Below are 57,671 nucleotides of genomic sequence, written 5' to 3' on the forward strand. Positions count from 1 at the left end.
AATTAATAATTAAGTGGGGTCGTAAAATCAAAAATAAGGGCAATGCTTGTATCACAGTTTAAATGTGCAACAGCTTATGAACAACGCATTGAAAAAGGACATTATCGCACAGAAATTCGTCAATTCTGGTCTGTTCCAGTTGCTGTCATTGGTGTTCTTTACCAGCCTCGACTATGGGCAGGACTTCAGAGTGTTGTTATGGTTGTCTGGGTGCGTCATCTTTGGAATCAAACCACCCGTGAAGTTCAGTTTTATCTGACTTGTTTACACAGTGATGCTCAACTTTTAGGTCGAGGTATCCGAAAACATTGGGCGATTGAAAACCAGGCTCACTGCACACGCTTATTATACTTTCGTAGAAGGTTCTTGTGGCATTCGCTCTTTCCACAGTCCTCATAATTTTTCTCTCCTCCGGCGCATTGCTCTCAATGCCTTCAATCGCGACTCGGCTTACAAACGTAGTCTCCGACCAACAATGAAGCGGACGGGTGTGGACAACAATTATATGATTCGAGTTTTCCGTTCTTGTTTCATTGACTCTACATTAGATTCCTCTGAGTCCTTATGTCAAGCCGGATTGAGATGCTTTTACCCTGGGTTATATACCCAGACCTGATGGTCAATTAATTGCTTTAATTGCTGCTACAAACTAACAGCAATCAATATTTCTTTACCATGATCGGGCCCTGGACTTCACAAAAAAGCGTCGAAAATTGACGCTTTTTTGAACCCTGAACGTACCTTTTTACGTAGATATACGTATACCGAGCAGAACATTAGCCTCTCCAGCTTCACAAAATCTTCATAATTATCCGTAAGAATACGGTAACTTTATAAAGATTAGGTAAAGATTGCCCTTAAAGGTAGCCAAAATCACGATTATGTAAGTTAAACTGGGAGCCAGCCAAAACCACACTTACGTAATCACCACAAAGTCCTGAAAAACGCAATTTTATATATCCTAAAGGCGTTGAAGGGATGTCGTAACTAAGAGGCGTTAGTCGGACATATCGACAAACAGTTTTTAAGCCAACTAAATTGCAACTAAACCAATAAAAATTGCTTATAACCGGGTTAGTTGTAATTAAAAAAAATTGAAACAATTTTTTTTACAGGGTAAGTTATGAAAAACCAATTAGGGGTTAAAAATCACATTTTTAAAACCCGAGAAGCCTTGGAAAATTTCCCGGCTATTCAGAAAATTTTCGAGGAAGTCGGTGCAGAACCGACAGTAGTGGCGAAATTAAATACAGCCTGTGAAATTTGCGAGTTTCAGCTCGGAGATGAAATCACTCACTATCAAACATCAGATAGCAACAATTTCGTTGAAAAAGAACAGAGCGATCGCAATTTTTATTTAGTTTGCGAGGGAAGAGTCAGACTGCTAGCGGTAGAAGCGTCTCAACAGCAGGAGATTTCGGCGGCGGTACTGGAAGTGGGAGCAATATTTGGGACAGATAACCGATTTATTGAAAGCGGACTGCCTTACAGAGCAATTGCGACTGGCCCTTGCCAAATCGGTCGAATTGCGGCCTCCACAATGCAGCTTATTTTAGAAGAATTGCCGCAACTGCAACAGCACTTGCAGCAAGAATTCCAAGAGCGACAGCGGTTAATATTTTTCAAGACACAAACAGATTTGCGATCGCTCCCTCCCCACCAACAACAGCTTCTGTGGCTGCACTTACTTCTTTACATAGAAGAAAGCCGAATTCCCGCAGGAGTTTCCCTCGCTGAGCATTGCCAAAACTCCAACAATCATTTTTGGCTCCGCAGCGGTCAAATTCAAGGTCAAGCACCGCCAATTATCGGCAGTAACTGGGAACATTCAGACGTAAAGAGCGACTGGATAGCGGTAACAGATCTGCTAATTTACCAGCTTAGCAGCGAACAGTGGGAAATCGCCCAAGCCACAATTAGTTCCGAAAGTAATTCCCGCCCTAAAATCATCCGCAAACCTCCACTTTTAAGCTTAGTAACGCTGCCAAAAGATGCCAGCTCAAACTCAAAAACCGATCTGTCAAAATTAACAGAAGTCGAGCAGCAAAAACCTGTAGGCGGAATTATAAAATTCCCCAAACCCAAGCAGCGCAAATGGTTAAGCAGCGGGTACCCATTCATTCAACAACAGAGCGCAGCAGATTGTGGAGCTACTTGCTTAGCGATGATTAGCGAATATTGGGGTAAAAAATTCAGCCTAAATTACTTGCGCGAATTGGCAGAAATCGGCCGCAGCGGCGCGTCGCTCAAGAGTCTGGCAAAAGCAGCGGAAAGGATGGGATTTCAAACCCGTCCCGTGCGAGCTTCTTTAACTCCGCTGCGAAATCAAAATCCCTGGATTGCTCACTGGCAAGGCAATCACTATGTGGCAGTTTACCGCTTTAAAAATCAACAGGTTTTAGTGGCCGATCCGGCTGCGGGCAAGCGGTGGATGAGCATTAAAAGTTTTACCGAAAATTGGACTGGGTACGCCCTAATTTTAGACCCGACAGCCGAACTATACCGCAATCACACTGCCGAACATCAAGGCATCAAACTTAAAAATTTTGTTGGCATAGTCTGGCCCTACCGCGCTGCGATCGCCCAAATTCTGTTCCTTTCCTTGTTGCTCCAAATATTTGGTCTCGTTACTCCCCTATTTACCCAAGTAATTCTCGACCAAGTGGTTGTCAGTAAAAGCATAGTAACTCTGCACATTTTTGCGATCGGACTGCTGCTGTTTAGTGTTTGGCGAACGCTGTTGGGTGCAACGAGACAGTATTTGCTGGATTATTTGTCGAACCGCATTGACCTGACTTTAATTAGCGGCTTTATCAGTCACACTCTCACTTTGCCGATTAAGTTTTTTGAATCTCGTCAGGTGGGCGATATCTTGACGCGGGTTCAGGAAAATCAAAAAATTCAGGCATTTTTGACTCGCCAAGCTATTACGGCTTGGTTGGATGCTTTGATGGCTGTAGTTTACATCGGACTGATGGTTTACTATAACTGGCGTCTGGCTTTGTTGGTGCTGGCGTTGATTCCGCCGATCGTGATTTTGACTTTAGTCGCAACTCCCTTTCTGCGAAAAGTGTCGCGGGAGGTTTTTACCGAAAGTGCCAAGCAAAATTCATCTTTGGTGGAAATGATTACTGGGGTGGCGACGGTTAAGGCAACTGCTGCTGAGCGAGAAATGCGCTGGCGCTGGGAAGACCAATTAACCTGCATGATTAATGCTAAATTTCGCGGGCAGAAGTTGGCTAATTCTTTGCAGGTGATCGGGGGTGGGATTAATACTTTGGGCAGCACGGCTTTGCTGTGGTACGGGGCAATGCTGGTGATTCAAGACGAGTTGACGATCGGTCAATTTGTTGCTTTTAATATGATGATTGGGAGCGTGATTTCTCCTGTGCTGTCAGTAGTGGGACTTTGGGATGAGTTTCAAGAAGTGCTCGTTTCGATCGAGCGTTTGGATGATGTATTCTCTGCCCAACCTGAAGAAAGCCCTTACAAGCCAATGCTGGTGCTGCCTCGCATTCAGGGAAACGTCAAGTTTGACAATGTTTCTTTCCGTTATTCTCAGGATGAGGAACGCAATACGCTGCAAAATCTTTCCTTTGAGGTGCAAGCTGGAGAAACTGTGGCAATTGTCGGCCGCAGCGGTTCCGGTAAGAGCACTTTGGTGAAGCTGCTGCAAGGTTTCTATTATCCCGAAAAGGGGCGGCTGACAATTGACGGCCACGATATTCGGCACATTTCTTTGCAGTCGCTGCGAGTTCAGTTGGGTGTTGTTCCTCAAGATTGTTTCTTGTTTTCGGGAACGATTTTGGAAAATATTACGCTGTATAAAAACGGAAACGATGCTGCTTGTGCAAGCTTGGAACAGGTGATAGAAGTGGCGAAGCTAGCAGAAGCTCATGCTTTTATTCAAGATATGCCGCTGGGTTATCAAACTCCTGTGGGGGAAAGGGGAACGAGTTTGTCTGGGGGCCAGCGGCAGCGAATTGCGATCGCCCGCGCTCTTTTGGGCGAGCCCCGGATTTTGGTTTTGGATGAAGCAACTTCTTCGCTGGATACCGAATCTGAGCGCAGGTTTCAGCAAAATCTCGCCCGCATTAGTCGCGATCGCACTGCGTTTATTATCGCTCATCGGTTGTCTACGGTGCGTAATGCCGATCGAATTTTGGTTCTAGAGAAAGGCCTTTTAGCCGAACAAGGCAACCACGACCAATTAATGGCCGAACGTGGACTTTACTATCACCTGGCTCAGCAACAACTGGATCTTTAAGAAACGCACGACACGCATACACGGATCAATCTTCAATTCTCAATTCCCAATTACCAATTCCCAATTACCCATTCCCAATTACCCATTTTTAATTACCAATTTGGAGTAAATATCATGGTTTCAGAAAATGGCAAAGAATTAGGCGCGGCTCCTGACGAGATAGGTGAAGTTTATGGGGGTGTAGCTTTAAAAGAAAACGAAACGAGAAAAAAAGACCGCTCTTTAGAAGTTGTCGAACCTCAAAAGCACTCTTTTCCAATCAATGAGTATATCAACACTGCAAAGTTACGGCAGCCTGATGCTGAGAATTGGTCTACTTCTTTGCACTCGGTACTCGACCAACCGCCAGTATCTTTTCCCCAGCGGTTGATATTAGGAGGACTGGTTTTTTCGGTAGCTTTTGGAGCGTGGGCAACTTTGGGAAAAATTGATCAAGTCGGTCACGCTCAGGGCAAATTAGTTCCCAAAGGCGCTGTTTACAAAATTCACCCGACGGACACGGGAAAAATTATTAACCTCGCTATCAAAGAAGGTCAAAAAATCAAAGCTGGACAATTATTGGCCGAATTAGACCCGTCGAATGCCCAGAGCGAGGTGGAGCGTCTTGAGAAAATTCTGGACGCTTATCGAATTCAATTGGTGCAAGAGATGAGTTCGATCGAGAGAACTAAACTGGAAGTTGAAGCGAGCCAAGCTATTGCTGCTGCTGACCAGCGGGGGGCTGAAGCTGCGATCGCCCGTGCTGGTGCTTCAGTGGCCACCACGCAGTCTCAAATCGAGCAATTGCACGCAGATGTAGTGTCTCAGCAAGCGCGCAAGCAACAGCTCAAACCTCTGGAAAAGCAGGCACAAACTCTGTTGTCGCAACTGCAAATTGATGTCACGTCTCAAGAGGCTAGGCGCGATCGCGTGAAACCGCTGCAAAATAAGAGTCAAGACTTGCTCACACAATTGCAAGCAAAAGTGGCGGCTCACAAAGAGCGGATAGCGCGGCTCAAACCTTTGGTAGATGAAGGAGCGCTGTCAAAAGACGTATTGTTTCAAGCTGAGGAAGCTCTGCGGGAAAGCGAAAATGCCGTGATTAGAAGCCAATTGGGGGAGACAACTCAGGCTGACGATCGCGCCTTTGAGGTTGAGCAAACCGTGCGCGACAGGCAAAGTGCTGCCATCAGGAGTCAACTTTCAGATACAACTCAGGTTAAGGAAAAGCTGTTTGAAGTCGAGCAAGGTGTGCGCGATCGCATTAGTTCGATCGGCAAAATGCAAGGCCAATTAACAGAACAATTCGCAGAAGTCGATCGGCTGCAAGCCGAAGCCGCCAGCAAACAAGCCGCAGCCCGCCAAACGCAGTTAGAAAAAGAGCAAAAAATTCAGCAGTTGGAAATGGAGTTAAATCAACTCAAATCCAAAATTGCCGAAACCCAAACCCTGCTCGATCAAGCAAAAAATAAGCTCAAACAAAGATTTCTCTACGCACCCGTCAGCGGAGTGATTTCCGCACTCAACATTCACAACAGTGGCGAAGTAGTTCAACCGGGTCAAACTATTGCAGAAATGACTCCGAATCACGCTCCTCTGGTGCTGGAAGTCAGTTTGCCGAACCGAGAAGCGGGATTTGTGAAAACCGGAATGCCGGTACAAGTCAAATTCGATGCTTTTCCTTATCAAAATTACGGCGTGATTCCGGGAAAAGTTTTATCTATTTCGCCCGATGCCAAAACTGACGAGCGATTGGGTGTTTTCTACCTGGTGGAAGTGAGTATCGATCGAGACTCAGTGAAAGCCCAAAATCAAACCTGGAAACTCAAAGCTGGCCAGACAGCTACTGCGGAAATTGTCATCCGCCAGCGCAGCATAGCCGACATTTTGCTTGACCCTCTCAAGCAACTACAAAAAGGCGGCATGAGTTTGTAGAACTTAGTTAAGTGGTTGTTGTCCTTTGTCACTCTCTATACACAAAACAGGATAAAATAATGAATTCCCAATTTCACCATTCTGCCAATCATTCCCAAGTTGGAATCAAACCAGAACAATTGGATGAGATAATTTCAGCCATCCTCGCAGGAAAGTATTCTTGGGCTTGTTTTTTACTTTTGCGGTGCACGGGTTACAACCCTCTCGACTATATCCCTTACCGTACTTCCAACCGCTTGCTTAAGGAAAACAGTCAAATCAGCAAGTCGAGTAAATCGGAAACTAAGTCTGCATTGGGCAAAATTGCCGATTTAGATCATCTGGAGGTGGTGAGGGAACAACGAGCCGGAGTTCGAGGGGGTTCTGTAACTCAGGCTTTTAGCGAGTTGTATCCAGATACTGTAGGTGTTGTACCTGAAGTCAATGCTGAAGGGCCAAATATCTTGGCACCGACGGTTGATGTTCACAATCAACGATTTTTGGCGGGATTTAAGACGCGCTGGTTTAATTGGGCGGGTAAGTAAATTAGTCGATTGACCGACAACCCGATTGCGGGCGTTGGGTGTACCTGTTTTTTGGTTGACTCACCGCGGGCGATCGGGTTTTTCAGTAGGCTAACAACATTTTTCGACCCCGAGCTTAACCAAAGCTCATCAAGTTATCGTTACATTCTGATTTCAGATAAATCTGCCAAAATGGCAACACGATGTGGCGATCGTAGTTGATAATTTGTTAAGTAGGTCAACCTAAAAAAACGGAATACCCAGATACCCGCCTTCTTTAAGAAGTCGGGTATCTAAGATAATAATCTTTTAGGTTGATTCAATCTAAAATCTAAAACTTGTACTGAGCGAAGCGTCGCCCTGAGCGTAGTCGAAGCGTCGAAGTATCTAAAATATAAAATGGGTTGACCTGTAATTTCTGCGGTTTTGCAGGGGGCGGTCTTTGTCTATACAATTTATCAATTGAGCTAAATACTACAATCTTCCAGTCTCGTTAATAAACTATAAAACGAGGCTGGTTTTTCTATGTCAAAACACCTGGATTTTTTGTAGCTTTTGAACAAAAAAATCACAAATATTCATGAAGTTAACTTTACATTTTAATTTCCACAAATCTGCCAAATTGGCAACACAGCTCTAATTAGTCCAGATATATTAGGTACATCGAAAGCAAACAAGATTGCTTCGATCAAGCAGTTAACAAACAAGGAAAAAAACCATGATTATCTCAGACCTGAACCATGTCGAAGTCGTTTCTGAAGAAACCAGCATTGTTGGCGGTTATACTCCAAGTGAGTCCTCGAGCGTGTATTTCAGCGAGTATTTCAACCTGAATAAATACATCAGCTCCGCTGCTTCTGTCTTTGGTCATACGGCCACTGTTGAATCTGACGCTAAGGCTTTCGGTAACGGCACTGTGACTCAAACATTCACCAAAACACTGACGACACCTTACAGCTCTTCCTCTAGTGGCACTTCCATCTCAGCTACTGGTGGTTCTTTCTGGTACTTTTAGTAACAATAGTGCAGACTAGCAGTCAGAAACTCAGCTATGTAAAGCAATGCAAGAATTGCTGGCTCGATCTCTAGATAGGTAAGTCACAAATCCTTGCAAAACTTTACATAGCTGTTTTTAGACCAACATCCTGAATCGCTTGGACTGGCTCGCTTTATAACATCAGTTAAGCAGCCACTAAAAATTGTTGCGGTGCAAAAAACATGATTATTGATGATTTAGATTATGTAGAGGCAGTTTTAGGAGCGAGCAAGCTTGTAGGTGCTGGTTATACGACGAGCGCGACTGGTAGCGCTCACACTTTTGCTACCTATGGATTTGGCAGTGCTGATGCTAATGCTTTTGCTATTGGCAAAGATACCTCGACTCTGGCGAACACTTACACAAAAGTCTATGTTAATCCTTATATTGCTTTTACTGAAGCCTCAGCTACAGCTAACTCTTACGCTCGCACTGAAAACAGTTATTCTGTATCCTTGAACGATAGCAGATCTTTGTTCATCTTTAGCAGTCCGCCCTAATGATTTGCGATCGCAGTTGGCAGTTGAATTTGAAATGGTAATTGAAAAAAAGTAATTGTGAGGCTGTACTCACCCAATTGAAAACTGCTACAGTGGCGGCTAGTGTCAGGTGGATTTCAAATTTTATAAAGCCTTTTGATGGTGATTGTGATGGCTAAATCAAATTTAATGAAAATTCAGCGGGACAGCCATAAAGCTAAAAGGAGATAAATCGCGATGCCTCCCTTAAATTCATTAGCTCCTGAACCCTTAAATAATATTGTTGGAAACAGCAATAGCTTAAACCTTTTGAATTCGCCGGCAGCGAATAACCCTGGTGCGGGCAGCAGCAGCAGTTCCAGCAAATCTAGTTCCTTTGTCGATAGCAGCGGTGCGGGCAGTACCAGCAGCGCGACAGCCACTTCCCCGACGGGAAGCAGTACCAGCAGTGAGACTGCTTACGCTGCGGGGGCTACATCTAGCAGCGGGAGCGGGGCAGCGAGTGCTTCTACAGTCGCGCCCCCAACTACTAGCGCCACAGCTTCGGCCCCAGCAGCAGCGCCAACACCAGCACCAGCGCCAGCAGCAGCACCAGCGCCAGCACCAGCACCAGCGCCAGCGCCAGCACCAGCACCAGCGCCAGCACCAGCACCAGCGCCAGCTCCTTCGCCAGCACCAGCACCAGCGCCGTTAGGAGACAGCAGCGGTGCGAACAGCAGCAGCAGCTCGACAGCGACTTCTCCGACAGGGAGCAGCAGTAGCGCTCAGACAGCATCGACTCCCGGTGGCACTTCTAGTAGTGCGAGCGCCTCAGCTAGCAGTGGTTTAGATACTCCGCCCACTACTAGCGCCACAGTAGCAACACCAGCGCCAGCACCAGCGCCAGCACCAGCGCCAGCACCAGCGCCAGCACCAGCGCCAGCACCAGCGCCAGCGCCAGCACTAGCGCCAGCACCTGCACCCGCACCAGCGCCCGCGCCCGCACCAGCGCCTTCAGAGAGTAGCAGTTCGACCGAAACGAGCTCGATCGCCAATAATCAAGGCGTTACTAACAACAGCAGCGCGACAGTAACTTCCCCCGCAGACAGTAGCACTAGCACTCAGACAGCCTATACTCCGGGAGCTACTTCTGGCAGTGCAGAAGCAACCGCTGCTACAGGCGCTCCACCAACAACTAACATCCCAACTAACATCGCAACACCAGCGCCCGCACCAGCGCCAGCACCAGCGCCCGCACCAGCGCCCGCACCAGCACCAGCGCCAACACCAGCGACTGAACCAGCGCCAACAACAGCAACACCGCCAACACCGCCAACACCGCCAACACCCTCAAATAATGAGAATGCGATCGGTACGGGTGGTGGTGACAGCAGCGCGATCACTTCTAATCCCACAGATAACGGTAACAGCAATAATTCGATCGCACTTCCCGGTAACAATACCAACAGCAATGCTGAGACAACCCCGCTTCCAGAAATGATCGCCCCAGAAAACTATCCTGGCGCATTAACTATCAGCTACGACAGCAACGGCGACGGATATTGGCTCGGCACCAACGAGAGCGATGTGATTACGGGCGATAGCGGGATCGATAAAATTTTTGCAGGAAGCGGCGACGATATTGTCCAAGCTAACAGAGGTGATGATGCGATCGATGGAGGCGAGGGAAACGACACTTTGCGGGGAGGAAAAGGTCAGGATTTACTGATTGGCGGCAACGGCGACGATTTTCTTTGTGGCGACTTCGGCACCGATACGTTGATTGGAGGTAGCGGCGCTGATACCTTTGCCTTTAGACCCGAAACAGCTAGTGCAGCAGCTAATCCATTGTTAGCAGATCGAGTCGTTGATTTCAATCCCGCTCAAGGCGATCGAATTGGGCTGATAGGGGGACTTTTGGTAACAGACTTGACACTCGTTGCGTTTGATACGGATGGTGACGGTACGGCAGACGCGACTCTGGTCAAGTTTAGTTCAAATAATGGCGATCGAATTTTAGCTGTTGTTTTGGGAACAGTTAACCCAGCGGGTGCAACAACTTTGAGCAATGCTAATTTTATTAGTTTGCCAAATGACATCTTGTAGCTAACCATTAACCGTTAACACCAACTACCCAGCAGGAAGCGTCCGGCGATGAAGTTAATAAATTTATATAGGTTGAGATAGAAAGATGAAAGACTTTTACGAGCCCTTGATTGAATCAAGTGAAATCATCGAACAACTCAGACAAGAGATGCAATTAAAAACCTTTAGTCAAAAGGTTTTGCAGAAAAAAGTTATTGAGAAAGCCGCCCGGGAACGGGGGTTAACTGTGACTCCCGACGAAATTCAAGCTGTGGGCGACCAACTCCGCCGCGAGAAGCGTTTGGAGAAAGCGGCGGATACGATTGCTTGGCTGGTCGATCAGATGATTTCTGTAGAAGATTTAGAGGCAGGGATTCGCGATCGGCTTCTTGCCCAAAAACTAGCCGAGCACTTGTTTAGCAAAGAAGTAGAAAAAATTTTCGTTCAAAACAAATTGCAATTCGATCAAATAATTTTTTATCAAATAGTTGTTGCCAACCCGCAGCTTGCTCAGGAACTATTTTATGAAATTCAAGAAGGAGAAATCAGCTTTTTTGATGCTGCTCATCTTTACGATATTGACGAAAATCGTCGGCATATATGCGGTTGCGAAGGCAAGGTTTATCGGTGGGGTTTAAAACCCGACATAGCCGTCGCCGTATTTAGCGCTAAACCCGGAGAAGTGATTCGTCCAATTGAAACAGAGCTAGGATATCACTTGTTCCTGGTTGAAAAGTTTCTCCCGGCGGAATTAACCCCTGAACGGTATCAAGAAATATTGCACAATCTGTTTAAGGAATGGTTGGCTAATGAACTCAACTATTTATTGTACACTTCTAAAGTGTAGAAACATAATTTCTCGCCCTCAAAAACCCATATCATATATATAATTTTGCCTCAACCAGATACAATGCTAAAATTTAGGGTGCTTTTTGGTGAACAGAGAGACCTAATATCGCTTCCGGCTGCATCAATATTATTTAATCATTGGGGCGGTGCGTGAGCGTAAATAGTCTCATGCGTGTGGATTTTAATATTGGTTCCTCTCACGCACTCTACTACTTAGATAAAAAGTGGTTTTACGAGGTGCTTATAGCTCAATAAGGTTCAGTTTAAAAGGTAATTGATCGCCTTCGCCGCTCAAAAAAATTGAGAACTGAAGAAAGTCTCGGTGATTGCTTGGGGGTTTTTTAGTAACGTCCCAAATGCGCGAAAAATAGCGAACAATGACACACTTAGCTAACCCAATTTTACTGACTTATAGCGCTCTTAAAATTACTTTTTAAATTTGAGTTTTGCCAACCCCATCTAGGCCAGCTAGCAAAGCCAAATGGAAAAAATGTATCGGTTAAAAACGCTACTCTAATATATTATCCCAAAAAGCTACTTTTTAAATTCTCATTTTTCCCTCCTATCTATTAATTATCTGCGTCCATCAGCGTTCCTCTGCCTACCTCTGCGGTTAAAAACCGACATAATTTTGCCGCCACCAAGCGCGCACAAACTTAATTTCCTCAAACGTATAACGTTCTTCCAAAAAATCATAAATTGCTCTCAGTTTCTCATCACCCATAACTTCAAGAGCGTACACTATCGCCTGCTGGCGTTCCAATTCAACCAATAAATTTATATCAACTTCCCTGCCCATTTCCATCAATTCTATCAGATGCCCCGAAATAGTATTAGGACTCATCCCCCGCGCATTCGCTATTCCTTGAACTGTCAAACCTTGTCGGTATAATTCCCAGGTTTGCATCTGCGAATAAGACGCAACGTTGGAAAGATTGGGAAGATTAGCCACCTCAGAAGATGCAGCACCACTTGGCAATCCTTGTTCTTGGCAAAAATTGCGTATGGCCTCCAAGAAAACCTTACCGTACTTATCTCGCTTGTTGCTACCAACGCCGTAAACTTCCTCGAATTCTCTGAGATTTTGCGGGCGTTTTTCTGCCATGTCTCGCAAGCTTTTATCCGCAAAAACTACGTAAGGTGGCACAAATTGTTCGTCGGCAATTTGCTTGCGTAGCGTCCGCAGTATGGTAAATAAAGCTTCTACTTCTACTGTCAAAGACCGAACTTTCCCCTGTACTTCCCGCTGCGGTTCAATGGCGATTTCAACTGTGCGCTGACGTTTCATGATTTCCCAACTTTTTTCATTCAGTTTCAAAATGGGAAAGCCGTCTGTTTTTTCGTCTAAAAAACCTTGATTTAACAGCGAACGACTCAACTTTTTCCATTCATCAGCACTTCTATCTTTGCCAATTCCGTAAGTAGAAAGTTGGTGGTGCTGGTATTGCAATATTTTTTGATTTTTTGAACCGCGCAGCACATCAATAATATGATTCATGCCGAATTTTTCTTGGCATCGGGCGACGCAAGAAAGAAATTTCATTGCCTCAATCGTCCAATCTTCTACTGGTTTTTGGTTGCAACAGTTATCGCAAGTACCGCAGTTTCCGGGGAAGGAATCGCCAAAATAACTTAACTGGATTGTGCGACGGCAATCGCTGGATTCTGCATAGTTGATTACTCGACGCAACTGTTGGCGGGCAATTCGTTGTTCTTGTGGGTCAGGTTTTTGCTCGATGATGTAGTCGATGGTTTTGACATCGCCGTAGCCGAAAAATAAGCTGCAATGGGCGGGCTCGTTGTCTCGGCCTGCGCGGCCGGATTCTTGATAGTATCCTTCGAGATTCTTGGGCAAGTCGTAGTGAATTACAAACCGCACGTCGGGTTTGTTAATTCCCATACCGAAGGCAACTGTTGCTACCATTACTTGCACGTCGTCGCGAATGAAGCGGGTTTGATTGGTTGTGCGATCGACATCGTTCATGCCAGCGTGGTAGGGTAAGGCTTGGATGCCACTTTGTTGCAATTTATAGGCAACTTCGTCAACTTTTTTGCGGCTGAGGCAATAGATAATTCCCGAACCGCCTTTTTTTTGGATAATTTGCAAAACTTCGGCAAAACTGTGCTTGGTTTTGGGGCGAACTTCGTAGTATAAATTGGGGCGGTTAAAGCTGGCGACGTGGATATAGGGATTTCGCAGAGTTAGCTGCTGGATGATGTCTTGGCGGACGCGCTCCGTGGCGGTGGCGGTTAGTCCCATAATGGGAATGTCGGGATATCGATCGCGCACCCGTTCCATTTGCCTGTATTCTGGTCGAAAGTCGTGCCCCCATTCCGAAACGCAGTGGGCTTCGTCGATCGCAAATGCCGAAATTCCTAACTTATTTGCTACTATATCTAAAAACGGTAAAAATCTCTCACCCAGCAAGCGTTCGGGTGCAACATAAAGCAATTTAATCTTACCTTCGAGAATCGCACTTTCGCGCGATCGCGTTTCCTGACTGCTCAAAGTGCTGTTGAGAAAAGTCGCCCCAATTCCATTATCCTGCAAAGCTTCCACTTGGTCTTGCATCAAAGCAATTAACGGCGACACAACCACTGTCAATCCCGGTTTCAACAGTGCCGGTAATTGAAAACACAAAGACTTGCCACCGCCTGTCGGCATGACAATCATCATATCCCGTTTTTGTAAAGCAGCTTCGACAATTTCCTGCTGCCCCGGGCGGAAAGAGTCATAGCCAAAAAAATGTTTGAGTGCTTGTTCCAGGGGCAGCGGCACAGAAGATATTGGCGGATTAGACGCTGACATTTGCAGTAGTTGGTTGTTGGCTTCTCAACTATTCTATGCCTTTTGAGCACAAATACAGTTACAATAATTGAGAATCTCAATTTAAGCAGAAAAACTGATGCCGAAAGCAATTTGGAATGGTGCCGTTTTGGCCGAGAGCGACAAGTGCGAAATTGTAGACAACAACTATTATTTCCCCGCCGATGCCATCAACCGTGAGTATTTCAAGGACAGCAGCACTCACACTACTTGCGGTTGGAAAGGTGTTGCTAGTTACTACAGTGTCGAAGTCGGCGGACAAGTTAATAAAGATGCTGCTTGGTACTATCCTACTCCGAAAGATGCTGCTAAAAATATTGCCGGATATATTGCTTTTTGGAAAGGAGTTAAGGTAGAGGCTTAAAGCAGTTTAGAACTAAAAAAATGGGGCGGGTTGTGGGCGAATTTAGCACTTAACCAGCCCCTTGAAATTTTAATCTTCCCAAACGGCGACAGCTTCCGAACCCAAACCACGGCGAACAACAATCGGTTCGCTTTGTGTCAAATCTAGAATGGTAGAAACTTGATATCCCGGATCGGAACCGTCATCGACAATGACATCTACTAACTTTGAAAAACAGTCAAACAGTTCAGCTTTGCCAAAGCTTTCTGCTTTAGATGCAGGGACTGGTGCTGCACCTTCATCATCCGTGGTAATGTTAGCGGATGTTGAAATAATTGGATTTCCCAAGGCTTCCAAGAGTGTAAAACAAAGCCGCTGGTCGGGAACGCGAATTCCAGTGGTTTTCCGTTTTGGGTTCATTACCAACCGTGGCACTAACTTGGTAGCTGGCAGCAGAAATGTATAAGGCCCCGGTATTAACCGCTTAATAATTCTGTATGCTTCATCGCTGACGGCAGCATAGTCGGTGATATTGGACAGAGAGGAACACAGGAACGTTAAAGGCTTATCATTGGATAGTTGCTTGATCTGCCTAACTCGTTCTACTGCAGACTTGGAGTTGATATCGCAGCCGATCGCGTAAACTGTATCTGTCGGATAAAGCATCACAGCCCCATCTTTCAGAGCTTTTTGAATTTTATCGATCCGGTCTCTTTGGGGTGCAACTGGATGCACTTCGTAAATAGTTGCCATGTTAAGATATTGCAGGCTAAGTGGGCGATCGAAATATCGAGTGAAACAATCAATGCTAAAAATTAATTGTTAACAATGAATAAAATAGCTTATTTTGACTGTCCAACCGGCATTGCTGGCGATATGTGCATCGGAGCTCTCGTCCACGCCGGCGTTCCTTTAGAATACCTAATCGAAAAACTCAATTTGCTCGGCATTTCGACAGAGTACCAGTTGCGGACGGAATTAGTCCACCGGAATACTCAACAAGCAACTAAATTTTATGTCGATTTAGCTGCGGATTTGTCGTTAAAACCCAAAAAATCCGCTACCGAACTCGATCCCTCGGAAACCGAATCCCCGACTTTCGACGCCCGCCACCACCATCATCACGGGGAAGAACATTCTCACAGTCACGGCGAAGCAGATGCCGAAATTAGCCGCACTCATCACCGCAATTTGCCCGAAATTGAGCAAATCATCGTCTCTGCAAAATTGCCTCCGCGCGTGGAAGCTTGGAGTTTGGCCGTATTTGGCAAATTAGCAGAGGCAGAAGGTGCCGTACACGGTATCCCTCCAAGCGAGGTTCACTTTCACGAGGTGGGGGCGACGGATGCAATTATTGATATTGTCGGTACTTGTTTGGGTTTGGATTGGTTGGATATTCAGGAGTTTTACTTTTCGGCGATGCCAACTGGTGGCGGTACGGTGAAGGCGGCCCACGGTAAGTTAGCGGTGCCGACGCCGGCGGTGATGCGGTTGTGGGAAACGCACCGAGTGCCTGTTTATAGCAATGGGATCGATCGCGAATTGTGCACGCCTACGGGAACTGCGATCGCCTGTACTCTCGCCGCTGGTTTCGGCCCGCCACCGCCGATGCAAATTCAGGCGATCGGTTTGGGTGCAGGTTCTCGAATGCTGGCAATTCCTAATATTTTGCGCCTCTGGATTGGAGAGAAGTCAGAAGGAAGTTCGGCAACGGATTCTGTAACGGATGTAACGGATGTCAGAAAGAGGGAAGAAGGAAGAGGGAAGTTTTTAAACAATATTCAATTCCCAATTACGGATTCCCAATTACCGATTACCAATTCCATAGAAACTATTACGGTACTGGAAACGCAAATTGATGATTTGAGTCCGCAGGCGATCGGCTATGTTTTTGATGCTTTGTTTGCCGCCGGAGCTCTGGATGTTTTTACTGCCCCAATTGTGATGAAAAAGTCGCGGCTGGGGATTTTGTTAACTGCGATTTGTCATCCCGAATTTCAGGATGCTTGCGAAGCTGTGATTTTTCGCGAAACTACTACTTTGGGAATTAGGCGATCGATTCAACAAAGAACTATTTTACCCCGAGAAATCCAGAGAGTTAAAACAGAATACGGCGAAGTGCAAATAAAAGTTGCGAAGTCTGGACAAACGATTGTTAATGTGCAACCGGAATATGAGGATTGCGCGGAAATTGCCCGAATTAAAAATATTAGTTGGCGGGAAGTTCACCGCTTGGCGCTGCAAAGTTGGTACGATCGCACTTAATCAATTACAGTGACTTACAAGAGAAATTTAGCCCTTGACGGATTGACAACCCGTCAGACCCAGGAGGCGGGAGGAATATCTAAATCAGAGGAATCAAAGCCTCTGATATCGGTTTTGAGATGGCGAGATAAGATAAATTCAGCTTTTTCGTCAATTCCGACGTAGTTGAGTTTTTGGCTACTTAAACTAATATTTAAGCACACTAAGTACGGAAACCCCAAGAGTACCCGTCCCCATCAATCGGGGCAACCGCAGCAACCTTTTTCTTCAAGCTATTATAGAAACATACTTCATTCCCGATCGCATTATGGTTGCCTTACCCGATCGCCCATCGATGAGTGCAGAAGAATACCTGGCTTGGGAACCCACCCAAGAGGAACGCTACGAGTATTGGGATGGCGAAGTAGTCGCGATAAGCGGTCAAACCCGCAATCACAATCGAATTACCCTAAACTTTTTCAAGCTATTAGATGATAGCCTTAATCTCCCCTACGAAATTTACATTATAGGTGTAAAAGTTCAAGTGCAACCAGGAAAAAAGTATTTTTATCCTGATGTTGTAGTAACTTGTGATGAGCATGATGACGAGCCGCAATTAGTGCAATTTCCTTCCTTAATTATCGAAGTTTTATCGCCTTCCACAGAAGCAGCAGATCGCGGCATTAAATTTGCTAAATACCGCCAATTTTCCACACTGCAAGAGTATGTATTGGTGCAAGTTGAACAGCCCGGACTAGAGATATTTCGGCGCAATCAACAGGGGCAATGGGTTCTCTCCGAGTATGGTTTAGGCGATTCCTTGCAACTAGAATCGGTGAACCTAGAAATTGCGATCTCCGATTTATATCGCCAAGTACAATTTTCTTAAAAAATCCGCTGTTAAGGGATTTTATATTAATTATCCTATGATTTTTTTTATTATTTGAACGAACCGCGAAGATACGTAGAACGCGAATAAAGAACAGTATCTTATTCTTTCTCTTTCTTCGCGTCCACGTGCCTCGCGGTTCATTTAATCTTACTCCAGAGTCGTAAAAACCCAGTTTCTGATCCCCGATGCGTAAGTCCTATTTAAACAAACTGACCCGTTGGAGTCGATCGCACCCGACGAATTCCAATCACCGACGGCATCGGCGATCGACGCCTGTCATTCTCAATATTACTCGGCCACAAACTGCCACGAGCAACACTACGAGTCTGATTAAAAACAGCACCGTTTAAATCCAACATTTCAATTTGCCGACTAAGTACAGTACCATCATCGATCGGGCAATCTTCCCCAGGATGCTGCACCGAAAGCAACAGCGTATCCCCAACAAAAGTTGGCCCCGTCATTTCGCACCGATTCGGGCCGTAAGCAAACGGAACTACACTTCCCGCATTCGGCCCCGATGTCGGAATATAAAACAGCCAATTGTTGCCGAAAACACCGGTAAAATCCGAAACATTTCCTGTTTTCGTATGGTCGATCGCAGTCGGTTTCCCAGCAGCACCCACATCAAAACCGTTGTGCGTGCTTGTAGCCATATCAGTCACGCCCCAAATATTGCCTTGAGGGTCAAAAACCAAATTGTCAACACTAGCAAATCCTGCCCCAGCTACTGCACCGGCTTCTCCGCCTTGGACAAAACGCTGCCAGCGGAAAGTCAAACCAGCACCGTGGGGACTATCTTCAATTATTTTGTAAATTCCTCCCGACTGCTGGGTGCTATTGAGTCCGGCAGTGTATTTAGCCACAGTAAAAATGCGAGAATCTGGATAGCCATCGCTTCCCGGTGCGCCGTCAGTATAGGAAATAAAAACTTCCTTAGTAGTAGGATTAACTTCCAAATCTTCCGGCCGCGCCGTCGGAGTGCCACCAATCAAATTAGCAGCTAAGAAAGCATCAACTAAAACAGCACCTTGACTGCTGTAGAAATTAGCAAGAGTTTTATTTCTGTAGCCGGGAAGTGCTGTTGCTTCATTAGTTGTATCTACTACAAAAGAACCGCCGTCCTCGGTTTGACCAGCAATTCCCGCGCGTTTCGGCAAGCGAGTATTTCCATCTCTTTGAGCTTTGCCAAAACTTGCCAATTCGGCCTCAGCAACTTTTTTGGGACTCACCGGATTGGTTTGGCTATTGATTGTCAGCGGCAGCCATCTTCCCGTACCGTTGCGGTTGTATTGGGCGACGTACAAAACCCCGTCTTCAAACAATCGGCTGTTGGTTTTATCTGCGGGATTGGTGACATTACCGTTGCTGACAAATTTCCAGGTGTGTCCGCCGCGCCGATCGTCCCCCATGTACACTACTAACTTGCGTCCCGCTTCGGCGCGAATCGCGACGTTTTCGTGGCGGAAGCGGCCTAAAGCCGTATGCTTCCGGGGTCGGAAACTCGGATCTTGGGGATCGACTTCTACCATCCAGCCGTATTTTTCGCCGACTAAGCCGAATTCCTCACCGATAGTGCCCTTGGCGTAGCCGGTTTGGCCGCCGTTGGGTTTGATGTTTTCCTGAACTCCCACGAAGAATAGTTCGCTACCTTGGAAGTTTTCTTCGGCGGAGAGGATGGTGCCCCACGGGGTTGTGCCGCCGGAACAGTTGTAGGCTGTACCGATGATGCGGTTTCCGAGCCCGTCGCTGTTGACTTGCGCGAAGACTTGAGTGGCAGCAGGGCCTGTGGCTGTAAGATATTTGTCGTCGCCTTGTCTGGTTCCCCAGGAGGTGACATCTTTGTATTTGTCGGTACGCTGGCTGTTGATTCCGAGGCCGGAAAGTCCGTGGATACGGCGGTTGAGGGGGTCGCCGGCGATCGCCCCAAACCGTCCGTTCGCTTGTTTGGTAATGCGGACGATCGAACCGCCGAGATTGTACAGAAATTCGCCAAGGGTAGCCTGATTCTTTACCGATAAGTCTATACCGAGTACGGCGCGATCGGTGGTTGGAAATGGTGCCACATCGGGCGGCGCTTCCGGCACCACTTTCGACATCGGGAAGGATACGTACTCGTGGTTAACCCAGAGATAACCGTCGTCCTTGCTGCCGCGAATGCCTACAAAGCCTGTGTAGTCGTTGTTGTAGCCGAAATAGTCGGTTGGATCGGGGAAAACTCGATCGCCCCAGCGGAGAATCACATACCGTTCGTATTCCGGCGGCACAACCACATCGTCAACAACGTTGTAGCTGGTTAATTTAGTATTCTGCGAGGCCGCCATCACGGTTCCCTGTCCGTTTAGGGCGATCGGCATAAAGCTGGACAATTCTCGATAAACCGGCAGCGGATGGGGAAGTCTTAACGGAGTGAAAGATAGTGGCCCTACAGCAGCTTCGGCGGAGGTGGAATTGATGCCGAATAGTGTTTTAGTTAGTTGAGGGGCCAGCACAGTGGTAGCCGCACTGCTGCCGAAGAAAATTAGAAGTTGTCGGCGAGTTATTTTAGACATAAATTCCTTTTCAAACCAACATCCCTAATCAGATGATTCCGTATGAAACTCTATCACTCCTAAATTAAGAAAAGTTAACCTTCAGGTTAATTAAAATTGGATGATGTTTGGGTTAATAATTGGTTATTGGTTGTTTGTTGTTTGTTATTTGTTGTTTGCTACCAATGCCCAATGCCCGATGCCCGATTTCAATCATCTCGAAAACCCGGATCATTTTGTCGGGATGTCGATCGACTGGGCCTAGGTACATTAATCACTTGCGAATACCCAGAATTTGCGGGCGAAATATTGCCGTCTCTGAATCCCAGCAGCAATTGAGCATCAGCAAAATATCTAGTCCACTGTTCGATTCTCGCATCTTTGTGCCAGTCGCGGCGGGATACTCTCGATCGCAAAACTGGAACCCTTTGTCGGCTGCGATCGGCTGTAATGATGATTGTAACTTCTGTTAATGCCGGATTTTCTTGAAACTCGCGGGCGATCGACTCTTTCGCTAAATCTTCCGCCTGCTGCACTAAACTCGCAAAAGATTGACTACCGTCCGAATCTAGGGTAAGGTAGCGCTCTTTGGTTTCACCCAAAGCTATCGATATACTTGCTGTTAAACTGATAATTGCCAGAATGAGGGCCGACAATAAGCGTAGGTAAAAATTCACTATGTTCTAAACTAAATACTAACACTTGTCAATGATAGTCAATAAAATTTAACAGCCAGTTAAACTTAGATTAAAATAATATTTTGTGTTATCATAATGCGCCAAAAATGCAGCCTTTAGGGGGAAATTTCCGCAAAAATACAACTTGTATGGGCGGGTTTAACCCGAAATCTTTTTAGGTATCCAAGGATATCGATAAACGCGCCCCGCCTTACTCTTCCCTTTTGCTTATCCCCCCTTTCCTCTTCCTTCTTCCTTCTTCCCTCTTCCTTCTTCCTTCTTCCTTCTTTATGAACTCAACAAAATGTGCGATCGCCCTCGGTAGCAACTTAGGCGACTCCCTCGCCACACTCAAAAGCGCGATCATAACCCTCAACAACACCCCAGGAATAGCCCTAAAATCTCATTCAAGCTGGTATCAAACCGCCCCCGTTGGGCCGCCCCAACCCGATTACATCAACGCCTGTGCCATCCTGGAAGTTGCACTAAAACCCGAACAATTGCTAGCAAGTTTATTAGAAATCGAGATAAAATTTAATCGAATTCGCCGAGAAAAATGGGGGCCGAGAACCCTAGACCTAGATTTGCTGCTGTACGACAATTTAATCCTAGAAACTCCGACACTGACTCTACCTCATCCCCGGATGACCGAAAGAGCTTTTGTATTAGTACCTTTAGCAGAAATTGCCCCGGATTGGGTGCATCCGGTGACGAAAAGTGCGATCGCCCAACTCCTGCAAACCGCAGACTGTTCCGGAGTGCAAAAATTGCAACTGTAAAAATTGAGCAAAATTCACGGAGGGTACCAGTAAAAAAAATGCAACCGTAGGTAAGCTGCAAACTGTGATAGTTATCAGTCATTCCCAATCTAAAATCTAAAATCTAAAATCTAAAATCTAAAATCCTATGAGATCGCCTATGATGTCTTAAATCGGTGCACTCTAACATTATTCGCTTGTCGCTTATGTCGATCGGTCAAGAACTACCCCAACTCCTCAAACAGCGCCTATTTTACCAAGGGCGCAAATTTAATTTTGACGTAGCCACCCTTCGTCTTCCCAACGGTTCCGAAGGCGAGTGGGAATGTATTCGCCACCCGGGCGGAGCACTTGCAGTTCCCGTCACCCCCGAAGGTAAACTCGTCTTGGTACGACAATACCGCTTTGCCACAAAAGGGCGAATTTTAGAATTTCCCGCAGGTACAGTCGAAATCAATGAAAGCCCCGCCGAAACTATCAAACGCGAAATCGAAGAAGAAACCGGATATCGCGCCGGAAAATGGCAGAATTTAGGGCAATTTTTTCTCGCCCCCGGTTATTCCGACGAAATAATTTATGCTTTTTTAGCCCAAGATTTGGAAAAACTGGAAAAGCCGCCCGCACAAGACGATGATGAAGACCTGGAAACAGTTTTATTCACCCCTGAAGAATTAGAAAAAGCTATTTTAGCTGGGGAACCAATTGATGCAAAATCAATTTCTAGCTTTTTCTTGGCACGTCCCTTTTTGACTTAAATAGGACTGACGAAAAAACCCCGGTTTCTTATAATAATCGTGCATCACACCGATAAACCTTAATACCAATTTTCTATGAGGCTGCATAGAATCTGATCCCCCCTAACCCCCCTTAATAAGGGGGGGACAAGATTCTTCTCAAAGTCCCCCTTCTTAAGGGGGATTTAGGGGGATCGAGATATGTGCAACTTCACCTTAAATTGGTATAACTTAGAAACCGGGTTTTTGACCCCGCGTGTGTCCAGGACTGTAAAATCTAAAATCTAAAATCTAAAATCTAAAATCGAATGTCCGATCTAATTTTATTTTGGCACCGCCGCGACTTGCGTATTTCTGACAATATCGGACTGGCCACAGCGCGCCAGCAAAGCCCTAAAGTAGTCGGAATTTTTTGTCTCGATCGCAATATCCTCAATCGCGATGACGTAGCGCCAGCCCGAGTCACCTACATGATCGGCTGCTTGCAAAAACTTCAGCAGCGTTACAGCGAAGCAGGCAGCCAATTGCTGATAATTCAAGATGACCCCATTCTCGGAATACCGAGATTAGCAACCGCGATAAATGCCAAAGCAGTATTTTGGAACTGGGATGTAGAACCCTACGCAAAACAGCGCGATCAGGCCGTATCAAACGCCCTCCAACAAGCAGGAATTCAAGTCCAAAATTTCTGGGATCAAGTCCTCCACGCCCCAGACGAAATTCGCAGCGGTACAGGACAACCCTACACAGTTTATACACCTTTTTGGAAAAAATGGAACAGTAAACCCAAAGCCCAACCCGTAGAGACACTGCCGATAACTTATCTGGAATTAATGACCGGATTAACGGCAGAAGAACAAGAACTCGCTAACCAAGCAGGTGCAATTGAAACACTGCCCACGGCATCTAGTTTGGGATTTATTTGGGAAAATCCCTTAGTAATAGAACCGGGAGAAGATGCAGCGCGAGAAAAGTTGGAAGAATTTTGCGATCGGGCAATTTACCAATATCAAGAACAGCGCAACTTCCCCGCAGTTAGTGGCACCTCCCAACTCAGCGCCGCCCTCAAGTTTGGTGCAATAGGCATCCGCACTGTTTGGCAAGCTACTCAGATAGTAATGGACACTTGCCACAGCGAAGAAGCGTGCACAAACATCCGAACTTGGCAACAGGAAATAGCGTGGCGGGAATTTTACCAACACGCCATGTATAACTTCCCAGAATTAGCAGACGGCCCCTATCGTCAAGCATTCAAAGACTTTCCGTGGGAGAACGATGAAAAGCTTTTTCAAGCTTGGTGTCGAGGCAAAACTGGCTATCCTATTATCGATGCAGCAATGCGGCAGTTAAATCAGACAGGTTGGATGCACAATCGCTGCCGCATGATAGTCGCCAGCTTCCTCACCAAAGATTTAATTATTAACTGGCAGTGGGGGGAAAAATACTTTATGCAAAAATTGATAGACGCCGACCTTTCTGCTAATAATGGCGGCTGGCAGTGGAGTGCATCTAGCGGCATGGACCCGAAACCTTTGCGAATATTCAATCCCGCCAGCCAAGCTCAAAAATTTGACCCGGAAGGGGAATATATTCGGCACTGGGTTCCCGAATTGCGCCGCGTTGATACTAAACTTTTGTTAACAGGAAATATTTCGCCTTTAGAACGCCGACTTCTTCCTTATCCCGATCCGATCGTAGATCACAACCAGCAGCAGCGCAAGTTTAAGGAACTTTACAAGCAGCAAAAAATTTAAACATCACACCCAGAACCCCGACTTATTGAACAAGTCGGGGTTCTAGCGGACATTATGACATAGGACTTACGCAATCATCCCAGGTATGGGGGCAACCACGGGGGGTTTGCCCCTACAAAACATATATATTGAGGCTGTGCCTCAGTCCTGTTACCTACGTAATTAATATGTGATATCATGTTCTATTAATTACCCTTAAAAAAGTTGTTTGTAGTAAGGACTTTAGTCTTATCCTCACTCTATTTGAGAGCGGTCGTACTCACTAAAAACTATTAATGGTTATATAAACGGAGAATTTTTAATGATTCAAACCATAATCAAATCGATAACATTTGAAGAATTTTTAGGATGGTATCCAGATGGAAAAGGACGTTTCGAGCTACGCAATGGAGTAATAGTTGAGATGAACCCAAATGGCGAGCATGAGGAAGTTACAGGTTTTCTCACCCGAAAAATTAACGTAGAAATTGACCGTTTAAATCTTCCTTATGTAACACCGTCAACTTATTTTGTCAGACCTCCCGAAACGACCACGGGCTACCAGCCTGATCTCATAGTCTTAGACAAAACAGCCTTAATTTCAGAGCCACTCTGGAAAAAATCATCCGTTATTTCTCAAGGTAGCTCTGTCAAGCTTGTTGTCGAAGTGGTTAGCACTAACTGGCAAGATGATTACCTGGTAAAAGTGGCTGAGTATGAAAGATTGGGTATCCCGGAATACTGGGTTGTTGACTATGCTGCTTTGGGTGGCCGGCGCTTCATCGGTAATCCCAAACAACCTACTGTCTCGATTTACCAGTTGGTTGATGGGGAGTACCAGGTTAGCCAGTTCCGAGAGGGCGATATGATTATTTCGTCTGCCTTCGGGGAAATTAATCTGACTGTTGAGCAGGTTTTTAGCTCTATAACTTAAACAAATCGGAGGTTGAAATGGTAACTCTGCAATTAAGACAAATCAGTGTACCCCCAGGACATAGAGTGCTGTTCCATGATGTCAACTGGCAGGAATTTGAAGCAATTTTAGAAGAGTTGGGAGAACACCGTGGCTCTAGAATAGCTTACAGTCAAGGAACTTTGGAGATTAGGATGCCACTACCAGAACATGAGAAAGCTAAAATCATTATTGGCTATTTAGTGAAAATTTTGTTTGAGGAACTAGAAATCGACTTTGAACCCTTTGGTTCGACGACTTTTAAGCGAAAAAGTATGTTACAAGGAATTGAACCTGACAACTGCTTTTACATTCAGAATTACGCTTTAATGATTGGTAAAAAGCGGATAGACTTAACCATCGATCCGCCGCCTGACTTAGCAATTGAAGTTGATCTAACTTCCAAGACTCAACTGGACGCTTACGAGGCGCTGGGGGTACCTGAAATATGGCGCTATGAAAATAAGAAGCTTCAGATTAATGTGCTTCAAGATGGGAAATATGTTGCATCGGAAATTAGTCCGACTTTTCCCAATCTGCCAATTATTGAAGCTATCTCTCAATATTGCGAACAAAGCCAAACAGCGGGCACGAGTCAAACTCTCAGATTGTTTCGGAAGTGGGTTAAAGACCAAATACAAAATTGATAGGAAATCCCTAGTTAACGCACGGGCTGTTAAAAAGCAGGCTTCTTGACGATCGCAAAAAAGCCATTTTCTCACAGCAAGCCTCCTAATCCCCTTGTCTTGTTAATTTCGCTTTTGGGAAATAGAGAGAGAGTAAGGGTGTTGACCTTGAGATCGATCGCCCACAAAAATAACATAAGTCCCCTTGTCCCCATAACCGGAAAATTCTACATTCCCCGCAGCAGCATTCGCCGGCAGGACGCAGAAACGCCCCCTCGGCCCCTGAATCATCAAACTCGGAGCTCCAGCGGTTTGTACCGCAATCCGCCAGTAAGGCAAATCCTGCGTTACTTCAATGACGTGGTTCGGTGCTTGGGACACAAAACCGCAGTCGCCGCTATTGTTCGGGCCGCCGGAAACTCCAGAAACTCCCAGCGGTTCGGGAAATCCCGGAGCAATTTGTAGCGGTTGGCTCCGAAGGGCACCGGCATCCGCTAAAATCATTGCCAAGGCTACGGTCACGATCAGGCTAAACCACAGTTTGCCGCGATCGCCCGGATAATGGATCTTCATGTTTCCTCACACAATGGCATTTGGTTCTAGTTCTTTGACGGTAGGGGATAATGGCGGTTCCAAACACATTAATCTAAAATAACTACTGAATTTTTTTATGAATCCTCAAAATAACTTCAATTGGCAGCAAGCGATCGGAGAACTAAAAGCTAAAGTAGAACGATCGCCACTCATCACACAAAATCCAGGCAGCTATCAGGCCGTCGGAACCTTATACAATCAATTACTGGACAAGTTTCAAAGACTCCCTAAACCGGGGCAGGTGGCAGCCTTTGCCGTCGGAGCGATAATTGTCCTGACAGTCTTCAATAGCGTCGTACAGCTAATTTCAGCGCTGATGACTCTTGCCGTTCTCGGAGTGCTAATCTACATAGCGTATAAATTGGCAATTTCCCCCCAGTCCTCAAATACTAACGACAAATAATAGGAATTTCTAAATATGGCTAACCCCACCGCGCCCAGCGGCATCAATCAACCCGATCCGTCTTGGCCAACACAATCCAAGCAAATGCCACTGCTGGTTCGCAGGTGCGGCGCTTGGGCCGTGGAAATTTCGTTAATTGCGGCCAGCGCCCTCGTTCCCTTCAGTATCGGGGCATTGGTGAACAAGGAATCTCAAACCGTGCCGCTCAATTCCTCAGTAGCAGCAGCATCCGAAACCGTCGCCCGTACTTTGGGCATACCCGTGCGCGATCGCAGCCCCAGAGTCGCACCCCTAACTAATCTCTTCTGGTCAGGGGCGCTGCTGGCACCGGCAGTTTTAGCGGGCTGGCAACTGTTTTTGCTCGCCAGAACCGGTCAAACTACCCCCAAACGCTGGTTTGGGGTCAAAGTTGTCACAGCGTCGGGTACTCCTCCGGGTTTTGGGCAAGTGCTAATTCGCGAAAGTTTGGGGCGCTGGGGAGTGCCTCTGGGCGTCGCTTACGGCATTTGGCGCTTGAGCGGCGCGTTTCCTGATTTGCTGATTTTAGGGGGGTTGAGCGGCTTGGCAGTGCTCGCAGACGGCGCTGTTGCATGGCGTTACAAACGGCAATCCGGACACGATCGCCTCGCGAATACTTTGGTCGTCAACGCTCGATCGAATCAACTGTCTGACAATCCTGTCCAGACTCAAGATTGGACAGAGGAAGACGCGCAGATTGCGGCTTTGGTTGTGACTCCGCAAAGCGGCCTGAAAGTAAATCGCAGTTTGTGGAATTGGATGCGCCAACACCCGGGCACAACTTTAGTGATAGTTACCATCGGTAGCGCGGGATTGATTTTAACTTTGTTTGTCGGCACTCTCATCTACACTCAAAGTCAAGCAAATATGCGGGATTCCCGGCAGCGGAACGACCAATTATTTGTAGCTTTAGTGAGCAAATTGTCTCCCACATCGGCTAGCGGGGCATCGGGCAGGCGATCGGCTATTTTGGCTTTGGGGGCGGTGGAAGACTCCCGCGCCGTACCTCTGCTAGCGGATTTGCTAGCTCAAGAAGACAACCGCGCCATGCTGGACGCGATCCAGCAAGCTTTAGTCAGTAGCGGGCCGAAAGCTTTGCCTGAGTTGCAGCGGTTGAACCAAGCCCTCAGCAACGACCTCGATTCACTGCGCTTTGGCGGCAAGGCCCCGGAACGTGACTTAGCGGCCGCCCGCCAGCGAACAGTACAAAGGGCGATCGGCAAAATTCTCACAGTGTATAGCAGCCAACTCAACGGCGCGGATCTCAGCCGCACCGATTTAGCTCAAAGTCCTGCCGGTCCGTCTCAGTTTACTTTAGTATTAAACAAAGTTGACTTGTCGGGAATTAAGCTGAAAAATGCCAATTTAACCAATGCCAGCTTGCAGGGATCTCGCTTTTACGGCACCGGCGAAGACAGGCGTCCGGCTACATTTGACGATTGGATTTCTGACTTGAGCGGCGCTAATTTGGAAGGAGTAAATTTGACCGGGGCGTTTTTGAACAGTGCTGTAATGAACCGGACTACTTTTGTGCGCGCTGTCATGAACAAAGCTAATTTGTCAAACGGCAATTTGAACTCAGCTAATTTCAGCAGTGCTATTTTAATCGGCGCCAATTTGCAGGAAGCACAGTTAAAAAATGCAAGTTTTACTGGTGCAGATATCGGAAGCGCTAATTTGTCGGGAGCGGATTTGTCAGGTGCCCGTTTGGCCAAAGTGAAGGCTCAAGGCGCTCAGTTGTCCTTGACAAATTTGTCTAAATCTGAATGGCAAGGTGCTGATTTGTCCGGTGCTGATTTGAGCGGCGCTAACTTACAAAATGCCGACTTGAGTTCAACTAAACTCGCCAACGTGAATTTAAAAGATGCTCGCTTGCAAGATGCGAATTTTCGGAATGCGGAGGTGAGTTCGGTTGATTTTAGGGGCGCGAATTTAGCGGGCGCGAATTTTAAAGGCGCTGTGTTTCTGGGGAAAACAGCTCCGGATCAATTTATTCAAAGTCCGACGGGGAGTAAATCGGGTCGATTCCTAGGAGTTGATTTTACGGAGGCTAAGAATTTAGATAAAAGTCAAATTGCTTACATTTGTTTGCAGGGGGGGATTCATCCGAAGTGCCCGCAGAAGAAGTAAGGATTGGTTGTTAGCGAGTAGGCTAATACAGTGGATCAACCAACACGTAGGGTAATTATGAGCGTTAAGCGAATCATTTACCTCATCCTAACAATTCTGGGCCTTGTGCTGCCTTGGTACTATAACTTGCAGTTTTTTAGCAATGCTGGCTTGCTCGACTTTGTAAACGAGAGTTCGACTAATCTTGCTGCGAAATCGGTAAGTTTAGATTTGTTTATCGCAACTGTAGCAGGCAGCACTTGGATGTACGCTGAGTCAAAACGATGGGATATAAGTTTTGTAGGGCTGTACATACTTCTGGGTGTGCTTGTTTCGTTTTCATGTGCTTTCCCACTTTTCTTGTTTGTGCGGGAAACCAAGCTGGAAAAATCAAGCGAAGTCTCAAGTTGAATAGTTGTTTAACCGGTTAGTGCCACGCAGCACAATAATTCGGTGCAGGCGATCGAGGTATTATATAATTTCCGGTAAAATCACCGTTATATGTTTGTAGTGACGACGGAAGTCCTCAGAATTTTATCAGGATTAAATTCGTCATTACAAACCAACGTGATTGTTGTCGTTTGAGGGGACATAATATTAATAGCATTTTTACTCATTTCTTGCTAAAAACTGTTGTGTTGAGTTTCGTTCCCCCGACCAAACCTACTATTGCATTGTTTATTGAAATTGATATTACGCAATAGCATCCGAACTGGCAAGAGTCTCGAATTGCGCCAATAGCATTGCATCACCATTATTTGGAGTTCCAAAAATTTTAGGTAACTGACCTGTTTCAGCGAGAACTTGTCTCACTTCTCGGTTAGATACATCGGCTAGATTTTTGTTATTTAGAATTGCATTAACCGCAGCGATACCCACACCTTGACCAACTGCGGCGTTGAATTCCACAATTCTGCCGACAGAACAAGCAAACCCTTGAAATCCAGCACACGGACTGACCACTGCCAGGTTAGGAACGTTTTTAATTAATGCGTGGCGGATGCCAACATTAAAGATAGGGTGTTTAAAACTCAGACTTTTAAACCATCCTAGACTGTTTGCTTTCTCGCCAATACCTGGGATGCCTCCGCGTACATCAAAATGATAGCTAAATGTTGCCAGCGCCTCATTAGCAGGTACGCCACCTAACAGCATTTGTGCGCCGGTTAAAGGTTCTACAACTCCCGTCACATTGCCAGCGTGTCTGATATAAATTTCTGAGGCATAAGTAACAGAAGTAGCGCCCAAACTCCTCAGCCAAGTTGTAACAAATAACATCTCTCTTTGCATATTAGCCGTGGGTTTGCTGCCGCTTCTCGCTAAGGCTTCCGCTTCGCTGCTGGTGACTGCAAATAAAAGCGCATTCCAGGAAAGTCTATCATTTGGAAGTATGGCTATATTTCCCTCGTCTAAAATTACGCCGCTTTCACGAAAAGATAGTTTTATTCCTCTAAAAGAGTGGTAAGCTACAGACAAAGCCGGCGAGCGTACATCGATGTAATCATTGCCCGCCCACAGAGTTTTGACATTGCCTTGGGTGTCGATCATTTCTCGCCTAAGTTCTTCTGCTAGTTGGGCATCCTTGTCTGCAGCGTACAGCAAAAATTTTTGACTCTCTGAATCTGCCAGGTTTGTGAACCGTTTTAGATACAGATAATCGAATTCTTTCAGTGTTCTTGCACTGAGTCCTTGGGTTTCAAAAACGAGGGTGACTGGAAGTTCTGACTTAGGCAGACCAAATGTTTCAAATCCCTTCAGCTTTCTCACACCAGCAGCTTGAGCTAATTCGGCATTGACAGTGGCATCAATAAATTGCTTTCCGGCATAAACTACGCCTTTAGAGGTGGTTATGCTGGCAATTTTTTGGCCTTCTTTAGTGACTGATTGAATTTCTACTTTGCTGAGGAGATCTGCCCCAGCTTGTACCAGCATTTCTTTCAGCGCTGCACTGGCTTTGCGGGGGTCAAGTGCAATTGCGGTGACACCGGATTTTTGCAGGAACTCTTTATAGATTGTCGCCGGTGAACCAAAGGGATCTAACTTTAAAGATTGTTGAAGTTGTTCACTAATCTGACTTCTATCTAAATAAGCAAGACCGCCTCTTACCAAATGCCCGCCAATTCCTTCTTGCAAGCTTGCTTTCGACATCAGTAGAATTCGCGGATAACGCTTTGTTCGGCGAAGGTATTCTCTGGAAGCAGAGATAACAGCTAGAACTCCAGGAACTTCATCACCAAAACAGATGACATCGTAAGAACGCACATCCATGACCATTATTTAATACCCTCTCCTAATTTTCATCTTTTCGAGCTGAATCTCAATGTTTGCCGTCCAACTCTCTGTTTTTCCCAAATCTAGCTCGATCTTTCCTGATTTTTGCGATAAATATTCACACATTCTTGGATGCAGAAACCGGGTTTTTTCCAGAAAATCTTTCGTTGAGGACGATCGATCTCTGTTGAAAAACCCGGCTTCTGAGCGTCTAGAGTCGGTCAGTCTGGTACTCTTGATTGCCATCAACTCAGATTATCAGGATCTATCCCCAACTCCCGCAATCGCTGAGACAATCGATCAGAACGTTCAGCCAGTCGATCGGCGCGCTGCGATTCCTGTTGGGCGCGCTGCGATTCCTGTTGGGCGCGTTGCGATTCCTGTTGGGCGCGCTGGGCTGATTCTTTCACCTGTTCTTCAGGAGTCAGATAACGTTTTCCATCGGCATCATACCAATACAACCACTCCCTTGTCACCCCAGAATAACTTCCCCTTTCACAACCAATCCCTAAACCAATTTCAGGCATCCAAACTGGATGTCCTGGCTGTAACTCGTACTTCCCATTGACTAACTTGTGTATTTCCAAATGAGGTTTACGACGGCGGCGAGAAGAATAAATGACGTAATAAAGTACGCCTAAAGCTTGATATTCCTCTAACTTTGTGGTGTATTCTTTGCGATAAGTTGGGGAAACTACTTCCAGCACAAAAGTCGGCAGAACATTTTCATCCCACAGCACGTAACTGGGGCGCAATTCTTCATCATAAAACCTTTCTACACCTAAACTCAAGAAAGCATCTGGCACAATGGCAGGTTTGTCGGGGTGATAGTAGATACCCATATCTATGCCAAAAAACCAGTCCATGCGTTCTGCCCAAAGTATGAGCAATATTGCTTTTAACAACCCTGGTATTAGTTCTTGCAGTTCGTTATCCACAGGCGTTTCATCAGAGTCGGGTAGTTCATCGGCTGAGGGCCAGTGCCTCGGAAACTTGTAATCTAACATGGCGACTTTCCTCAAAACTCACTAAGATTATAGCCTTTACTTGTTTTGCGATACTTGTTTATCTGGCTACAAACTACTTTGTAAATACTAAAAGAATATTTATTTAACCACCCGCGAAGGCGCGAACGACGCGAAGGAAGAGAAAAAATATAACGAAGAAGATAGGTAATCTCGACTGAGTTAATCTAAATGAATTTTTGTAAAAGATTTGCTGAGACTTACGCGATCGACTAAACTATGTCTAACCAGTCGGTTCTAATGGGGAGCAGCCGTTAGAGGAAACGGGGAAAGTTCGGTGCAAGTCCGGCGCTGTCCCGCAACTGTAATGAGAGTCATGTCGCTTTCTGAGTCAGGATGCCCGCCGATGTGTTAGTTTACATAGTCTCATCTGCGAGGTTCAGTGTGAAGACCAGAAATCGGAAATTGGTCAGCTTGGGATTGATGGCTGGCTTGAGTTGTTATATTGTCTTGGGTTCGGCAACGCCTGCCGCAGCTATGCACATTTCGGAAGGTTTTTTGCCGGTGCAATGGGCTGCATTTTGGTGGATGGTGGCGTTGCCTTTTTTTGCAGTAGGTTTGCGATCGATTACTAGCATTACAAAAGAACACCCGGAACTTAAACTATTGCTTGCTTTGGCGGGTGCGTTTACTTTTGTGCTTTCTGCTTTAAAAATTCCCTCGGTAACGGGCAGTTGTTCTCACCCGACGGGTACTGGTTTGGGTGCAATTTTGTTCGGTCCTTCGGTGATGGCGGTACTGGGGGCTTTAGTTCTGCTGTTTCAAACGTTACTGTTAGCGCATGGTGGCTTGACAACGCTGGGAGCGAATATGTTTTCGATGGCGATTGTCGGCCCTTTCGCTGCGTATTTTATCTATCAATTGCTGTTGCGAACTGGTAGCCAGAGGGCGGCAATTTTTTGTGCGGCGGCTTTGGCAGATTTGCTGACTTATGTGACGACTTCGATTCAATTAGCATTAGCTTTTCCGGCAGCAAGTGGCGGTTTTATGGCTTCGTTTCTCAAGTTTGCTGGCATCTTTGCTATCACTCAAGTACCGCTGGCTATTAGTGAGGGATTGCTGACTGTATTGGTCTGGAATTGGCTGCATTCTTACGGGAAGCCGGAGTTGGAAACTTTGAAATTATTGAGACAGGAGTCCTAAGCCGTGAATCAAAAACCTACAAAAAATCACCAATCTACTTCGCGGCAAAATTGGCTTTTGGCTGGCGCTGTGATTGTTCTGGCAGTGTTTCCTCTCGTTTTTGTGCGAGGTGAATATGGCGGTGCCGATGACCAAGCTAAGAAAGCAATTACGGAAATTCAACCGGGTTATAAACCTTGGTTCAATCACTTATTTGAGCCCGCTAGCAGCGAAATTTCAAGTCTATTGTTTGCGTCTCAAGCGGCGATGGGGGCTGGCGTAGTTGGGTATGTCATTGGGTTGTATAAAGGCCGATCGCAATCTCGGCAGCAGTCTGATCATAAATCGTCGGAATGAACCATCAAATTGATAGTCTGGCTTATACCAATCGCTTGCGCGGGTTGCCGCCATCTCACAAGTTATCATTTGCGATCGCCCTTTTAATTCTGTCTCTAGTTTCTGGGGCGATGGTCGAATTGTCGATCGGCCTTTGGTTGGCTGTCTGGATCGTCATCTATGCGGGTATTCCGGGGAAACTCTATTTGCGGTTGCTGTCGCTACCGTTGATGTTTTTGCTGACAAGTTTACCTGCTTTGGCGATGGGTGCGGTTGCGGGCGATCGTATCCCCGCGATTCAGTGGGATATTTGGCAAGGTTGGGGCCTTAGCATCGGCACTTTTTATCTGTATGTGAGCCGCACAGGTATATACCAAGTGAGCTTGCTATTGGCCCGCGCCTTCGCATCGACAAGCTGTATGTATTTCATCCTCTTGACGGTTCCATTTACCGAAATCTTGCAAATTCTCAGACAATTACGCTGCCCAGAGTTAGTCACAGAACTGCTATTACTAATGTATCGGTTTATTTTTAGCTTATTGGCGATCGCCGATGAACTTTGGATTGCTCAAAACTCGCGCTGCGGCTATCGCACTTGGAAACTGGGAATGCGTAGTTTAGGCATTTTAATCGGGCAATTGCTTCAGCGAACTTTGGAAAATTATCGTCAAGTTTCGCTGAGTTTAGCGTCTCGCGGCTTTAATGGAAAACTGCGCGTTTGGAATTCTTATCCTTATAAACCTTCACGAAGATATACATTTGAAGCCGTGTTTGGTTACACGGTTTTAACTTTGTTAAGTGTCGTATTTCAACGTTAAATTTATGTGATTACACTCGTTTCCAGGATCTGCCTATTAGTCCGCCTGGGGTTTCAACCCCAGGCTAATAGCTAAAGTCCTCTTAAGAGGACTAATGAGTTTAAACTTCCTGTATTCAGTCCCCGGTCGATAACTAATCAGTTCTTTCTTCAGTCCTCTTAAGAGGACTTTAGCTTTGAGGCAGGGAATGAATTCCCTGCCGGACTACCGGACTGAAGGTATGACTTTTATGAACATAATTAATGACTTTAATGAATTGACTTCAAGAAAAATTTATTGAATAGTGATTGTAGTTAACAACTTTTCAGTACATTTGAGCTTAAAACAGGTTAAAAACTATGACTAAATCACGTTGGCTTCGCAAACTTTTACCCTTGGCAGTATCTGTAGCAACCACGATCGCACTAGCAGGCGCGATCGCCCCACCAACTTCTGCACAAGTCAAATCGCCACCTCCGCAACCCCAAGAAGTCCAACCATTGCCAGAAGAAGGGTTTAGCATCCCGATTTGGATTTATCCCGTCGGCGCAATGTTCCTGGTTTTCATCTTTATACCCAAGATTGGCTGGACTTTGGGATTAATTGCGATCGGCGAACGAGAAGTAGGAATTGTAGTCAAGAAATTCTCCAGCAAAAACTTACCATCCAGTAGATTGATTGCTCTCGATGGCGAAGGAGGTTTGCAAGCAGATACCCTTCCTCCCGGCTGGCATTTTGGTTATTTTCCCTGGCAATATAGCATTCGCAAAGAACCAGTTGTTGTCGTTCCTCAAGATGAAATCGGTTTAATTATTGCCAATGACGGAGCCACTATTCCTCCCGATCGCATTTTAGGCAAAGTCGTCGATTGCGACAATTTCCAAAATGCCCGCAAATTCCTCACCGACGGTGGAGAAAAAGGACGGCAACTAGCAATTATTACAACTGGTACTTATCGGATAAATACGGCTGTATTTGAGGTAATTACTTCAGCTAATGCCGCTGCAAAAGGTATGGAACCTGCGGAACTTCAACTATACAAACTTGATCCCGATCGCGTGGGAATTGCGAACGTGCTAGACGGGATTCCGATTGATGAAGGTGAAATTGCCGGGCCGATAATTCCCGGTCACGACAATTTCCAAAAAGCACAATCTTTCATCAAGGGTGGCGGGCGCAGGGGCTTGCAAGAACAAGTAATTTTATCCGGTTCTTGGAACCTGAATCCCTGGTTTGTGCAAGTTGAACAGGTCAAAATGACCGAAGTGCCGATCGGCTATGTAGGCGTAGTAATTTCCTATGTGGGAAAATCGCACCAAGATGTAAGCGGCGTCGCTTTTACCCACGGCAATCTTGTCAATAAAGGCGATAAAGGCGTGTGGGTCGAACCGCTTTATCCAGGCAAACATCCGATCAATACAAAAGTAATGAAAGTAGAACTTGTTCCCACTACTGACGTAGTTTTAAATTTCACAACGCGGTTCAGCGGAGAACACGGCTACGACTCCAAATTAAGTGCTCTGAAATTGCTTTCTTTTGATGGATTTACATTTGAGTTAGAAGTTTTTCAAATCATTCATGTCGGTACTTTGGATGCACCGAGAGTGATTTCGCGGCAAGGTTCGATGCAAAATCTGATCGACCAAGTGCTGCGTCCAATTGTGGGCAATTATTTTCGCAATTCCTCTCAAGAATATACAATACTCGATTTTCTGATCGCGCGCAGCGAGCGCCAAGCAGAGGCGGCAGAACACGTTCGTCAAGCCCTGCGGGCCTACGACGTGCAAGCTGTGGACACCCTGATCGGTTTGATTTCGCCACCACCAGAGTTGATGCAAACATTGACCGATCGCAAAATTGCTCAGGAACAGGAGAAAACCTACGAAGTACAGCGCATTTCAGAGTCACAGCGTCAAGAATTGGTGCGCGCAACTGCGATCGCCAACATTCAAAATCAGGTGGTGGCGGCAGAACAAGGGGTGAAAATTGCTCAACTGAGTGCAACTGCTGCGATCGAACACGCAAGTGGTGAAGCAGAAGGGATTCGGCTGATGGGACAAGCAAAAGCGGATGCTTATCAAGTTGGTGTCAACGCTTTGGGTACGCAGAGTTACACGCTGTTGCAACTGATGCAAGCGGTTTCGGATGGTAGCGTTCGCGTTGTTCCCGATGTCACAGTCAATGGTAATGGCGGTAGTGGGGGTTTGCTGGACGGTTTGATGGCAATGTTGCTGCGGAATGAAACCAGTAAAAATGGAGAAAATGGAGCACAATCACCTGTAATTAATGTCAAAAAATCTAAGTCTGTTGTTGTGGAACCTGTGGCCGAATCACCAGTAGCAAAAGTGCATTCGGTGAAGTCACCGGAGTCTCCTAATCATTCACCAGTTTCTCAGTCTGTGGCTGTTGCTGAGATTGATATTGATTCGGCATTTGGTGAATTGTTAGATATTTGAGTTGATTTGTGCACTTTGTAGAGAGGACGGTTGTCCTCTCTGAAAGCTTTTTGTCTAAAACTTTACTGTTCAGAGAATTAGAGGTGCAAGATTATGACGTTTATGGTTATACAGAAATACGTGAATTTGTCAAGGTTGATGGTGGTAGTTGCTTTTAGTGCGATCGGTCTCGGATCATGTGGAAATGGACTTTCGGTTTTAGCAGCAGAAACGCAAAGCGCAAACAAAACATTTGGTGATTGATGTCGCGAAAAAGCTTCTCTGAGTCCTGAAGCTAAACATACTGTTGAAGTGTTGTTGCGGAAATCTAAGACTACTGAGTGCGATGCGGCTAATCAGAAACTTTCAAGTCTCACAAAACTAGACCTCGATAACAATGACATCAGCGACATCAAACCCTTGGAATCTTTGACTAAACTGACTGAACTAGACCTCAGCCGAAATGAAATCAACGATCTTCAATCATTGCAATCTTTGACTAACCTGACTGAACTCTCCCTCGACAACAATCAAATTAGTGACATTAAACCCTTGCAATCTTTGACTAACCTGAATTTGCTCGTCATTAGGGACAATAAAATCAGTGACATTAAACCCTTGCAGCCCTTGACTAACCTGTTTTATCTCTGCCTCAGCAACAATAAAATCAGCGACATCAAACCCTTACAATCCTTGACTGAACTGGATTATCTCCAACTCATAAACAATCAAATCAGCAACATCCAACCCTTACAATCCTTGACTAGCCTGACTTTTCTCGAACTCAGCACCAATCTAATCAGCGACATTAAACCATTGCAATCCTTGACTTACCTGACTTTACTCAATCTCAGCAACAATAAAATCAGCGACATTAAACCATTGCAATCTTTGACTAAACTTAAGGATCTCGGACTCAGCGGAAATCTGATCGCCCCCAAAACTTGTCCTCTCAAGCCAGAGTCTATCTGCAACTGGGAACTCAGCAATTAAATGCTGCAACTTTACAGTTAAGACAATTAGAGGTACAAGACTATGCCATTTATAGTTGCACAAAAACAGATGAATTTACCATAGCTGTATCGCAACAGGCTGTTGTAGAAGTACAAGGGTTAATTGCAACATTTTTTTTGAATATGACTTTTATGAGATCAATCAATGAATTATATGAATTGACTTTCAGCGTAGCTTGTTTGATTATGTTAACAGTATTCAATTGAAATTGATTCAAGTTGGTGTCAGTGTTCTCTGGTTATCACTCCAAACACAAACATGAGGCTGCTGGATAACTATATTTTTCGCCGACATAACTTGCTCGATTCACACCAAAAATGGCCGAGTAAACTCATCAAGGAGAATGCCAAATGACTCAACAAAAACCACAGAAAAATAATCCCAACCCGACGGCTTTTATTGTGTTGGGTATAGCGGCGCTGGCCGCACTCAAATTAATTCACGGGCTGTTGGGCAATCGCGGCAGTTACAAACTTAAAGCCGTGTGGAATTGGCTGTGGGGATTGTCCCCTGAATCTGACAGCAAAATGGCGGTGCAAGTTGCCCAAGAATCGCTGCACTCCATGCAGCAGTCGGTGCTTAAGTTAACTGAATCTGTTGCCAAAATTTCTGCAAGTTATCAACAAGCAAAACAGAAATATGACAGCAAACGTCAAGAATTTATGCAACTAGAACAGCAGGCAACTCTCGCTAATTATCACGGCAATGAAGCAGCCGCACGTTTAGCGATGGGAAAAGCGATCGCCATTGACAAATTGCTGCCAACATTAGCAGGACAAGTTGCTCAATCCGAACAAATTTTGATAGCAAATAAGGATAAATTGAATCGCGAACGCCAGCGTTTAGAAACTTACAAAATGGAACTGCAAAACCTCAAAGATTTGTCAGAAGTAAATGAGGCATTAGCGGATATTGCCAAAGTGAACGGCAGCGTCAGTACCGATTCAGCGCAATCGCAATTTGAAGAGGCACAGTCATCTATCCACAAGCGCTACTTGCAAACCAATGCCTTAGTCGAATTATCGGAAAATCCGGCTGAAAAACTGACGGCAGACCTCGACAACATGATGCTGGACGACGAGATTTCTCGCCGACTGCTAGAACTTAATTTGTACAATCAACCGCACGTTTTACCAGTTAAGGAGAATAGGAATTGACCGAGAATTGTAGGTTATTTTATCGTTCCCAGGCTCTGCCTGGGAATACCCGGAGGCTCTGCATCCAAACACCAAACAATATCGCAATAAGAAGAACAAATTATGTCTCAAGATACTAACAAAACAAAAAGTCCGCCGCCTATTGTTTTTATTATTCTCGGCTTAATTGCGTTTGGCGCATACAAGTTCGTTCCCGGTTTATTCAAGGGAAAAAGCTCAGATACATCGGGAGCGATAGCAAATCGCATCAGTTTAGGAAATCAGATATTGCTGACATCCCAAACAACAGCAGCAAAACAAGCCGGCGTTCAAGCTTTTGTCAAGGGAGATTACCAAGCAGCCGTCAAAAATTTTCAGGATTCGCTGCAACAAAATCGCAACGATCCCGAAACCATTATTTATTTGAATAATGCCATTATTTATTTGAATAAGGCCACAGCCACCAAAGGTTCTCCCTTAAAAATTGCTGTCAGCGTCCCCATTGGTAGCAACCCCAATGTCGCCCAAGAAATCCTCCGGGGAGTCGCCCAAGCTCAGGATGAAATCAATACTAGCGGTGGCATCAACGGCGCCAAACTGCAAGTAGAAATTGTCAACGATGACAACAGTCCAGAAGTGGTCAGAGAAGTTGCAAAGACATTGGCACAAGATCAGAATATATTAGCAGTAATTGGACACAATGCTAGCAACGCATCTCTCGAAGCTGCTCCGATATATCAGCAAGAAAAACTGGTAATGGTGACACCGACGAGCTTTGCCAATAATCTCTCTGGATTTGGCAGCTACATATTTCGCACAGTCCCCAATATTAGCGTCATGGCTGCTCCTTTAGCAGAATATGTAGTTAAAACAGAACGCCAAACTAATATTGCGGTTTGTTATGACTCCCAAGCACCCGATAACATATCATTTAAAGATGAATTTGTTGCCTCTCTTACTGCTGCTGGTGGCAAATTAGTTCCCACTGTTTGCGACTTTTCAATACCCTCTTTTAATCCCAACGTTGCCCTCGCCGATGCTGTCAGCAAAGGAGCACAAGCATTGATGCTAGCACCCCACATCGATCGCATCGATCGTGCCATCTCTCTGGCTCGCATCAATCAAGGCAAATTGCCACTATACGGCAGCACTACGCTCTACACCTTTCAAACTTTAAAAGAAGGGCAAAGCGACGTTAACGGCTTAGTATTGCCCGTTCCTTGGCATCCAGAAACCAATCCCGGCAGCCCTTTCCCAGAAAATGCCCGCCGCCGCTGGGGAGGAATTGTGAATTGGCGAACCGCAACGAGTTTTGATGCGACTCAAGCTGTCATCGCTGGCTTGCGGCAAAGCAATACGCGGGAAGGATTGCAACAAGCACTCAGAAATGCGAGTTTTTCGACAGCAGGATCAAGCGAAGAAGTGAGGTTTTTGCCCACGGGCGATCGGGCGGGGAAGCCGATTTTAGTGCAAGTTAAATTAGGAGGAAATACTGGCTATAACTTTGTCCCGCTGCGGTAAGTTTGCTTTCGTGCGATCGGACTAATTATTCTTGTTCCCAGGCTCTGCCAGGGAATGCGTACCCGGAGGAAGAGCCTCCAAACAATATCAAAATAAGGAGAAAAAATCATGTATCAAGATACTAACAAAAGAAAAAGTCCGCCACCCATTGTTTTTATAATCATTTTCGGCTTAATTGGGTTTGGCGCATACAAATTACTTCCCGGTTTATTCGCATCCAAAAGTTCAGATACACCTACATCGGGAACGAGTCCATCGGGAACGAGTCCATCGGGTGCGATCGCAACTCGCATGAGTTTAGGAAATCAGATATTGCTGACATCGCAAACAACAGCCGAAAAGCAAGCAGGCGTTACAGCTTTTGCCAAAGGAGATTACAAAGAAGCTGTTCAAAAATTTCAGGCTTCGCTGCAACAAAATCGCAACGATCCGGAAACGGTAATCTATTTGAATAATGCGAGAGTAAGCGATCGCACTTCTCTGAAAATTGCCGTCAGCGTGCCGAGCGGCAGCAACCCCAACATCGCCCAAGAAATCCTCCGAGGTGTCGCCCAAGCTCAAGATGAAATCAACGCTAGGGGAGGAATTAACGGTGTCGGTTTGCAAGTGGAAATTGTCAATGACAATAACCGTCCAGAAGTTGCCAAAGAAGTTGCAGCAGCATTAGCAAATGACCAGAAAATTCTAGCGGTAATCGGACACAATGACAGCACTGCGTCTTTAGCGGCCGCTCCAATTTATCAGGAAAATAAACTGGTGATGGTGACACCTACCAGCAGTACGAATAATTTGTCAGGTTTTGGCAGCTATATTTTTCGGACTGTGCTAAATAGTGGCTCGACGACTGCTCCTTTAGCAGAGTATATCGTCAAACAAGCAGGCAAAGCCAATATTGCCTTCTGCTACGACTCTCAAGCTGCTGGCAGCGCTTCATTTAAGGATGAATTTATTGCCTCTCTTTCAGCATCAGCCGGCAGATTAGTTCCTATTGTCTGCGACTTGTCAGCGCCAACATTTAATCCCAGCAATGCCATTGCCGATGCTGTTAGCAAAGGAGCAGAAGGATTGATGCTAGCACCCTACATCGAGCGCCTCGATCGCGCCATCGATCTAGCCCGTGCAAATCAAGGCAAATTGGCGCTTTACGGCAGTTCAACTCTTTACACCTTTCAAACGCTCAAAGACGGGCAAAAAGACATTGACGGGCTTGTTTTGGCTGTTTCCTGGCATCCTGAAACTAATCCCGGCAGCACTTTCCCAAAAAATGCCAGTCAGCGCTGGGGAGGAGTAGTAAATTGGCGGACAGCAATGAGTTTTGATGCGACTCAAGCTGTCATCGCTGGCTTGCGGCAAAGCAATACGCGGGAAGGCTTGCAACAAGCACTCAGAAATCCGAATTTCTCAACACCGGGATCAAGCGAGGATGTGAAGTTTTTGCCCACGGGCGATCGGGCTGGTAAGCCGATTTTAGTGCAAGTTAAACAAGGAGGAAGCACTGGCTATAACTTTGTCCCGCTGCGGTAAGTTTGTTAAGTGCGATCGCACTCACATCTTGCACATTCTTAATAAGCCTTTTAGGGGCGGGCAGGATGCCCGCCCCACAATAAAATTCCCTCTTTGTCGAACAGGCATCTTGCCTGTTTTTGAGCATGATTAAAATCTACTTTTCTGTTGGATTAGCAGGATTTTTAAGATAAACTGAAAGGAGTAGATTAAAGGAGAGCGTTGTGTATGATCGCGCAAGTTGAAACCAAAACCTACACGGCTGAGGAATATCTAGAATTGGAAATCAATTCTCAGGATCGGCATGAATTTATAAATGGGGAGATTGTTCTGATGGCTGGTGGCGCACCGCATCACAATGAAATTACCAGCATCTTAAATGCTATTTTGAGGGTGAGTCTCAAGGGTAAACCTTACAGTATTTTTGCATCGGATCAGCGGCTTTGGGTTCCGCAGCTTAATAATTACACTTACCCGGATGTGATGGTGGTAGCGCGCCCGATCGAGTTGCAATCTGGACGGACGGATACAATTACGAATCCGCTGCTCATTGCTGAGGTGCTGTCTAAAGGTACTAGAGCTTACGATCGCGATGAAAAGTTTGCTGCTTATCGCAGTATTCCTAGTTTTCAGGAATATTTATTAATCGATCAATATCGGCTACAGGTGGAGCAATACTCTAAAACTGATGCGAATAAGTGGATATTTTCGGAATATAGCTGTATGGGCGATCGGCTGATTTTAACATCTGTTGCTGTGGAAATTTCGCTAGCCGATTTGTATGAAAATATTGAGTTTGGTGAATAGGCGGACGGTTTTTTGTCAAACATCCCAAATAGTGGTAATATTCCCGTATATCGATCGGCTCTGATGGAGAACAGTCATCAGACGTAAGGGGGAAAGTTCGGTGCGAATCCGGCGCTGTCCCGCAACTGTAATGAGATCGTTGGAACTCTGAGTCAGGATGCCCGCCGATTTGTTTACCTGTTGTTTTTCATCTGCGAGGTATGGATGATGGTGAGTTTATTATTTTTAAAATTATTGGATTGGGGTTTTTTAACCGCAGATATCCGCAGATAAACACAGATGAACGCTGGTGTAATTTGCTCTGTGTTCTGAAGCATATCTTATTTTAATGGGAAAAAAATGCGAATTGAAGATAGTGTTTGGCAGGGTAGTTTTGGCTACTGGCAAAACTTGTTTATTCACCAGAATATTTTGCCGATCGGACATACTGCTTGGAATGGCTTTTTGCATCGAGGACGGGGCTTGGTTGCTTGCAAAATTAATACTCCCATTAACGGCTATGTGAATTGGAGCGTAGATACTATCAAGTACGATCTGCTATTTATTTCCGACTTGGAGGCAACCGTTTATTTGCAACAACTAGAAATAGAGGAAAACACTGTTTCAAATTTGCTCCAAATCATTGCTGGCTACGAACCCAAGGAAGCAATTATATTTTTGTCGATCGCCAACGGTCAGATTGATATCAATTTATTGCAAAACTTGGCAATTTCTCCTGTTGAGTGCTATGAACAAGTATGCAAGCGCTGGGAAGAATTTCAACTCTGCCCTAAATCCTAAAACTTACTAAATTTTCCGAATGTCGCAGCCAAAATCCATCGAAATTTCCAAGGTAACTCGCTACCAAAATGCAGCGCTTAATTACTATTTGGGCCTGACAGATTCGCCCTACCTTCACTACGGCTATTGGGAAACCCTACCTGTGCCCGCTGACGAACTAACGATCGCACGATTGCGCCTCGCTCAGCAAGCTTATACTGTAAAACTGTTGGATGCGATCCCCAAAGGCACTCATACGATACTCGATGTGGGCTGCGGGATTGGCGGAAATGCGGCTTATTTGCTCGATCGAGGTTTTGCAGTCGAAGGGCTCGCACCCGATCCGTTCCAACAACAGCGCTTTCTTAAGTGTACGGGCGATCGGGCAATCTTCCACCTCACGAGGTTTGAAGACTTCAAAGCAACCCATTTCTACGATCTTATTCTCTTTAGCGAAAGTAGCCAGTATATGTCGGCTGTTGATATTGCTAACGGTGCCGCCAAAATCCTCAATCAGGGCGGTTACGTTTTGCTGGCTGATATGCTGCGATCTGATGGTAACTATACAGAGGGAATGTTCTCTAATTGTCATGCGGTTACGGAACTTCATGCAGCATTAAAGCAGGCTGGATTCACTTTAGTAAAAACTGAGGATATTTCCGCTCATATTTTGCCAACAATTGATTTGTATGTCGATACTTTCCGCCGATATGGACTAAATACAATGATATATGTTGCAGATTTAATTGCGATAACAGTTCCGCCCGTCCACAAATTCCTGCGCTGGATATTTCGTCGCTGGTTCAAGAAGCTGGTGGTTGAAGGATTGGAGGCTGGCAAACTTTTTGAGCAGCATTTGTGTTATGAAATTCAACTTTGGCAGTTGTCTAAATCCGATGAAGGGTGACACAAATACAATGGAGATTGGTCTCGGTAATCGGTAATCGGTAATCGGTAATTGGAGGCACAGCCTCCGGGTATTTATTCCCAGGCTCTGCCTGGGAACAAGGCTATAAAAAATAAAAAATAACGAATATGTCTGAATGTATTCTCGAATTCGATCGCACTTCCTACTCCTATCCCTGCGGTTCGCGAGTGGCAATTCAGGGTTTAAATCTAAAAGTCCCCGCTGGGAAACGGTGCGGGCTGATCGGTCAAAATGGCTGTGGCAAAACTACATTTTTTCTGTTAGCAAATGGCTTATATCAACCGCAACAGGGAATAATTAGCTGGCAAGGTGAACCCTTTCGCTACGATCGCAAATCTTTGATGCAACTGCGCCAACAAATCGGACTCGTCTTTCAAAATCCCGAACATCAATTAGTAGCTTCGACGGTAGAAGAAGATATTTCCTATGGATTGTACAATTTAGGCTTAAGAGAATCCGAAATTGCTCAACAGGTGCAGCAGGCGATCGAGCAATTCGATTTAAGTGAACTCGCCCGCGAACCAATTCACAATCTCAGTTTGGGGCAGAAAAAGCGGGTTTCCATCGCCGATATCATGGTTCTCAAGCCCAAACTGCTGCTGTTAGATGAACCTACCGCCTATCTCGATCCGCGTCACACCCGACAACTGATCGGTTTACTTCAAGAAATTCACAGCGCCGGAACCACTATTCTTTTAGCAAGTCACGACCTCGATTTCATCTACCGCTGGGCTGATTGGGTGTTTGTAATGGATCGGGGAAAATTGATTTTAGAAGGAACACCGGAAACCGTTTTTGCTCAACGGGAGGTTTTGGAGCAATTGCAGCTTGGCGTACCGCTGGCGATCGAGCTTATGGAGCAAATAAGGGCGATGTTTCCAACAGACGATCGCTCAAAAATCCCCGCTTTCGAGCAATGGCAACAACAAATTTTACAAGCACGTCGGCTGCTTTAAGGAGAGTTAGACAATTGATAATTGGCGTTGCTGATTCATGGTATGAATTACCTTTTCGCTTGAATTTACAAAACTCACCCGCCTTGGTTTATAGCAATTGCGAAATCTTGAATTCATACCTGTATCCAGCAACGCCCCCGTGGGGGGAAATTCAGATTACACATTACCAATTATCAAAAATTGATTTAGGAAAAAGGCGATCGCCCCACTGCCGAGCGGCACAGTCAGATTGTCAATTCCCAGCTTAGAAACCGACTCCAAAGTAGCAGCAACCAAAGCTACAACAGCCGACACCGCCCAAGTTTGCCAAATATTGCCTTGAACCACCAGCAAAATCAAACTGCTAACCGCAAAACTCACCAAATACATAGTTGCAGAACCTTCCCAACTCTTCTGAATTCCCCCAACTCGATAAATATGTTTGCCGTATTTCTGGCCGATGACAGCAGCCAATCCGTCGCCCCAAGTCATGACTAAAATGCCCAAAGCAGCGTATTCCTGATGTTGCAGCGGCCAAAACCAAGCCACGAGAACGCTGATACTAACAGCATAGAAAAAAGTCCCCCAACTCTTCCGGTTGATACTGTTAAGACTGGGCAAAATCGGAACTTGGTAAGAAATTAGGGCGATCGCACCTGCTAAAACCCCCGCCGAAATCCCCACCCAACCGGGTATTTCCAGCCACCAAGCCAGCAAAATCACATTTCCAGTACCGATGTGAACAACCTTCCGCGATACCTCAGCATCGACAGAAGTAAAGCGATTTAAGCCCTCAGCTACCAGTAAAATCAAACCCAGCCAGACTCCCACGAGGGAAATTTGCAACCACACAGTCGGAATTTCAGAAAATATAGACACGATATTTAGGAAAAACTTAGATCGGGCACTATTTACTACTTTAAACGTAAAGTGCGATCGAGGTTATAACCCCGCAGGCTTAAAGTGCTGCGGGGAGCTGGGTGTTATGTCTTTTTAGGTTGGTCTACTTAAAACCTGTGCTATGCTATAAGCCAGTCTAGGGAAAAAGCTATCACTATTTTAGTAGAAGAAATTTTGGATACCTTTGAGCGATTAACAGAGTCAGAGCGGTTAGATTTGGTATGAAAAATTTTGAAACAGACTGTTTATTTAGACTATCTGCCCCTGTCTGATGACGATTGAGTTCTGAATGTTGAGGGGCTTTTTCTAGAGTTAGATGAGGAAGAAGCCGAAGCCGGGAAGTTGTGAATTTCTAGGAGAATCTGATTGCTATGCAATATGTATTAATCATTCATGAAGTAGAAAACTATGAAGCTTGGAAAAAGGTATTTGATAATGCTGAAAGCATCCGAAAAGAAGCGGGCGAGCGTTCGTATCAAGTCTTGAAGTATGAAAATGAACCCAACAAAATTGTTCATTTTTCAGTCTGGACATCAATCGCAGATGCTCGGGCGTTTTTTGAGTCGCCTAGACTGGTTAAAATTAGAGAGGAAGCGGGAGTTAAAGCTCCTGAGTTTATCTATCTAGACCAATTAGAGTCAGGAGTATTGTGAAAGTAATCAGACTTGGCGGTTGAAGCGGCCGCCTATTCTGTAGAAATCCTACGCCTTCACAACTCCCGTTTCAACAACTCCCGCACAAACTCAAACGCCCTTGGACGCAACTCGACGGGCAGCAGCGACAATCCCAAACCCGCCCACATTTTCGCCGTAGAAACAGACTTTCCAGCTCGCACCATCAGGCGCCCTTTTGCAGTTTCACCCACCTCAATCAGCCGCAAACCGAGCGCTAATTGAGTTTCGGCAATCCTTTGGAGCCTGACTCTTTCCAACTTCTCGGACTCAAATTCGTAGCCTGTCAAATAGCGCAATTTATCACTTAAATACGGAATTGCCCGATCGACTCCTTGCTGTCCTGCGTGAAATCGATACTCCATCAACAGCTCCGGTAAGTAATAGCATTTTTTGCCCGCAATCGCAAGTCTTACAAACAAATCGTTATCTTCGCAATTTTGCAAATTCGGCCGCAGAAATCCGACTTCTTCCAGGGCGCGGCGGCGAAATAAAGTTGCCCCTATTTGCAAACTTTGTCTCAGAAAAACTGCGGAGAGCAAATTTTCAATAATTCCAGCCGACAACTCGGTGCGCCCCCAGCGCTGCGAATTGAGCTTTGTCTGGCTTTCGTCAATATAATTGTTAATGTCGATCACCCAGTGATCTGTACTGACAAAATCGATGCTGGGGTCTTTATCTAAAATAGCAGATGTCCGCTCTAGAAATTGCGCGCTGAGGCGATCGTCATCGTCAAACTTGATAAAATATTCGCCCCTTGCTGCCGCAAAGCCCGATCGCATATTATTACTCTTGCCGATATTCTGCGGGTGGCGAATGTAGTGAATCCCGCGATCGACAAATTCCGACATCAACAGAGGAGTGCTGTCAGTAGAACCGTCATCACAGATAATTAATTCAAAATCTGTATAAGTTTGATCTAGCACGCTGGCGATCGCACAAGCCAGCAGATGCACTCGATTGTAAGTAGGAATGCAAACGCTAATTTTCGGCACTAACTTAGACAATTTGAGATTTGAGATTTAAGATTGCAAAAAAATCCTGAAACCATTGATTTTCTTCCTTCTTCCTTCTTCCTTCTTCCTTCTTCCTTCTTCCTTCTTCCTTCTTCCTCCTTCCTTCTTCCTTCACTCCACAGTTGATTTTAACTCAAACGAGCAGTACATTCGAGAATTAACTTTTGATTCACCAAAGCAAACGGTTGAATTTCCAAAGCGCGACGAAAAGCTTGAATAGCATTTATGTATTCTCCCAAGGCAGCGTAGCACAAACCCAGACCGTGCAGCGCTCCAAAATGAACCGGGTTCAGTTTGAGGACGGTTTCGCAGTCCTGGATCGACTTTTTATAATTGCCTTGGGTATAGTGAAGTACGGCGCGCCGGTTCCAAGCTTCAGCAAAATCCGGCGCTTCGGAGATCAGTTTCGTCAGCAAATCCAAAGCGTGGCTAACATCGCCTGCATCCAGTGAAACTTGCGATCGCCTGAGAATTTGCATCCCATACTCACCCTTTTGGTTAAACCAAGTGCGCCAGAGTTCTGTAGTTGCCCGATCGCGCACGCTTTCGTCGGACTTTTTCAAGTCTTCGAGCAGCGCCTTAACAGATAATTCGTCCATAGGTGCGAAGATTGTTAAAAAGATTTTATCAATCAATTTTATCGCGCAAGCGGCAACTTTATTTATTCCACATCCCATGAAGATTTTGATGCTTTCCTCGACTTTTCCCTATCCGCCAAGCCGCGGAGGAACTCAGGTAAGGACGTTTAATTTATTGCTATACTTGAGTCGGCGGCATGATGTAATTCTCGGCACTGTACGATCGCCCGATGTCACCGACGCACAAATCGACGCATTGCGCCAGCAAGTCACAGAATTAGCAGTTTTTCCTAGCCCGCAAGTACCCCCCCAACCCCCCCTTGTCAAGGGGGGGCTAAGACTCGATCCAGAACCCGATGGGGATTTTTTGCCGGAACCCCTTAACCAGGGGGGGTTCTCTGAAATAATAGGAAAATTCCACAGATTCAGTCGATTTTTGTTGTTCGGGACGCCTCCGAACGTACTCTCAAGCTACTCCCAAGCAATGCAGAATTGGGCAGACGAATTGGTAACAGCAGACAAATGCGATGCTGTCACCTGCGAGCATAGCGTTAACGAGATTTACGTGCGTCCAGAATGGCGGCAAAAAGTGCTGACAGTGGCAAACATTCACAGTTCCGTTTGGGGAACTTGCAGGGAAATGTTAGCAACCGGAACCTCGGAAAAACCGCTGCGCGATCGACTAAATTTACCACTACTAGCCCGCTACGAAAAACGCTACTGTTCCAAATTCTCCCGGATTGTTGCCACAACATCCACAGACAGAGAGCAACTCCTAGAATTACTGTTGCCTCCGGTTCGGGTGCGAGGAAAACAAGATTTTTTTGTACCTCCCATTGATGTAATTCCTAACGGCGTAGATTTAACTCAATTTCCGTATCGGTCGATCGATCCGGGAGGACATACCTTAATTTTTGCAGGCGCAATGAACAATTTGCCCAATATTGACGCAGCGCGGTTTCTCAGTTTGCAAATACTGCCGCCTTTGCAGCAGCGCTATCCCGATGCTACCCTCACCCTTGTCGGGGCCTCGCCAGTCCCGGAAGTGCTCGCCTTGGGGGAACTTCCCGGAATTCAAGTAGTAGGCCGGGTGCAAAGGGTGGCAGAATATTTGCATCAAGCTGCTGTTTGTGTGGTGCCGATGCGGATTGGGTTTGGGATTAAAAATAAAACTTTGGAGGCGATGGCGGCGGGAACTCCTGTCGTTGCGAGCGATCGAGGTTTGGAGGGTTTAGCCGTCGATGGCGGCCCACAACTGATAAGGGCCTTGCGGGCGAACAAAGTTCAGGAGTATGTTGAGGCGATCACCAGTTTGTTTGAAAATCAGCAGCTAAGACAGGAGCTCTCTGTCAACGCTCGATCGCTCGTTGAAAGCCAATACACTTGGGATATCATAGGTCGGCAGTACGATCGGCTATTGCAATTTTAAACTCTAAATTCTTAAATCTAAATTCTTAAATGGGACGATGGAACAAAAAATTAACCCCTCAAAAAATCGAGCCAAACCCCCAGAAAATCGAAAAGTTGCTCCTCCTCCGACAAGACGCCGCCGCCAAACCCGACGCCCCAAAAATCTTCAAGAGTCCCAGCTTCTAATACCTACTCCCCCAACTCGCGCCAGATATCCCTGGAAAAGACTGATAGCTAATTTGACAGCCCTCAGCATCTTGGGTGGCTGTGCAGCTTTAATGGGAGGCGGCGCTTGGCTGAGTTATCAGCTAATTGTCGATCCTAACGGCAACAAGTTGATCTCTCAGTTTGTACCGGGATGGTCGCGCCTGCCTACAGGTAGCAGAGATTCGATCCAAACTCTCGATCAAATCAAAGCCAGCGTCCGCAAATTGGGATTCGTAACCGGAGAAGCCTTGCCGCTTCCGGTTGATAAATCCGGCGATAATTCTCTTTCCGATTTGCTCTTGCCGGTGATGGTGGAAAGGACGGTTAATGCTTCTACTGTTTGCAAAAATCCTTGCCGTCAAATTGTCGAACTTCGAGTGTACAAGCGGGTGCAACTTCCCGATCCAGATTCCGATAAACAGCAGTATTTTCAGTTAGCCAGTTCTGTGAATCTAGAAGGCCCTGCGGAATCTTTTGTCATGGCTTCTTTAGCTGACTCTACATCTAACAATCAAGCCTCGAATCAGCCGCTACCCCTAACAGACCTGCGCCGCTTTGACGGAAAGCCCCCCGCCTCCGGCATTTGGTTTAATGTCAGCGGTCAACTAAAGCAGGGCGACAAGAAAATTCCCTACGGACAAGTCGTTCGCTACAACCCCAGCCAAAATCATTTAATGCCGCTGTTGGAGTGGGCGAGTGCGGCTGGACAACCGCCGAATTGGCAACAAATTGTTAAGGGTTCAAATCCGCAGTTGACGATCGACCAAACAGTTGGTTTAGAGCCGCAATTTACCCTTTATCAAATTGGCCCGCGCAAATTTTTGCCGAACCCCGTTCAGTTAACGCCGATTTCTTTAGAAGAAATTGCTTTCAATGACGAGACTTACAAAAATGGGCTGCGACTTGCCAAAAGCGGGCTGTGGTCTCCAGCATTAAATGTCATGCGTTTGGCGAAGGGGAAAGCCGGCAAAAATTGGCCCGCTGTCGCACAAGCTCAGCTAGAAACGATCGAATTTCACGCTAAAATTACTCGGGCTCAGGCGATCGCATCTTGGGCCAGTCCCGGTCAACAAGTTCTCGCAGAATTGATAGACGGCCGTTGGAGCGAAGCTTTGCAAGTATTTGAAGCCGATCCGAGCAACAGTCACGAAATTGCCACAACCCTCAAAAAGGACAGCGGGCGGATCTGGAACCGCGTAGACGCCGCCTTGAGAGTGAATTCCGCTGACGCCGATGTCAAGGCTTGGGGCGCCCTGATTGTAGCGTCTCAAGACGGAACTCGCGAGGCGATGAATTGGCTCGATCAGCAATCAGATACCGACAGCGACACAAGAAGTCGAATTCGGAATTTGGTCAACAAACTTGAGGAAGCAGTTTCTCAGGCTGAAAATCTAGAAGACCACAAAAGTCAAATTATGGGTTCTGCTACTTTAATTAGCAGTGTCAACCCCGCTGATTGGCTGGAACCAGAACCGAACAACGAGTTAAAATTAGCAGGAGAACAAGTTTGGTATCAGGTGCAGGTAGCGAGTTTTTACGACGGTAGCCGTTGGGTTAATTCGCCCTTTTCAGATGTAGAAGTGCGTTCTTTTCCTGCTACTCAAGTCAAGTGGCTTTGGGGGCGGTTGGGCTTGCAGGCTGACCCCAAGATTAAGATTGAGGTAGCGATGGCTAACGGTCAACAAAGAGTTGCTGTGGGAACGGTGAAAGCAGTGCAGATTCAAGACGGAAGTCTGCGCTTGCTGGCGGCGGTGGACAAGCGATCGTAATCGGGCAGAAAGCCTTCCGCAGAGGGAAAAGTCCCGGAGGCACTCTTGACACAAAGAAACCGGGTTTTTTTTACCATTTCTGCCGATTGCAACAGAAGTATTTTCGTAAAAAAAACCCGGTTTCCTTCCACCCGTGGGTCCAAAACTAGGAATAAGGAAAATGCTTTCTTCTCCCCCTCCCGCAACTCCCAAAGAGGCGCAATCTCAAAACTCTTCCCCTCCCCACTTATCGCTCTTGGACAACAATGCAGACAAAAATTTTGTTAATTTAATTAACACAAGTTGCACACAAAAAACCCAGAGATGTCAAATCGCGCCCTTTTTAGAGAGTGCTGCAATCATCTGCCGTTTCACCGCTTTAGCCCAAAGCTCAAACTCCAAACTGTTGATATTGTTGATTTTCACTTCCTCAACAGGCTGAGTTGGGGCTTCTTTCTCTGCTGTAGTCTCCATTGTTTTTTTCCTCGTCCAAAAAATGTTAGTAGTGGATCGCAAACGGTTAGCATCATACATCTATCTTATGAAGTAATTCCTGCGATTAATTACACTAAAGGCAGAGATTTTACCCATGAGATGCAGTAAATACATCTAGATCATGCAATTTACGAATTTAATGTAAGAAAATCCTACAACCCTTGCTATATATAGGCTTTTCCTGACATTAAAATCTTACAATTTACATTGTATGGCACTATCAAACCACTACTTATGTTAGTAAAATTATTTTTTAATGAATGTATTGGCATATACAGCCCAAAATCATTTTATTGAATTCACAGAGTGCCGTAAAGCCGATCGCCCGCATCTCCGAGGCCAGGTACAATATAGCCGTGCTCGTCTAAACACTCATCAACAGCCGCCGTATAAATCTGCACGTCAGGGTGTTGTTCGTGAAAGTGCTTAAGTCCCTCCGGTGCCGCTAGCAAGCACAAAAATTTAATAGACTTCGGATTAACTTCTTTAAGCCTATCCACTGCCGCCACTGCTGAATTACCAGTAGCCAGCATCGGATCAACAATTAAAACATCTCGCTGTTGGATATCCTGCGGAACTTTGAAATAATATTCGATCACCATCCGAGTTGTCGGATCACGGTACAAACCAATATGTCCTACCCTCGCAGACGGAATCAGCTCTAAAATACTATCTAACAGTCCCTGACCGGCGCGCATAATTGAAATAATAACAATTTTCTTTTCTGCAGCCAGCACCGGTGCATTCATTTTGGCGATCGGCGTTTCTATTTGTTCGTATTTTAGCGGCAAATCTCGCGTCACTTCATAGGCTAGCAGCATTCCAATCTCTTTCAGCAGTTGGCGAAATTTTGCCGTGCTCGTTTGAGTTTGCCGCATTAGAGTTAACTTGTGCTGTATCAAAGGATGGTCGATGACAGTAACTTTAGCACTCATGTTTTTAAACAATTAATCTGCTTTAGCTTTATTCTAACTTATCAGTCCGTTACCCACTATTGACGCGAAAAAAACCCGGTTTCTAGCGCCGCTGCGACCAAGACTACTTATATGACACCCCTATTTAAAACACCAATACCGCGCGAATAAAATTGCTTCTACACTTGCCTTTCATCCGCCCAGGGCGACACTAATTATCCGAGGTTTGAAAATACACCAATATGTCATTCTCTCCTTTCCTCTCCTTCCCGCACTCTTCCTAAGAAGGCAGATCCGGGTCCAAAAGCCTCCCCGCTGGTTTCGGTGTCTCGCGCTCGCTCCAAGCCCATTAACACAGATCCGGATTTTCGCACCGAAATCTTCCGGAACTTTAACCAACAGATATGAATCTTAAGAAGTATCAACAGAAAACCTATTTTTTCGATTAATTCACTAATCGAAAAAACCTGAATATAAACTGCACATGAGGTCATAAGCTTGGCTTGACTGGCTTTTCATCTTTCAACATGAAGGCGGCAAGATCCAAGTGTAAAAAACATTACCTAAAGTCAGTTCCAAATTTTTAGGGTGCTTTTAACACACAACTGAACTTATTAAGGAGAACATCCATGAAGTTTGTAAAACTATTGCTAGCTACGGCATTAATGACTGCTTCTATTAGCCCCGCCTTGGCTAATCCTACCGTTCAAATTGTAGGTGCAAGCTATGGCGGTAGTGGTTGCCCCGATCGCTCTGCCAGCGTCAGTGTCAGCCCCGACGGTCAAGAACTCACCATCCTATTTGATAAGTTTGCAGCCCAGGGAAATATCTCAACAGAAACCCGAAAAAGCTGCAATCTGAGCATTCCCATCAAAGTACCCCAAGGCTACCAAATTTCTATCTACGATGCTGATTACCGCGGCTACGTGGCTCCTAAAACCACAGGCAACCTGCGAGCAGAATACTTTTTCGCTGGAGCCCGCGGCCCAGTTTTTAATCGGAATCTCAGCGGCGAAACTAACTACAATGTTCGAGATAGCTTAGCCACTGTAGCTAATGTTTGGTCTCGCTGTGGCGACAGTGTAAATATGCGAGTAAATGCTTCGATGACAGCCCGCGGTGCCGGCACGGCAACCGTTGACTCCTTCGATTTGGCTCATCGCGGTTTAGTTTATCACGTCCAATATCGCACTTGCCGGTAAGCAGCTTGTCGGGAGTGTAGTGTGAGGAATAGTTTTCAGGTTTGAATTTTGAATTTTGAGTTTGAAAAAGGAAGATGGGATAATTTTCCCTCTTCCTTCTTCCTTCTTCCCTCTTCCTTCTTCCCTCTTCCTTCTTCCTTCTTCCCTCTTCCTTCTTCCTTCTTCCTTCTTCCCTCTTCCTTCTTCCCTCTTCCTTCTTCCTTCTTCCCTCTTCCTTCTTCCTTCTTCCTTCTAAAACACAGTGCCGTCACTTTCAATCTGAATTGGCGGTACTCCACCAGCCCTCAATTCGCCCGCAATTTTCCGCCCCGCCGCCCAAGTTCCTCCTTGCAAAATCTTCACCAGCGGCAATTCTGTCGCACTCAAATGCAGCTTTTCTCGAATAGCTGCGGCAATTTTATCTAAAAGATTCACAGTCAGCGATCGCCATTCTACTATAACTTCCGAACCCGGCAAGTAAGTCTGCTCAAAAATAGCCGAATCTTTTGCCCGCAGCAGCCCGATATCCAAACACAAACCGCCGTTGCGGTACTCCGGCAATCCCGTTAACTCATCCAATCCCGCGACTTCTAAACCAAGTTCTTGCAGCGGTTCCAACAGCGAATAAGTCAACCACTGCGAGAGTTTGTGAAACGGCACGAATTCATCTCCCAGATTTTCTCCTGTTAAAGCCCGATGCCGCCACACATCGCCTAAATTAACGCCACCAATTGCATATCTTCCCGGCCAAATTTCCCCAAAACCTGTCAAAACAGCGCTCAACACGACCGCAGCATACACAGTTTTGACTCCAGAAACCCGATTGTCTAGCAAGTATTTTGCCAAATTGCCCGGGCGCGGGTTTTCACTACCAAATAATAATGGATGCTGGCAAATCGCATTTCCCAAACGCTGCAATAATTCTAATCGGCCTGTTAAACCAACTAGCGGATTGTCTCGACTTACCTGAAATCCAGCAGCTAAGGTTTCTAGTTTTAATTGAGAAAGTCCCTGAGAATCAGCTTGCCAAGGGAAATCGGGATTGCTGGAAAAAACACCTTGACAAAACATCCGCAAGCTGGCTATTGCTAACCCTTCAGAACGGCAGTAAATCAGCCCGGTTTCTGGTTCGCAATACTGCCAATCTGTACCAGCACCGGCATCGAGCAAAACGCTGACAATTGCTAAATCAAATTTGATCTTAGCTTGCTCTATGAGGGCAAATTCTGCTAAAGCTGCATTTAATTCGGCGAGGCGCGGCAAGTTGCCGGCTTCAAAATGTCGCCAGCGACTGTGAAATGGAATGTTAAAATCGGGATACTGTTGGCGCGTTGTGTCAATTACATAATTTGCTGCTTTGTCGAGTTGGGATAAATCGACGCGGAAGTAGCGGAGTTTGTCCCGGCTGGCTAAATCAAAAAGCCGATCGCACTTTTGACGAATAGCAATCGGTGTTCTCAGATATTCTACAGTCTCAAGTTCAATATTTTTCAACTTCATACCACCAAACAACGGTAAACATCGTTTTCTTGAAAAAAGTCAAACTGACTGTAATCTAAAAGATTATCTAAAATCACATTTTTATCTAGTTTGATCAGCTTATATTCCCACTTCGAGCCACTGACTTCGCGTTTTATTTGATCGGAAACTATCACCGAGTTTTTTTCTGTCCTCGGAGATACTATTTTACTTAAATCTTCCAGTCTGTCGGCTATGTTAATATCTTTTCCGTAAGTGCAAGACCTAAATATATATAAATTTCCCTTAGCAACTCCCACCGACAAGCCGCAAGGTATTTGATTGGCGTCAATAAAAAGTTTCCAATTCTCGCACAAACTTTCCATTGCTGCTAAGGCTGAGTGAGCTTCCGGGAAAGTCAACAAATGCGAATCCCCAACAATACTGCGAATTGTGCCACCGTATTCTTCGCAAATTGTTTTTTCAAAAGTATCAAAGTTGGTGAGCAAATATTCAACATCTTTGATAGAATTAGATTCTTGATAAGCAATAAAACCTCTCAAATCCGCTTTAATTATTGCTTGATTTTTTATGATTCGCGTTTTGTAACTTTGGTCAACTTTGTAGACTTTTTCAGGTTCGCTCATCCCTTTCAAAGAAAACTCGTTGACAAAAGATGTTTGCACTTCTGCTTTGTTAAGCGCCAACCATGCTGCTTGGGACAAATATATTTCATCCGGCGGAGTTACTGATTCTATGCGCGCTGTTAAATTCACCGTATCGCCAAAGATATCTTTATCTTGATGCAACACATCTCCTAATGTAATCGACACGCGGATAGCCAATCGTTCGTCGTTCGCCTTGCTAGATTGTTGCGCTCTCAATTCTTGCTGCATTTCTATGGCTGCTACAGCCGCTGCTGTGACGCTGGGAAAAATTATCCAAAATGAATCACCTTCCCCTTTAATCACGCTGCCTTCATTTCTGGCGCTAATATCTGAAACAAAATTTTTATGCTCGTTTAACAAACTACTCAAGTCCGACTGAGATAATTTTTTGACTCTGGCGGTATATCCGCAAATATCTGTTTTTACGATCACACTAGAACGCAAATTAGCCATAACCTACCCTGACTGATCAAAAACCAGCAATAAATTTTATTTAGCAAAGACGCGATTGTTCGCGTCCCATCGGTCGCGTCTTTGCCCTTTTAATCTCCTAAATCGCGTCCGATCGCTTCTGCAAGAATTGTAGCATCTGGCACAGGGTCGGGCGTGTAGTAGCCGGCAGCTTTTTTGGCGACAATTTCGACTTGTGCGTCTGCGGGAATCCAATCTTCAGGAATGGGGATGCGATCGACCACCTGAATGCCAGAATTGATAATCGCATTGTATTTCATATCGCTCATCGAAACTAAACTGTCTATTCGAGAGATCCCTAACCAGTGCAGCACGTCTGGCATTAGTTCTTGAAACCGCATATCTTGAACTCCCGCAACACATTCAGTGCGCGTAAAATAGGCATCAGCGCGATCGCCGCCTTCCTGCCGTTTTCTGGCATTGTACACCAAAAACTTAGTCACTTCCCCCAAAGCTCTCCCTTCCTTGCGGAAGTAAACTATTACCCCAGAACCGCCTGATTGTGCCGTTTGGATGCAAATTTCAATCCCGTGTACCAAATAAGGGCGACAAGTGCAGATATCGGAACTGAAGACATCTGAACCGTTGCATTCATCGTGTGCCCGTACCGCCAACTGCTTATCCGGGTCAGAAATATTCGCGACATCGCCAATAATATAAACCGTAGTTCCGCCAATTGGCGGCAAGAAAACGTGCAAGTCCGGCCGCGTCACTAAGTCCGAGAACATTCCGCCTGTTTGCTCGAACAGGACACGGCGAAGAACGCTTTCTTGGACCCCGATCCGCCGAGCAATTCCTGGCAAATACCACAC

At 45.8% G+C, this 57,671-nt stretch carries 51 protein-coding genes and 2 riboswitches (1 of these 53 running past the window's edge); of the genes, 34 read left to right on the forward strand and 17 right to left on the reverse strand.

All coding sequences use genetic code 11. From position 1 onward, the window contains the following. Positions 1 to 1,123 precede the first annotated feature (1,123 nt). The 7 genes from QT994_RS17655 to QT994_RS17685 all read left to right on the forward strand — a co-directional run bounded on the left by QT994_RS17655 (position 1,124) and on the right by QT994_RS17685 (position 11,110). Positions 1,124 to 4,267, forward strand: a complete 3,144-nt coding sequence (locus QT994_RS17655; RefSeq protein ID WP_333176552.1) for an ABC transporter transmembrane domain-containing protein — start codon at positions 1,124 to 1,126, stop codon at positions 4,265 to 4,267. 114 nt (positions 4,268 to 4,381) lie between these two features. Continuing rightward, positions 4,382 to 6,181, forward strand: a complete 1,800-nt coding sequence (locus tag QT994_RS17660) for an HlyD family efflux transporter periplasmic adaptor subunit (protein ID WP_333176555.1) — start codon at positions 4,382 to 4,384, stop codon at positions 6,179 to 6,181. 59 nt (positions 6,182 to 6,240) lie between these two features. Next, positions 6,241 to 6,705 carry a HetP family heterocyst commitment protein gene (locus QT994_RS17665; protein WP_333176558.1) on the forward strand — a complete coding sequence of 155 codons (465 nt, stop codon included), beginning with the start codon at positions 6,241 to 6,243 and terminating at the stop codon, positions 6,703 to 6,705. 697 nt (positions 6,706 to 7,402) lie between these two features. Further along, the gene (locus tag QT994_RS17670; protein WP_333176561.1) at positions 7,403 to 7,699 is read left to right on the forward strand and encodes a hypothetical protein; all 297 of its coding nucleotides are present in this window, start codon (positions 7,403 to 7,405) and stop codon (positions 7,697 to 7,699) included. A gap of 203 nt (positions 7,700 to 7,902) precedes the next feature. Continuing rightward, entirely contained in the window at positions 7,903 to 8,220 is a 318-nt protein-coding gene (locus tag QT994_RS17675) for a hypothetical protein (protein ID WP_333176563.1), read from the forward strand. Between the two features lie 216 nt (positions 8,221 to 8,436). Then, the gene (locus QT994_RS17680) at positions 8,437 to 10,284 is read left to right on the forward strand and encodes a calcium-binding protein (RefSeq protein WP_333176566.1); all 1,848 of its coding nucleotides are present in this window, start codon (positions 8,437 to 8,439) and stop codon (positions 10,282 to 10,284) included. Between the two features lie 85 nt (positions 10,285 to 10,369). Further along, a complete protein-coding gene (locus QT994_RS17685; RefSeq protein WP_333176568.1) occupies positions 10,370 to 11,110 on the forward strand; it encodes a peptidylprolyl isomerase in 741 nt (246 codons plus the stop codon). A gap of 615 nt (positions 11,111 to 11,725) precedes the next feature. Here QT994_RS17685 and recQ read toward each other — a convergent pair. Then, positions 11,726 to 13,921, reverse strand: a complete 2,196-nt coding sequence (gene recQ, locus QT994_RS17690; protein ID WP_333176571.1) for a DNA helicase RecQ — start codon at positions 13,919 to 13,921, stop codon at positions 11,726 to 11,728. A gap of 97 nt (positions 13,922 to 14,018) precedes the next feature. On the opposite strand from recQ, the gene QT994_RS17695 reads away from it, so the two are divergent. Further along, entirely contained in the window at positions 14,019 to 14,303 is a 285-nt protein-coding gene (locus tag QT994_RS17695) for a DUF427 domain-containing protein (RefSeq protein ID WP_190738299.1), read from the forward strand. A gap of 69 nt (positions 14,304 to 14,372) precedes the next feature. Here QT994_RS17695 and QT994_RS17700 read toward each other — a convergent pair whose 3' ends face one another. After that, complete coding sequence (locus QT994_RS17700; RefSeq protein WP_333176573.1) at positions 14,373 to 15,035, reverse strand: L-threonylcarbamoyladenylate synthase; 663 nt, start codon at positions 15,033 to 15,035, stop codon at positions 14,373 to 14,375. A gap of 75 nt (positions 15,036 to 15,110) precedes the next feature. Here QT994_RS17700 and larC point away from each other — a divergent pair, with 75 nt between their 5' ends. Continuing rightward, entirely contained in the window at positions 15,111 to 16,547 is a 1,437-nt protein-coding gene (gene larC, locus QT994_RS17705; RefSeq protein WP_333176576.1) for a nickel pincer cofactor biosynthesis protein LarC, read from the forward strand. A gap of 307 nt (positions 16,548 to 16,854) precedes the next feature. Then, complete coding sequence (locus tag QT994_RS17710) at positions 16,855 to 17,415, forward strand: Uma2 family endonuclease (protein WP_333176579.1); 561 nt, start codon at positions 16,855 to 16,857, stop codon at positions 17,413 to 17,415. Between the two features lie 203 nt (positions 17,416 to 17,618). Here QT994_RS17710 and QT994_RS17715 read toward each other — a convergent pair whose 3' ends face one another. After that, positions 17,619 to 19,970 (reverse strand): PhoX family phosphatase, encoded by a 2,352-nt coding sequence (locus tag QT994_RS17715; protein WP_333176582.1) that lies wholly within the window; start codon positions 19,968 to 19,970, stop codon positions 17,619 to 17,621. Positions 19,971 to 20,158: 188 nt separating this feature from the next. Beyond that, entirely contained in the window at positions 20,159 to 20,626 is a 468-nt protein-coding gene (locus QT994_RS17720; protein ID WP_333176584.1) for a hypothetical protein, read from the reverse strand. 290 nt (positions 20,627 to 20,916) lie between these two features. Here QT994_RS17720 and folK point away from each other — a divergent pair, with 290 nt between their 5' ends. The 5 genes from folK (at position 20,917) to QT994_RS17745 (ending at position 25,450) form a co-directional block, all read left to right on the forward strand. Further along, a complete protein-coding gene (gene folK, locus QT994_RS17725) occupies positions 20,917 to 21,405 on the forward strand; it encodes a 2-amino-4-hydroxy-6-hydroxymethyldihydropteridine diphosphokinase (RefSeq protein WP_333176587.1) in 489 nt (162 codons plus the stop codon). 185 nt (positions 21,406 to 21,590) lie between these two features. Then, positions 21,591 to 22,139 (forward strand): NUDIX hydrolase, encoded by a 549-nt coding sequence (locus QT994_RS17730; protein WP_333176648.1) that lies wholly within the window; start codon positions 21,591 to 21,593, stop codon positions 22,137 to 22,139. Between the two features lie 287 nt (positions 22,140 to 22,426). Continuing rightward, on the forward strand, positions 22,427 to 23,872 hold the full coding sequence (locus tag QT994_RS17735; RefSeq protein ID WP_333176588.1) for an FAD-binding domain-containing protein: 1,446 nt from the start codon (positions 22,427 to 22,429) through the stop codon (positions 23,870 to 23,872). A gap of 301 nt (positions 23,873 to 24,173) precedes the next feature. Continuing rightward, positions 24,174 to 24,785, forward strand: coding sequence for a Uma2 family endonuclease (locus QT994_RS17740; RefSeq protein ID WP_333176591.1), 612 nt, complete (start codon positions 24,174 to 24,176; stop codon positions 24,783 to 24,785). Between the two features lie 17 nt (positions 24,786 to 24,802). Then, positions 24,803 to 25,450, forward strand: coding sequence for a Uma2 family endonuclease (locus tag QT994_RS17745; protein ID WP_333176593.1), 648 nt, complete (start codon positions 24,803 to 24,805; stop codon positions 25,448 to 25,450). Positions 25,451 to 25,552: 102 nt separating this feature from the next. Here the strand turns inward: QT994_RS17745 and QT994_RS17750 are convergent, their stop codons facing one another. Then, complete coding sequence (locus QT994_RS17750; RefSeq protein WP_333047096.1) at positions 25,553 to 26,002, reverse strand: hypothetical protein; 450 nt, start codon at positions 26,000 to 26,002, stop codon at positions 25,553 to 25,555. A 97-nt stretch (positions 26,003 to 26,099) separates the two neighbouring features. Here QT994_RS17750 and QT994_RS17755 point away from each other — a divergent pair, with 97 nt between their 5' ends. From QT994_RS17755 to QT994_RS17765, 3 genes are read left to right on the forward strand one after another with little or no spacing between them, the layout of a single operon-like run. Next, positions 26,100 to 26,426, forward strand: a complete 327-nt coding sequence (locus tag QT994_RS17755; protein ID WP_333176596.1) for a hypothetical protein — start codon at positions 26,100 to 26,102, stop codon at positions 26,424 to 26,426. A 15-nt stretch (positions 26,427 to 26,441) separates the two neighbouring features. Beyond that, positions 26,442 to 28,574, forward strand: a complete 2,133-nt coding sequence (locus tag QT994_RS17760; protein ID WP_333176599.1) for a pentapeptide repeat-containing protein — start codon at positions 26,442 to 26,444, stop codon at positions 28,572 to 28,574. 57 nt (positions 28,575 to 28,631) lie between these two features. Next, positions 28,632 to 28,964 (forward strand): DUF2834 domain-containing protein, encoded by a 333-nt coding sequence (locus QT994_RS17765; RefSeq protein WP_333176600.1) that lies wholly within the window; start codon positions 28,632 to 28,634, stop codon positions 28,962 to 28,964. 282 nt (positions 28,965 to 29,246) lie between these two features. On the opposite strand, the gene QT994_RS17770 is transcribed toward QT994_RS17765, so the two are convergent. Both QT994_RS17770 and QT994_RS17775 read right to left on the reverse strand, forming a co-directional pair. Further along, entirely contained in the window at positions 29,247 to 30,821 is a 1,575-nt protein-coding gene (locus QT994_RS17770) for an FAD-dependent oxidoreductase (RefSeq protein ID WP_333176604.1), read from the reverse strand. Between the two features lie 248 nt (positions 30,822 to 31,069). Further along, positions 31,070 to 31,831, reverse strand: a complete 762-nt coding sequence (locus QT994_RS17775) for a Uma2 family endonuclease (RefSeq protein WP_333176606.1) — start codon at positions 31,829 to 31,831, stop codon at positions 31,070 to 31,072. Between the two features lie 233 nt (positions 31,832 to 32,064). Next, positions 32,065 to 32,211, forward strand: a riboswitch (cobalamin riboswitch). Between the two features lie 61 nt (positions 32,212 to 32,272). On the opposite strand from QT994_RS17775, the gene QT994_RS17780 reads away from it, so the two are divergent. From QT994_RS17780 to QT994_RS17835, 12 genes are all read left to right on the forward strand, one after another. Continuing rightward, entirely contained in the window at positions 32,273 to 32,992 is a 720-nt protein-coding gene (locus QT994_RS17780; RefSeq protein ID WP_333176651.1) for an energy-coupling factor ABC transporter permease, read from the forward strand. 3 nt (positions 32,993 to 32,995) lie between these two features. Next, positions 32,996 to 33,328 (forward strand): energy-coupling factor ABC transporter substrate-binding protein, encoded by a 333-nt coding sequence (locus tag QT994_RS17785; protein ID WP_333176609.1) that lies wholly within the window; start codon positions 32,996 to 32,998, stop codon positions 33,326 to 33,328. Then, positions 33,325 to 34,125 (forward strand): cobalt ECF transporter T component CbiQ, encoded by an 801-nt coding sequence (gene cbiQ, locus QT994_RS17790; RefSeq protein WP_333176611.1) that lies wholly within the window; start codon positions 33,325 to 33,327, stop codon positions 34,123 to 34,125. The genes QT994_RS17785 and cbiQ overlap by 4 nt, the downstream gene beginning before the upstream one ends. A 338-nt stretch (positions 34,126 to 34,463) precedes the next feature. Beyond that, complete coding sequence (locus QT994_RS17795; RefSeq protein WP_333176613.1) at positions 34,464 to 36,560, forward strand: SPFH domain-containing protein; 2,097 nt, start codon at positions 34,464 to 34,466, stop codon at positions 36,558 to 36,560. A 297-nt stretch (positions 36,561 to 36,857) separates the two neighbouring features. Further along, positions 36,858 to 37,532, forward strand: a complete 675-nt coding sequence (locus QT994_RS17800; RefSeq protein WP_333176616.1) for a leucine-rich repeat domain-containing protein — start codon at positions 36,858 to 36,860, stop codon at positions 37,530 to 37,532. A 371-nt stretch (positions 37,533 to 37,903) separates the two neighbouring features. Then, the gene (locus QT994_RS17805; RefSeq protein WP_333048602.1) at positions 37,904 to 38,710 is read left to right on the forward strand and encodes a PspA/IM30 family protein; all 807 of its coding nucleotides are present in this window, start codon (positions 37,904 to 37,906) and stop codon (positions 38,708 to 38,710) included. 102 nt (positions 38,711 to 38,812) lie between these two features. Further along, positions 38,813 to 40,210, forward strand: a complete 1,398-nt coding sequence (locus QT994_RS17810; RefSeq protein ID WP_333048601.1) for an ABC transporter substrate-binding protein — start codon at positions 38,813 to 38,815, stop codon at positions 40,208 to 40,210. A gap of 108 nt (positions 40,211 to 40,318) precedes the next feature. Next, positions 40,319 to 41,734, forward strand: a complete 1,416-nt coding sequence (locus tag QT994_RS17815) for an ABC transporter substrate-binding protein (RefSeq protein WP_333048600.1) — start codon at positions 40,319 to 40,321, stop codon at positions 41,732 to 41,734. A gap of 207 nt (positions 41,735 to 41,941) precedes the next feature. After that, positions 41,942 to 42,520 (forward strand): Uma2 family endonuclease, encoded by a 579-nt coding sequence (locus QT994_RS17820; RefSeq protein ID WP_333176619.1) that lies wholly within the window; start codon positions 41,942 to 41,944, stop codon positions 42,518 to 42,520. 38 nt (positions 42,521 to 42,558) lie between these two features. Next, a riboswitch (cobalamin riboswitch) is annotated at positions 42,559 to 42,703 on the forward strand. Positions 42,704 to 42,859: 156 nt separating this feature from the next. Beyond that, positions 42,860 to 43,300 carry a hypothetical protein gene (locus QT994_RS17825; protein ID WP_333048598.1) on the forward strand — a complete coding sequence of 147 codons (441 nt, stop codon included), beginning with the start codon at positions 42,860 to 42,862 and terminating at the stop codon, positions 43,298 to 43,300. A 19-nt stretch (positions 43,301 to 43,319) separates the two neighbouring features. Further along, positions 43,320 to 44,186 carry a methyltransferase domain-containing protein gene (locus QT994_RS17830; protein WP_333176621.1) on the forward strand — a complete coding sequence of 289 codons (867 nt, stop codon included), beginning with the start codon at positions 43,320 to 43,322 and terminating at the stop codon, positions 44,184 to 44,186. Between the two features lie 128 nt (positions 44,187 to 44,314). Beyond that, positions 44,315 to 45,163 (forward strand): ABC transporter ATP-binding protein, encoded by an 849-nt coding sequence (locus tag QT994_RS17835; RefSeq protein ID WP_333176624.1) that lies wholly within the window; start codon positions 44,315 to 44,317, stop codon positions 45,161 to 45,163. 156 nt (positions 45,164 to 45,319) lie between these two features. Here the strand turns inward: QT994_RS17835 and QT994_RS17840 are convergent, their stop codons facing one another. After that, positions 45,320 to 46,021, reverse strand: a complete 702-nt coding sequence (locus QT994_RS17840) for a diacylglycerol/polyprenol kinase family protein (protein ID WP_445243919.1) — start codon at positions 46,019 to 46,021, stop codon at positions 45,320 to 45,322. A 392-nt stretch (positions 46,022 to 46,413) separates the two neighbouring features. Between QT994_RS17840 and QT994_RS17845 the strand changes: the two genes are divergently transcribed. Continuing rightward, positions 46,414 to 46,695 carry an antibiotic biosynthesis monooxygenase gene (locus QT994_RS17845; protein WP_333176626.1) on the forward strand — a complete coding sequence of 94 codons (282 nt, stop codon included), beginning with the start codon at positions 46,414 to 46,416 and terminating at the stop codon, positions 46,693 to 46,695. A 56-nt stretch (positions 46,696 to 46,751) separates the two neighbouring features. On the opposite strand, the gene QT994_RS17850 is transcribed toward QT994_RS17845, so the two are convergent. The 3 genes from QT994_RS17850 to QT994_RS17860 are packed head-to-tail and all read right to left on the reverse strand — an operon-like array spanning position 46,752 to position 48,328. Next, a complete protein-coding gene (locus QT994_RS17850; RefSeq protein WP_333176657.1) occupies positions 46,752 to 47,708 on the reverse strand; it encodes a glycosyltransferase in 957 nt (318 codons plus the stop codon). Positions 47,709 to 47,712: 4 nt separating this feature from the next. Next, positions 47,713 to 47,844 carry a hypothetical protein gene (locus QT994_RS17855; protein ID WP_333176628.1) on the reverse strand — a complete coding sequence of 44 codons (132 nt, stop codon included), beginning with the start codon at positions 47,842 to 47,844 and terminating at the stop codon, positions 47,713 to 47,715. Between the two features lie 13 nt (positions 47,845 to 47,857). Further along, positions 47,858 to 48,328 carry a tetratricopeptide repeat protein gene (locus tag QT994_RS17860; RefSeq protein WP_333048593.1) on the reverse strand — a complete coding sequence of 157 codons (471 nt, stop codon included), beginning with the start codon at positions 48,326 to 48,328 and terminating at the stop codon, positions 47,858 to 47,860. Between the two features lie 76 nt (positions 48,329 to 48,404). On the opposite strand from QT994_RS17860, the gene QT994_RS17865 reads away from it, so the two are divergent. Together QT994_RS17865 and QT994_RS17870 are read left to right on the forward strand one after the other, a co-directional pair. Then, positions 48,405 to 49,736, forward strand: a complete 1,332-nt coding sequence (locus QT994_RS17865; RefSeq protein ID WP_333176630.1) for a glycosyltransferase family 4 protein — start codon at positions 48,405 to 48,407, stop codon at positions 49,734 to 49,736. 37 nt (positions 49,737 to 49,773) lie between these two features. Continuing rightward, the gene (locus tag QT994_RS17870) at positions 49,774 to 51,693 is read left to right on the forward strand and encodes a hypothetical protein (protein ID WP_333048591.1); all 1,920 of its coding nucleotides are present in this window, start codon (positions 49,774 to 49,776) and stop codon (positions 51,691 to 51,693) included. Between the two features lie 306 nt (positions 51,694 to 51,999). On the opposite strand, the gene QT994_RS17875 is transcribed toward QT994_RS17870, so the two are convergent. Both QT994_RS17875 and upp read right to left on the reverse strand, forming a co-directional pair. Next, positions 52,000 to 52,146, reverse strand: coding sequence for a hypothetical protein (locus tag QT994_RS17875; protein ID WP_333048590.1), 147 nt, complete (start codon positions 52,144 to 52,146; stop codon positions 52,000 to 52,002). 320 nt (positions 52,147 to 52,466) lie between these two features. Next, on the reverse strand, positions 52,467 to 53,102 hold the full coding sequence (gene upp / locus QT994_RS17880; RefSeq protein WP_333176633.1) for a uracil phosphoribosyltransferase: 636 nt from the start codon (positions 53,100 to 53,102) through the stop codon (positions 52,467 to 52,469). A 608-nt stretch (positions 53,103 to 53,710) separates the two neighbouring features. Here upp and QT994_RS17885 point away from each other — a divergent pair. Further along, positions 53,711 to 54,283 (forward strand): DUF4360 domain-containing protein, encoded by a 573-nt coding sequence (locus tag QT994_RS17885; protein ID WP_333176636.1) that lies wholly within the window; start codon positions 53,711 to 53,713, stop codon positions 54,281 to 54,283. Between the two features lie 35 nt (positions 54,284 to 54,318). Here the strand turns inward: QT994_RS17885 and QT994_RS17890 are convergent, their stop codons facing one another. The 4 genes from QT994_RS17890 to QT994_RS17905 form a co-directional block, all read right to left on the reverse strand. After that, a complete protein-coding gene (locus tag QT994_RS17890; protein ID WP_333048587.1) occupies positions 54,319 to 54,534 on the reverse strand; it encodes a hypothetical protein in 216 nt (71 codons plus the stop codon). After that, the gene (locus QT994_RS17895) at positions 54,515 to 55,762 is read right to left on the reverse strand and encodes a URC4/urg3 family protein (RefSeq protein ID WP_333176639.1); all 1,248 of its coding nucleotides are present in this window, start codon (positions 55,760 to 55,762) and stop codon (positions 54,515 to 54,517) included. The genes QT994_RS17890 and QT994_RS17895 overlap by 20 nt, the downstream gene beginning before the upstream one ends. Further along, positions 55,759 to 56,841 (reverse strand): adenylate/guanylate cyclase domain-containing protein, encoded by a 1,083-nt coding sequence (locus QT994_RS17900; protein ID WP_333048585.1) that lies wholly within the window; start codon positions 56,839 to 56,841, stop codon positions 55,759 to 55,761. The genes QT994_RS17895 and QT994_RS17900 overlap by 4 nt, the downstream gene beginning before the upstream one ends. An 89-nt stretch (positions 56,842 to 56,930) precedes the next feature. Further along, positions 56,931 to 57,671, reverse strand: the 3' portion of a protein-coding gene (locus tag QT994_RS17905; RefSeq protein ID WP_333176642.1) for a GTP cyclohydrolase II. The gene runs 507 nt beyond the window's last position; only the last 741 of its 1,248 coding nucleotides appear in the window; its start codon lies off the right edge, out of view; it ends in the stop codon at positions 56,931 to 56,933.

Source organism: Microcoleus sp. S13_B4 (assembly GCF_036700885.1).
GTDB lineage: Bacteria > Cyanobacteriota > Cyanobacteriia > Cyanobacteriales > Microcoleaceae > Microcoleus.

Coding starts and splice junctions, on each gene's coding strand:
- QT994_RS17655 (WP_333176552.1), top strand. CDS start 1,124: ATGAAAAACCAATTAGGGGTTAAAAATCACATTTTTAAAACCCGAGAA.
- QT994_RS17660 (WP_333176555.1), top strand. CDS start 4,382: ATGGTTTCAGAAAATGGCAAAGAATTAGGCGCGGCTCCTGACGAGATA.
- QT994_RS17665 (WP_333176558.1), top strand. CDS start 6,241: ATGAATTCCCAATTTCACCATTCTGCCAATCATTCCCAAGTTGGAATC.
- QT994_RS17670 (WP_333176561.1), top strand. CDS start 7,403: ATGATTATCTCAGACCTGAACCATGTCGAAGTCGTTTCTGAAGAAACC.
- QT994_RS17675 (WP_333176563.1), top strand. CDS start 7,903: ATGATTATTGATGATTTAGATTATGTAGAGGCAGTTTTAGGAGCGAGC.
- QT994_RS17680 (WP_333176566.1), top strand. CDS start 8,437: ATGCCTCCCTTAAATTCATTAGCTCCTGAACCCTTAAATAATATTGTT.
- QT994_RS17685 (WP_333176568.1), top strand. CDS start 10,370: ATGAAAGACTTTTACGAGCCCTTGATTGAATCAAGTGAAATCATCGAA.
- recQ (WP_333176571.1), bottom strand. CDS start 13,921: ATGTCAGCGTCTAATCCGCCAATATCTTCTGTGCCGCTGCCCCTGGAA.
- QT994_RS17695 (WP_190738299.1), top strand. CDS start 14,019: ATGCCGAAAGCAATTTGGAATGGTGCCGTTTTGGCCGAGAGCGACAAG.
- QT994_RS17700 (WP_333176573.1), bottom strand. CDS start 15,035: ATGGCAACTATTTACGAAGTGCATCCAGTTGCACCCCAAAGAGACCGG.
- larC (WP_333176576.1), top strand. CDS start 15,111: ATGAATAAAATAGCTTATTTTGACTGTCCAACCGGCATTGCTGGCGAT.
- QT994_RS17710 (WP_333176579.1), top strand. CDS start 16,855: ATGGTTGCCTTACCCGATCGCCCATCGATGAGTGCAGAAGAATACCTG.
- QT994_RS17715 (WP_333176582.1), bottom strand. CDS start 19,970: ATGTCTAAAATAACTCGCCGACAACTTCTAATTTTCTTCGGCAGCAGT.
- folK (WP_333176587.1), top strand. CDS start 20,917: ATGAACTCAACAAAATGTGCGATCGCCCTCGGTAGCAACTTAGGCGAC.
- QT994_RS17730 (WP_333176648.1), top strand. CDS start 21,591: ATGTCGATCGGTCAAGAACTACCCCAACTCCTCAAACAGCGCCTATTT.
- QT994_RS17735 (WP_333176588.1), top strand. CDS start 22,427: ATGTCCGATCTAATTTTATTTTGGCACCGCCGCGACTTGCGTATTTCT.
- QT994_RS17740 (WP_333176591.1), top strand. CDS start 24,174: ATGATTCAAACCATAATCAAATCGATAACATTTGAAGAATTTTTAGGA.
- QT994_RS17745 (WP_333176593.1), top strand. CDS start 24,803: ATGGTAACTCTGCAATTAAGACAAATCAGTGTACCCCCAGGACATAGA.
- QT994_RS17750 (WP_333047096.1), bottom strand. CDS start 26,002: ATGAAGATCCATTATCCGGGCGATCGCGGCAAACTGTGGTTTAGCCTG.
- QT994_RS17755 (WP_333176596.1), top strand. CDS start 26,100: ATGAATCCTCAAAATAACTTCAATTGGCAGCAAGCGATCGGAGAACTA.
- QT994_RS17760 (WP_333176599.1), top strand. CDS start 26,442: ATGGCTAACCCCACCGCGCCCAGCGGCATCAATCAACCCGATCCGTCT.
- QT994_RS17765 (WP_333176600.1), top strand. CDS start 28,632: ATGAGCGTTAAGCGAATCATTTACCTCATCCTAACAATTCTGGGCCTT.
- QT994_RS17770 (WP_333176604.1), bottom strand. CDS start 30,821: ATGGATGTGCGTTCTTACGATGTCATCTGTTTTGGTGATGAAGTTCCT.
- QT994_RS17775 (WP_333176606.1), bottom strand. CDS start 31,831: ATGTTAGATTACAAGTTTCCGAGGCACTGGCCCTCAGCCGATGAACTA.
- QT994_RS17780 (WP_333176651.1), top strand. CDS start 32,273: ATGGCTGGCTTGAGTTGTTATATTGTCTTGGGTTCGGCAACGCCTGCC.
- cbiQ (WP_333176611.1), top strand. CDS start 33,325: ATGAACCATCAAATTGATAGTCTGGCTTATACCAATCGCTTGCGCGGG.
- QT994_RS17795 (WP_333176613.1), top strand. CDS start 34,464: ATGACTAAATCACGTTGGCTTCGCAAACTTTTACCCTTGGCAGTATCT.
- QT994_RS17805 (WP_333048602.1), top strand. CDS start 37,904: ATGACTCAACAAAAACCACAGAAAAATAATCCCAACCCGACGGCTTTT.
- QT994_RS17810 (WP_333048601.1), top strand. CDS start 38,813: ATGTCTCAAGATACTAACAAAACAAAAAGTCCGCCGCCTATTGTTTTT.
- QT994_RS17815 (WP_333048600.1), top strand. CDS start 40,319: ATGTATCAAGATACTAACAAAAGAAAAAGTCCGCCACCCATTGTTTTT.
- QT994_RS17820 (WP_333176619.1), top strand. CDS start 41,942: ATGATCGCGCAAGTTGAAACCAAAACCTACACGGCTGAGGAATATCTA.
- QT994_RS17825 (WP_333048598.1), top strand. CDS start 42,860: ATGCGAATTGAAGATAGTGTTTGGCAGGGTAGTTTTGGCTACTGGCAA.
- QT994_RS17830 (WP_333176621.1), top strand. CDS start 43,320: ATGTCGCAGCCAAAATCCATCGAAATTTCCAAGGTAACTCGCTACCAA.
- QT994_RS17835 (WP_333176624.1), top strand. CDS start 44,315: ATGTCTGAATGTATTCTCGAATTCGATCGCACTTCCTACTCCTATCCC.
- QT994_RS17845 (WP_333176626.1), top strand. CDS start 46,414: ATGCAATATGTATTAATCATTCATGAAGTAGAAAACTATGAAGCTTGG.
- QT994_RS17860 (WP_333048593.1), bottom strand. CDS start 48,328: ATGGACGAATTATCTGTTAAGGCGCTGCTCGAAGACTTGAAAAAGTCC.
- QT994_RS17865 (WP_333176630.1), top strand. CDS start 48,405: ATGAAGATTTTGATGCTTTCCTCGACTTTTCCCTATCCGCCAAGCCGC.
- QT994_RS17870 (WP_333048591.1), top strand. CDS start 49,774: ATGGAACAAAAAATTAACCCCTCAAAAAATCGAGCCAAACCCCCAGAA.
- QT994_RS17875 (WP_333048590.1), bottom strand. CDS start 52,146: ATGGAGACTACAGCAGAGAAAGAAGCCCCAACTCAGCCTGTTGAGGAA.
- upp (WP_333176633.1), bottom strand. CDS start 53,102: ATGAGTGCTAAAGTTACTGTCATCGACCATCCTTTGATACAGCACAAG.
- QT994_RS17885 (WP_333176636.1), top strand. CDS start 53,711: ATGAAGTTTGTAAAACTATTGCTAGCTACGGCATTAATGACTGCTTCT.
- QT994_RS17895 (WP_333176639.1), bottom strand. CDS start 55,762: ATGAAGTTGAAAAATATTGAACTTGAGACTGTAGAATATCTGAGAACA.
- QT994_RS17900 (WP_333048585.1), bottom strand. CDS start 56,841: ATGGCTAATTTGCGTTCTAGTGTGATCGTAAAAACAGATATTTGCGGA.